Raw genomic sequence first — 55,664 nt, 5'->3', positions numbered from 1 at the left:
GTTCGGTGGGCAAAGTCCGGCATCCCGGTCGTCAGGTCCGTTCGCTTCGGCTGAGAGCATGAGGCCATGCGTGTTGTGGTGATCGGGAGCGGCATCGTGGGTGCGTCCGCGGCCTACTACCTGAGCGGGCGCGGCGCGGACGTCACGGTGGTGGACGGCGGCTATCAGGGTGCGGCGACACCGGCGGGCGCGGGCATCGTGTGCCCGTGGGTCGACCACGCCGAGGACGACGACTGGTACCGCCTGACCCGCGAGGGCGCCCGCCGCTACCCCGACCTCGTGGCGGAGCTGGGCGAGGACATCGGGTACGCCAAGGTCGGCGCCCTGCTCGTGGCCGAGGACCCGTCCGACCTCGAACCGGTGCGCGGGCTGCTGCGCCGCCGCCACGCCGAGGCGCCCGAGATGGGCGAGGTCGTCGACGTGACGACTCCGGCCGAGCTGTTCCCGCCGCTGTCCGACACGCTGAGCGCGCTGCTGGTGCCCGGCGCGGCCCGCATCGACGGCCGCGCGGTGCGCGACGCCCTGCTGCGCGCCGCCCGCGCCAGAGGCGCCCGTTGCCGTACGGGCGCCGCCCGGCTCACCGCGGGCGGCGAGGTGGTCCTGCACCCGACGGAAGGCCCGCAGGAGCGCGACGGCGCGGCGCACCCCGTGGGGGAGACCTCGCCGAGCGCGCCGCTCGACCCCGCGGCACCGCAGCCACCCGCGCACACCGAGCCGCGCAGGCTGACCGGCGAGGGCACGCCGATCGACGCCGACGCGGTGATCGTGGCCGCCGGAGGGTGGACAGGCGAGGTCTGCCGGCCGCTCGGCGTCGAACTGCCGGTCTACCCCCGGCGCGGCCAGATCCTGCACGTCGGCATGGAGGGCGTCGACACCGCCTGGTGGCCCATCGTCCTGCCCAGGCAGGGCCCCTACCTGCTGGGTTTCCCCGGCTCCCGCATCGTCATCGGCGCCACCATCGAGGACGTCGGCTTCGCGCCGCGCATCACCATGGGCGGCCTGGACGAGCTCGTCCAGGCGGGCCTGCGCACGGCGCCCGGCCTGTACAACGCGACGGTCTCCGAGATGCGGGTGGGCCTGCGCCCGGTCTACGCCCCCGGTCCCGCGCTCATCGGACCCGTGACCGGCCGCGTGGTGGTGGCGACGGGCCTGAGCGCGTACGGGCTGACCGCGGGCCCGTTCACCGGCGGCATCGCCGCCGCGCTGGCCCTCGGTGACACCCCGCCGATCGACATCACGCCCTACGCGCCACCGACATACTGATAAACCTTGAACCGGGACGATGGGTCTCTGCCCGTCAAGTGCGACAACGAGGAACGTAATATCGGTTTCCTCCCCACCGTGACACCGTGGGGAGGCCGCGATGCCGCTGCTCGCACTGCTGACGTTCCTGGCCCTGGTTCTGGCCGCCCCCGGATGCGCCGCGGTGCCGTCCCGTCCGTCGGCCTCCTCCGCCCCGCCGGCACCCAGTACGGCGCCCGCCGCGACCCCGACGGTCTCCGCCTCGGAGGCGAGGCCGCCCGCGCCGGGGAAGCGGGTGCCGGAGAAGGTGCGGGTGCCGGAGTCCGCCTCGGGGCGTTACCGGGTCGTGCGCGGCGAGGCCCCGCCCCGGCGGGGGCCGGGCGAGGTGGTGCGGTACCTGGTCGAGGTGGAGCACGGACTGCCGTTCGACCCGGTGAAGTTCGCCCGCGAGGTGCATCGGACGCTCAACGACGTGCGCGGCTGGGGCCGCTTCCGGCGCGTGGACCGGCCGCCGGTCCGGCTGCGCGTCGCGCTGTCGAGCCCGCACCTGACCGACCGCGAGTGCCTGCCGCTGCGCACCGGCGGCGACCTGTCCTGCTGGAACGGCAGCCGCTCCATCATCAACGCGCGACGCTGGGCCGAGGGGGTCCCGCAGTACGAAGGTGACCTCGCCGCCTACCGTCAGTACCTCATCAGCCACGAGGTCGGCCACGGCCTCGGCCACCACCACGAGCCATGCCCCGGCCCGGGGCACCCGGCCCCGGTCATGACCCAGCAGTCGAAGTCCCTGGGCAGCTGTCGCCCCAACCCCTGGCCCTACCCCCACCGCAAACCAGAGACCGAGCCCCGGTAACGTCCCGCCCCCTCCCGCCGCCCGTCTCCTGGCGCCGTCCCACGCGCCGGCGGCTGGGCGGGTTCGACTCCCACCTCTCGCCGCTGGGCGGCAGCGGAGAGGGGGGAGGGAGGCGGATGGGCGGGGGGGGGTTCAGCGGAAGGGACCGGGAGCGGCGGACGGGGACGGGAAGGGCTTCAGCGGATGGGGGCCTGGGAGGTGGTGGTGCCGGTGGCGTTGCGGGGTTGCCATCCGGTCACCACGGTGGCACCTGCCTTGGTGGGCCGGGTCAGGGGGACCTGCACGGTCGTCGTCCCCTTGGAGGTCACCGTGACGACGCGGTTGCCCGCCGTTCCGTCGGCGTCGCGGACGAACACATGCGCTCGGCCAGGGGCGGCGGTGCGGAGGGTGACCGTCACCGCGTCGCGGCCCGCTCGGGCGGAGACGGCCTCGCCGGCCTTCGACCGCTCCGCCGCCGGGCCGCCCGCCACCGGCACGTTCACCCGCACGGACTGCTCCAGCGACTGCGGCGAGTCCAGGCTCGACAGGGCGGAGTCGGGGATCACCGCCTCGGGCGGCGTCGTCGGACGGTCGGCCGGCGGGCGGTACCCGGGCAGCGTCGCCACGCCCCACCGGTACGGGTCGCCCTGCACACCGCCCCACGTCGACCAGCCGATCCGGGTCTGACCGGTCTTGTCCTGGGTGTCGGAGTCGTACACGAGGATGTTCAGCCCCATGTGCGCCGGGTCGACCGCGCCGGGCAGGATGCCCATCGGGATCGCCGCCTCCACGACGTACGAGCCGTCCGACACCGTCGAGGCCACCCGCATGCCGGGCGCGCTCTCCTCGCCGGGCCCCTGCCGGTTGTCGGCGTCGCGCAGCAGGCAGGCCGGGCCTTCGGCGGTCACCGGCAGCACGGCGGCCTTGAACGTCGTCGAGGTGTTCTCCGAGGCGCCGCGCGGGTCGATCGCGATCTCCACGGCGTCGGTGCGCCAGTGGCGCTTGCAGTCGGAGGCGGGCAGGCGGGTGCCCAGCGCCTCGTCCCTGACGTGCACCACGAGGAACAGCGTGTCGTCGTGCCAGGTGACCTTGGCCGTGCCGGAGCAGTCGGCCGGCGACGAGCACGCGCTGCCCTCCCACACGCGGGAGACGTCCAGTGCCGGCCCGGCGTACTCGCCCTCGGCCTCCCTGCCGTCCACGGCGGGCGCGGCGGCGGCCTGCGCGAGCGTCGCGGCAGGGACGAGCTCCAGCGCGGGCCGGGTGGTGCTCGATCCGTCCTCGCTGGTGACGGTGAGGGTGTAGGCGTAGTCGCCGCCCTCGTTGGACGTCTTCTCGGACGGGTCGGTGTTCGTCACCGTGAACGGCACCGTCGTGGACGCACCCGGAGCCAGCCCGGAGTACGGCGCCTCGGCGCGGTCCGCGGCGAAGCCGTCCGGCAGCTCCACACGGACGGCGCCCGACCGGGCCGTCGCGCTGACGTTCGTGACGACGACGCCGACCTGCCTGCTGCCACCAGAGGGCAGCGTCAGCACGGGCGTGACCAGGCCGCGCAGCTGCGGGACGCCCACGTCGGCGGTCCACTTCTCGTACTGGGCGACCTGGGGCAGCGGCTGCTGGACGGCCCGTACGGCGGGGCTCAGCTCGACCTGCCGGTCGGTGTAGCCTTGGCCCCTCTCCGTGGTGAGCGTGGCCGCGACGCGGGCCCGCCCGGCGGCTCCCTGCGCCGGCGTCACCGTGAACGTGGCCGTGCCGGTCCGTCCGGGGGACAGCCGGCCGAGGTCGCCCGTGCCCTCGACCCGCCAGCCCTCGGGGACCCGCAGCGCGGCCGACGAGCGGCCGAGCTGCTCGCGCGGCGGCGCCGTCACGCCGACCTTCACCTCGAACGGCGTGCCGGGCCGCACGTCGAACCCGTCCGTGCGCAGGGTGAGCTCGGTGCCGAGCGGCACCGTGCCCTCCGGCCTGGTGAGCGCGCCGTCGAGGATCGCCGTCGGGGCGGCGGCGGCCGGGCTGCCCGGCTCGGGGAACGGCACGCGCGCGTCCACCTGCGTGAACATGTCGCAGCCGAGCTGCGCGGGGTCGGCCGGCACGTCGGGGAACCCGGCCCAGCCCTGCGAGGCGTACGTGCGCTGCGCGTCGCGCTCGACGGCCGCCCATGTCGTGCCGCGGCTCGCCGAGGTGCGGCCGCTCCACACGCCGTACACGTTCTGCGCGGGGTTCGCGGGACGGAACGCCGCGGCGCAGCCGGGCCCGGTCTGCGCGGTGCCGCGGGCGCCGCCGGTGAACAGCCGGGCGGGCGCGAACGGCTTGAGCCCCTCGCGCGTGATCTGCTCGGGGAACCGCTTCGGGTCGGCCGCCGCGTAGAACGCCTCGATCGCCAGCCGCGCGGCCTCCTGGTGGTTGCCGTGGTTGCCGGGCGTGGGCGCCGGGTCCATGGTCAGCAGGATCTCGGGACGGGTCTGCCGGACGACCCGGACGACCTTCTCCAGCGTGTCGCCGCCCCACACCTGGTCGGTCAGCGGCGCGCTCACCGTGTAGTAGAAGTCGACGTCGTCCAGGTTGAACACCTCGCGCACGCCGGCCTTGCCGACCGCCCGCCGCTCCTCGTCCTCGCGCAGCAGGCCGAGCGCCGGGCCCTCCTCGGGCCCGACCGCGTTGCCGCCGCCCTCGCCGCGCGTGACGGTGACGACGCCGGTGCGCACGCCGTGCTCCTCGTTCCACTGGCCGAGGGTGGACAGCGTGGACGCCTCGTCGTCGGGATGGGCGCCGACGAACAACGCGTCGAGGTCGACCGGGGCGGTCGGCTTGCCGGGGGCCGGCGGGCCCGCCGCGGCCGGGACGGCCGGCGTCAGGGCGAGCGCCACCGCGGCGCTCGCCAGCAGCGCTCCCGCCCTCGTCGCGAGGGCCCGTGTTCTCGTACGCATCCGACCTCCGGGTGGTTATTCGCGGACGGCCCCCTGGAGCAGCCCGCGGACGAAGTGGCGCTGGAGGAACAGGTAGAACAGCACGACCGGCGTGGCGACGATGACCGACCCGGCCGCGAGCAGGGTGAAGCCCGAGGTGTACTGGCCCTGGAAGAAGGCCAGCCCCAGCGGCGCGGTGCGCAGCGACTCGCTCGTCACCATGACCAGCGGGATGAGGAACTCGTTCCACGTCCACATGAAGACGAGCACGGTCAGCGTGACGACCGCGGGCCTGGCCGGCGGCAGCAGCACCTGCCACAGCACGCGCCAGCTGGATGCCCCGTCGATGCGCGCGGCCTCCACGATCGCCCGGTTGGCCGTCAGGAAGTACGCGCGCATCCAGAACGTCCCGAACGCGACCGACAGCGCGACCTGCGGCAGCGTGATCGCCCAGAACGTGTCGGTCAGCCCCAGCGCGCGCAGGTCGAAGAAGAGCGGCACCGCGACGGCCTCGCTCGGCATCATGATGCCGAGCATGAACAGGTAGAACAGCACCGACCGGCCGCGGAAGCGCATGGTGCCGAAGGCGTACCCGCTCATGATCGACAAAGTCACGCTGACCACCACGACGAACACCGACACCGCCAGGCTGGTGCGCAGGTACGTGCCGAACCGGCCGATCTCCCACGCCGCCGCGAAGTTGCCGAGCCCGGCCGTGCCGCCGCTGTCGGCGGGGCCGAGCGCGGCCGCCAGGATCGCCACGATCGGGTAGAGCGCGAACGCCGCGAACACCGACAGGATGACGTAGTTGGCCACCCGTTCCCCGCGCGAGATCACGTGACCCTCCTGTCGGCGTACCGGTTGATCCCGAACGAGATCGCGAAGATGACCACGGTGAGCGTGACGCCGACCGCCGCCGCGGAACCGACCTGACCGAGCCCGAAGGCCCGGTGGTAGACCTCGTACGACGGCACCGACGTCGAGTCGCCCGGCCCGCCGCGCGTGGTGACGTACACGAGGTCGAACGTGCGCAGCGCGGCGATCACCGTCAGCGTCAGTGCGACCGCGATCTCGGCGCGCACCGACGGCAGCGTCACCGCGAGGAACTCGCGCACCGCCCCCGCGCCGTCCAGCCGCGCCGCCTCGTACAGCTCCTGCGGGATGCGGCTCATCCCCGCCAGCAGCAGCACCGTCACCAGGCCCGTCTCGAACCAGGTGCCGACGACGCCGACCGCGGGCAGCGCGAACGTGTAGTCGCCGAGCCAGCCGCGCGTCAGCCCGTCCAGCCCGAGCGCGCTCAGCAGGCCGTTCAGCGAGCCGTCGGGCGCGTACACCCGCCGCCAGGCCACCGCCACCACGACCATCGCGATCACCTGCGGCAGGAACACCACCGTCCGGAAGAACCCCAGGCCGCGCACCTTGGCGTGGTGCAGGACCGCCGCGAGCGCCAGCCCGATGGCGACCGGCACGAGCGAGAAGAACACGATCAGCACGAGCGCGTGCCCGAACGCCGCCCGCAGCCCCTCGTCGGTGACGACGGCCACGTAGTTGTCCAGGCCGGCCCAGGTGCCGAGGGTGAGGCCGTCCCAGTCGTACAGCGAGATCTGCACGGCGCGCCCGATCGGGTAGAGCAGGAACGCCGCGTAGATCACGAAGGCGGGCAGCAGGTAGAGGTAGGCGACCCGGCGTGGCTCGCCCGGCGGCCCGGCGGCGCGCGACGACTTCGGCCTCACCCGTTGCTCTCGGCGAACGTCTTGTAGTCCTTCTCCAGCGTGGCGAGGAAGGCCTGCGGGTCGGACTTCCCGGCGAGCAGGTCCTGCAGCGCCGCGCCCAGCGTGTCGGCGAACGTCGGGGTGGCGTAGTCGAGGTACGGCACCAGACCGTTCTCCGCGCTCGCCGTGCCGAACGCCGTGAAGACCTCCTTCTGCGGCCCGTCGGGCACGCTCTGCGCCGCGGTGTCGGCGACCGGCAGGTTGCCGGTGCCGGTCAGCACCTTCATGGCGTCGGCGTTGGTGATGAAGTCGATGTACGCCGCCGCCGCGTCCGGGTGGGGGCTCTTGGCGGTGATCGCGAACGGCAGCCCGGTGCCCCCGGTCGCGACCGGCGGCGCGTCGGCCGTGGCGCCCGGCGGCAGCATGAAGCCGATGTCGTCGCCGAGCGCCTTCTGCAGGTCGGCCAGCAGCCAGGTGCCGGCGATGAGGAAGACGCCCTGCCCCTTGCCGAACGCCTGCCAGGAGGCGTCGTAGCCCTGGCCGTTGAAGCCCTTGGCGAAGTACCCCTTGTCCACCCAGCTCACCAGCTGCTCGGCGGCCTCGGCGTTCTCGGGGGTGTCCCACGAGGCGCCCTTGCGGCCGAAGGCGAGGGTGGCGATCTGGTCGGCGGGCACGACGCGGCTCTGCACGGTGCCGAACACGTGCACGGCCGGCCACTTGTCGAGGTTGCCGAACTGCAGCGGCACCTCGCCCTCGGCCTTGACGGTCGCGAGCGTCGTCTCGAAGTCGGCCCAGCTCTTCGGCGGCTCGATGCCCAGCGCGGTCAGTTTGGCGCGGTTGTAGAAGATGCCGACGACCTCGCCGACCTGCGGCAGCCCGTACAGGTTGCCCTCGCCGAACAGCTTGCCGTCGGCGCTGTAGCGCGAGTACCGCAGCACCGACTCGGGGTAGCGCTCCTTCCAGCCGTAGGCCTCGGCGTAGGCGTCGAGCGGGAGCAGCTGACCCGCCTTGACGAACGCGCCCATCGAGGAGCGGCCGTTGTTGGCCTCCACCACGTCAGGCGGCTCGTTGCCGCTGAGGGCGAGGCGCAGCGTGGTGGTGAGGTCGTCGAAGGAGCGCGACACCCGGTTGAGCCTGATGTTGGGGTAGCGGGCCTGGAATGCCTGGTTCAGCTGCTCCATCTGCGCGGCCTGGCCGCCGCGCACCTCCTGGTCCCAGACGGTGAGGGTGACCTCGCCGAGGGCGGCGGCGTCGGTGCGCACGGCCGACGCGCTCGGCTGCGCGGCGGGGGAGCCGGCCGGGGCGGAGGAGCCGGGCGCGCACCCGGCCAGGGCCACGGCGGTCGCGGTGATCGCGGCGAACAGGGGGAGCGTCCTGGATGCGCGCGGCAGGGCGGTCATTGGGGTACTCCTTCGGCGCAGGCACGCATGGCGTGTGCGGGTCCTCGCCCTCGGGCGGGGAGTCGGGGGGTGGCGGCGTACGGGCAGGGCGGGGTCACTCCGGCTGTTTCCCCGGAACCGGGGGGCCCATGCCGACGTCGGCGTAGCGGGCGATCGTCGCGGCCGCGCGGCGCACCGCCCCGACCGGCACCGTCGGCACCAGCCGGTCGAGGAAGGCGTAGCGGCGCAGCAGCGAGCTGGTGTACGCGCCGCCGTGCGCCGCCGACTCGCGCACGTCGTGCCACCAGTCGGCGATGTCACCCCATCCGGGGGCGGCGAGCGAGCCGCCGAACTGCTGCACCGCGAGCGCCGCGCACACGCCGGCGAACGCCAGCCGGTCGTCCAGCGGCCACCCGCACAGCGTGCCGAGCACGAAGGCCGCGCCGAAGACGTCGCCCGCGCCGGTGGGGTCGAGTGCGGTCACCCGCGGCGCGGGCACGAACGCCTCCTCGCCGCTCGTCGCGTCGATCGCCATCGCGCCGTTGGCCCCGTCGGTCACCACGGCGAGCGGCACCTTGTCGGCGATCGCGTACAGGGCGTCGCGAGGGGTGTCGGCGCCCGTGTACGCCATGGCCTCGGTCGCGTTCGGCATGAAGGCGTGACAGACGGAGAGCTGGTCGAGCAGCGAGCGCGGCCACGCGCCCGACGGGTCCCAGCCCACGTCGGCGAAGATGAGTGCGCCGTCGCGGTGCGCCAGGTCGGCCCAGCCGGGGGAGCCGCCGGGTGCGCCGAGGGGCTCGTCCGGCGAGAGCGAGACGATCACCGCGCGCGAACGCGGCGGCGCGCCGATCATCTCCGACATCGGCATGGGCGGCGGGTGGCCGTGCGTCACCATGCTGCGGTCGCGCTCGACCGCCATCGAGACGGTCACCGGCGAGTGCCAGTGCTCGAAGCGCCGCGAGCGCGACAGCTCGATCGACTCCTGCTCCTCCAGCGTGCGCCAGCAGAAGTCGCCGTAGTCGTCGTCGCCGAACGCCGCCGCCAGCGACGTGCGCAGCCCCAGCCGGCTGGTGGCGATGGCGAGGTTGGCGATGCCGCCGGGGCACGAGCCCATGCCCTCGGCCCAGATCTCGGTGCCCGCGGCGGGCATGGCGGGCAGGCCCGTGAAGATGATGTCCAGGAACACGGTGCCGGCGAGGAAGACGTCGAATTGGGGCCCATCCGGGGTCCGCCGGCCGGCTAGTGGGTCGTATGCCTGAGCAGACACGGGAACGGGACCTCCTCGACACATCGAGATGTGCGCAATCTTGCATGTTTGTGCGGGCACTGCAAGTGTTTCGAGCGACGATATGGAGCAAGGTGCTTACTTATGCGCAAATATGGTTGATACAATCCGTGCGTGCTCCAGCGCCTGAGGCATGCCGAGATCACACGTCGCGTCCGCACCTCGGGCGCCACCAGTGTCCGTGATCTCGCCACCCAGCTCGGCGTGAGCCCGTCCACCATCCGCAGGGACCTCGAGGTGCTCGACCGCGACGGCACGCTGCGGCGCGTCAGGGGCGGCGCGCTGCCCTGCGCCGACGCCGACGCCGAACGTCCCTTCGCCGACGTGGCGGCCACCGACGAGCAGGACAAGGAAGCGGTCGCCACGCGCGCCGCGGAGCTCGTCCGCGACGGCGACGTGGTGCTGCTCGACATCGGCACCACCACCATGTGCCTGGCCCGGCGACTGCGCGGCCGCCGCGTCATCGTCGTCACCTCCAGCCTCGCCGTCCTCGACGTGCTGCGCTCCGATCCTGTGGTCGAGCTGCTGCTGCTCGGCGGCATGCTGCGGCGGCCGTACCACTCGCTGGTGGGGGTGCTCACCGAGGCGGCGCTCTGCCAGGTGGTCGCCGACCGCCTGTTCCTCGGGGCCAGCGGCGTACGTCCCGACGGGCAGCTCGTGGACACCACCATCGCCGAGGTCCCGTTGAAACGTTCCATGATCTCGGCGGCCCGGCAGGTGGTGCTGCTGGCCGACCGGCACAAGTTCCCCGGCACCGGGGCGCTGCGCGTGTGCGGCCCCGAGGACGTCGACGTCGTCGTCACGAACGAGGGCGCCGACGAGCCGACGCTGCGCGCCTGCGCGGCGGCGGGCGCCGAGGTGCTGCTGACCTGAAAGGGCGACGATGAGACTGGCCGTTGTCGGCGGCGGAGGCTTCCGGGTCCCGCTCGTGTACGGCGCGCTGCTGCGCGACACCTTGGGCGACACCTTGGGCGATACCGCCAAGCCGCGCGTGGAGGAGGTGGTCCTGCACGACGTGTCGCCCGAGCGGCTGGAGGCCGTCTCCCACGTGCTGCGCGGCATGGCCGCCGGGTTCGACGACCCGCCCGCGGTGCGGGTCACGACCGACCTCGACGACGCGCTGCGCGGCGCCGCGTTCGTCTTCTCCGCCGTCCGGGTGGGCGGGCCGGCCGGGCGCATCGCCGACGAGCGCGTGGCGCTGGACCTCGGCCTGGTAGGCCAGGAGACCACCGGCCCCGGGGGCATCGCCTACGGACTGCGCACCGTGCCGGTCGCCGTGCGGCTGGCCGAGCGGGTGGCGGCCGTCGCCCCGGACGCCTGGGTGATCAACTTCACCAACCCCGCCGGAATGGTCACCGAGGCCATGCGGCGCGTCCTCGGCGACCGGGTGATCGGCATCTGTGACTCGCCGATCGGCCTCGTCCGCCGGGCCGCCGCCGCGCTCGGGCTCGACCCGGCGCGGGTGTCGCCCGGCTACGTGGGGCTCAACCACCTCGGCTGGCTGGTCGGGCTGACGTACGAGGGGCGTGACGTGCTGCCGGGGCTGCTGGCCGACGACGCGGCGCTCGCCCGCGTCGAGGAGGCCCGGCTGCTCGGCCCCGACTGGGTGCGCGGGCTCGGGGCGCTGCCGAACGAGTACCTGTACTACTACTACTTCACCCGCGAGGCCGTGGCCGCGCTGTCGGGACGCACCCGCGGGGAGGCGCTGCTGGAGCAGCAGGACCGCTTCTACGCCGACGTGCGCGCCAGGCCCGGTGAGGCGCCCGCCGTGTGGCGGCGGGCGCGCAGGGAGCGGGACGAGACGTACATGGCCGAGGCCCGCGACACCGCGCACGCCGGCGACCGGGACACCACCGACCTGGAGGCGGGCGGGTACGAGGGCATCGCGCTCGCCCTCATGGCCGCCATCGCGCGCGGGGAGCCGTCCACCATGATCCTCAACGTGCGCAACGGCACGGCCGTGCCCGGGCTGCCCGCCGAGGCGGTCGTGGAGATCCCGTGCGCGGTGGACGGCTCGGGCGTCAGGCCGCTGGCCGCCGCCCCGCTGCCGGGCCGGTTCCTCGGCCTGATGCAGCAGGTCAAGGCGGTGGAGCAGACGGTCATCGAGGCCGCGCTCACGGGCTCGGAGCGGTTGGCGGTGGAGGCGTTCGCGCTGCACCCCCTGGTGGACTCGGTGTCGACGGCCCGCCGCCTGCTCGACGGCTACCGGGCGCGCATCCCTGAGCTCGCCGCCGTCCTCCCGCGCTAGCGGGCCTTCCAGCCGTACGTCTTCATGAGCCGGGCCGCGACCCGGGCGAAGCGTTCGACGTCGAGCACCGCGCCCTCGCGCCGGATGCCGTCCTCGTCCAGCACGAACACCCGGTCGAGCCGGACGTGCGAGGCGCGGCCGTCGTGGCCCCACGCGCCGAGCTCCAGCCATTCCTGGCCGTCGCCGCCCTTGCTGGAGAGCATGACGCCGAGCAGTCGCCGCCCGGCGCGGCCGACGACCAGCAACGGCCGGTCCTTGCCGCGCGACGGGTCTTCCTCGTACGGCACCCACGCCCAGACGATCTCGCCGGGGTCGGCCAGGCCGTCGAGGTCGGGGGAGTAGGCCAGGGTCGCGGCCCCGTCCACGGAACGGATCTCCTGCACCGCGCCGCGGGCGGGCCTGGGGTCCTCACGTTGATCACGCATGGGGGCGAGCTTAAGGGGACGAACCCGCCGGATCCACCCGATCAGGTCGTCCCGCCATGGCGCCGTAATAGAATCTCATTCTGTGTCGACGACATCAGCGTTCTTCACGCAGAAGGGGGACGAGCTCGTCCCCGAGCCGCACGCCAGGAGCCCCTGGTCACCCGACATGCTGCACGGCCGCCTGCTCGGCGGGCTCGCCGCGCGCGCCCTGGAGCAGGCCCACGGAGAGCCCGGCCTGCAGTTCGCCCGGCTGACCGTCGACCTGTTCCGCAACAGCCCGATGCTTCCGGTCACCGTGGAGACCACCCTGGTCAGGGACGGCCGCCGGATCCGCGTCGCCGACGCCGTCGTCTCGACCGCCCAGGGCGTCATCGCCCGCGGGAGTGCGGTGCTGCTGCGCCACGGCCAGCAGCCCGACGGCGAGCGAGGGGCGGCCACACCGGCCTGGGACGAGCAGCCGCCATCCGGCCCGGCTCCCGAGGCCCGGCGGGGTGGCTGGACGCCGCCGTTCGACCTGTGGCAGCTGTCCGGATGGGGCCTGCCGGGCCCCGGCCGGGTGTGGACGCGCGAGAAGTACCCGCTGGTGGACGACGAGCCGGTGAGCCCGTTCGTCCGCGCCGCGCTGGCCGCCGACTTCGCGAGCCCGCTCAGCAACGCGCAGTCGGACGGCCTGCGTTTCATCAACGCCGACTACACGCTCACGCTCGCCCGGCTGCCCGAGGGCGAGCACGTCGGCCTGGAGGCCACCGGCCACGCGAGCGCGCAGGGCGTGGCGACCGGCCAGGTCACGATGCACGACGCGACCGGTCCGATCGGCTTCTGCGTCGTGACGGCCGTCGCCAACCCCGCCATGGGCCGCACCCGCTGACCGCGCGGCGCGTACGCGACGCGCCGCGCGCGTGGGCGAGACCTCAAATCAGGCCGGGCGCTCGGCGCGGTCGCCCGACCAGTCGGTGTGGAAGGCACCCTCCTTGTCGACCCGCAGGTAGGTGTGCGCGCCGAAGTAGTCGCGCAGACCCTGCACCAGCGCGGCCGGCAGGCGGTCGCGGCGCAGCCCGTCGTAGTAGGCCAGCGCCGAGGAGAAGCCGGGCGTGGGCACGCCGATCTGCACCGCCGTGGTCACCACGCGCCGCCACGACTCCTGCGCCGTCTCCAGCGCCGCGGCGAAGGTCGGGTCGGCCAGCAGCGTCGGCAGCTCAGGGTTCGCGTCGTACGCGGCCCTGATCCGGTCGAGGAACTTGGCGCGGATGATGCACCCGCCGCGCCAGATCGTGGCCATCGCCCCGAGGTCGAGGTCCCAGCCGTACTCCTTGGCGGCCGCCGCCATCTGGTCGAACCCCTGCGCGTACGCGACGATCTTGGACGCGTACAGGGCCTGCCGGACGTCCTCGACGAGCTCGCGCGCGCCCGTGCCGGACAGCTTCGGCCCGGCCAGCGAGGCCGCGGCGGCCCGCTGCTCGGGGTGGCCCGACAGCGCCCGCGCGAACGTCGCCTCGGCGATGCCGGTCACCGGCACGCCCAGGTCGAGCGCGCTCTGCACGGTCCAGCGGCCGGTGCCCTTCTGCTCGGCCTGGTCGACCACGACGTCCACGAACGGCTTGCCGGTCTCGGCGTCCACCTGGTCGAGCACCTCGGCGGTGATCTCGATGAGGTAGGAGTCGAGCTCGCCGCGGTTCCACTCGCGGAACACCTCGGCCAGTTCGGCCGGCGTCGCTTCGAGAGCCTGGCGCAGCAGGTCGTAGGACTCCGCGATGAGCTGCATGTCGGAGTACTCGATGCCGTTGTGCACCATCTTCACGAAGTGGCCGGCGCCGTCGGGGCCGACGTGCACGGCGCACGGAACGCCGTCGACCTGGGCCGCGATGCTCTGCAGGATCGGGCCGAGCGCCTCCCACGACTCCTTCGACCCGCCCGGCATGATGCTCGGGCCGTTGAGCGCGCCCTCTTCGCCGCCGGAGATGCCGGTGCCGACGAAGTGCAGGCCCTTCGCGCGCAGCGCCGCCTCGCGCCGCCGGGTGTCGGCGAAGTGCGCGTTGCCGCCGTCGACGATCATGTCGCCCGGTTCCATCAGCTCGGCGAGCTGGTCGATCACCGCGTCGGTGCCCGCCCCGGCCTTCACCATGATGATCGCCCGTCGCGGTCGCTTGAGCGAGGCCACGAACGCGGCGAGGTCCTCGGACGGCACGAACGTGCCCTCGTCGCCGAACTCCTTCACCAGTTGCTCGGTGCGGCCGTACGAACGGTTGTGGACGGCCACCGCGTATCCGTGCCGCGCCAGGTTACGGGCGAGGTTGCGCCCCATGGTCGCGAGTCCGGTGACGCCGATGTCTGCCAATTCCATGTCAGCTCCTCTATGGGCAATACGGATGGGTTAGCCACGGAGTTCGAGGGGATATTCCCGCCCTGTCGCTCAGTCGCTCTGCCGTACGCCCAGCTCATCGAGCCGGTCGAGCATGTCGGCCGGATCGTCGTAGACGCGGAAGGCGCCCGCTCGTTCGAGCTCCTCACGGCCGTACCCGCCGGACAGCAGGCCGATGCCGAGCGCGCCGGCCCGGCGCGCGGCGAGCAGGTCCCAGACGCTGTCGCCGACCACCATGGCGTGCCGCGGATCGACCCGTACCAGCGCCGCGCCCGCGAGGAACAGGTCGGGATCGGGCTTGGCCCGCCGCACGAGGTCGCGGGTGACCAGCGGGGTGTCCTCCGGCAGCCCCAGCATGCCGAGGGCCAGGCGGGCCGTACGGGCGTAACCGCTGGTGGCGATGGCCCACGGGACGCCGCGCGAGGTCAGCTCGGCCAGCAGCTCGACCGCGCCGGGCAGCGGCCTGACGGAGCGGGCCTGCTCCTCGTACGCGGCGGCGTGCGTGCCCTGCAGCTCGTCGATCTCCTCTCGGGTGAGCTTCAGCCCGGTCTCGCGCAGCAGGGCGTTGACGAACAGCCCCCCGCTCATGCCGATGCGCCGGTGGATGCGCCACACCGACAGGTCGATCCCCATCCCCGACAACGCCTGCCGCCAGGCCACCACGTGCTGGTAGACGCTGTCGATCAGGGTGCCGTCGAGGTCGAACAGGAACGCCGGCACCGGGGCCTGCGGGAAGTCCTCCATGCGTCCATGACACCATGGCCGACATGCGAATCGTCATCGCGGGGGGCCACGGGAAGATCGCACTCCGGCTGGCGGCCAGGCTGCGGGGCGGCGCTGTGGGGCTGGTGCGGAACCCGGCCCACGTCTCCGGCGTCGAGGCCGCCGGAGCCGAGGCCGTGCTGTGCGACCTGGAACGGGCGGGTGTCGAGGAGGTCGCGCGCGTCGTCGAGGGCGCGGACGCCGTGGTGTTCGCGGCGGGCGCGGGCCCCGGCAGCGGCGCGCTCCGCAAGGACACCGTCGACCGCGGCGCGTCCGTGCTGCTCGCCGACGCGGCCGAGCGCGCGGGCGTGCGCCGCTTCGTCCAGATCTCCTCGATGGGCGCGGGGAAGCCGGTCGAGCCCGGTCGCGACGAGGTGTGGGCGGCCTACATCCGGGCCAAGACCGCCGCCGAGGACGACCTGCGCCGCCGCGACCTCGACTGGACGATCCTGCGCCCCGGCCGGCTGACCGACGAGCCAGGCACCGGCCTGGTACGGCTCGCGCCCGAGGTGCCTCCAGGCCCGGTGCCGCGCGACGACGTGGCCGCCGTCATCGTGGCCCTGCTCGCCGAGCCCGCCGCCGTGAGAGCCACGTTCGAACTCGTCGCCGGTGACACTCCCATCGGTGAGCTCTTTGCGAGAAGGTGATGAGCGTGACTGACTACCGCGTACTCGGACGTACAGGCCTCAAGGTCAGCCCGCTCTGCCTCGGCGCGATGATGTTCGGCGGCTGGGGCGAGCCCGACTTCGACGCATCCGCCCGGATCATCGATCGGGCGCTCGACTCCGGCATCAACTTCATCGACACGGCCGACGTCTACGCCGCCGGCCAGTCGGAGGAGTACGTCGGGCGCGCCCTCGCCAAGTCGGGCAAGCGCGACCAGGTGGTGCTGGCCACCAAGTGTCACGGCGTCATGGGCGAGGGCCCGAACGAGCGGGGCAACTCCCGCCGCTGGATCTTCCAGGCCGTCGAGAACAGCCTGCGCCGCCTCGGCACCGACTGGATCGACCTCTACCAGATCCACCGTCCCGACCCGGACACCGACATCGACGAGACCCTCGGCGCGCTGACCGACCTCGTCCGCCAGGGCAAGGTGCGCTACATCGGCAGCTCCACGTTCCCGGCGCACCAGGTGGTGGAGGCGCAGTGGGCGGCCGAGCGGCGCTCGCGGGAGCGGTTCGTGTGCGAGCAGCCGCCGTACTCGCTGCTGGTCCGCGGCATCGAGGCCGGCCTGCTGCCCGTGACAGAGAAGTACGGCATGGGCGCCATCGTGTGGAGCCCGCTCGCCGGCGGCTGGCTGACCGGACGCTTCCGCAAGGGCCGCGAGCTGCCGCGGACGCGCCGCGCCCAGCGGCTCCCGCAGCGCTACGACATGGCGCTGGAGAGCAACCAGCGCAAGCTCGACGCCGTCGAGCAGTTCGCCCTGCTGGCCGAGGAGGCCGGGCTCACGCTGATCCAGCTCGCGCTGGCGTTCACGCTGCGGCACCGCGCGGTGACCTCGGCGATCATCGGCCCGCGCACCATGGAGCACCTCGAGGGCCAGCTCGGCGCCGACGAGGTGCGCCTGAGCGACGACGTGCTCGACCGGATCGACGAGATCGTCCCGCCGGGCGTCACCGTCAACCCCGCCGACGCCGGCTGGGTGCCGCCCGAGCTGGCCGAGGCGAGCCTGCGCCGCCGTCCCTGAACTTTGCCGATCGATGGCTATGACGTCCGGCATGACGGCTAGGTGTCCCCCTAAAGAGGAGAGGGGCATGAAATGTCGGATGTGCCGTTCGGATCGCTCTTCGGGGTGGACCCGTTCCGTGGGTTCGAGGAGCTCACGGGACGGATCTTCGGCGGCGCCGAGGGCTGGCCGCCGATCCGTCCCGGTGTGCAGCGCGTCGACGTCGGCAGGCTGCTGAGCGCCTCCGCCCGCGAGGTGCTGCACCGGGCGCTGGAGGCGGCCGGGCGGCGCGGCGCCGCCGACCTCGACGTGCTCGACCTGCTCGGCGCGCTGCTCGACGAGGACTCCACGCAGGCGATCCTGCGCGCCGCCGGCGTCGACCTGGGCAGGCTGCGCGACCGCGTCAACGACCTGAGCGGCGCAGGACCCGCCGCGGAACCGCCCACGACCCTCACCCCGGCGGCCAAGCGCGCCATCCTGGACGCCCAGCGGCTGTCACGGCTGCTGCAGTCGTCCTACATCGGACCCGAGCACCTGCTGCTCGCGATCGCCGCCAACCCCGACTCCGCCGCCGCCCGGCTCCTGCAGGAGCAGGGGGTCTCGGCCAACGAGCTGCAGCAGGCACTGCTGTCCCGTCCGGCCGGCAACGGCCACGAGCCGCGCCACAGTCCGACGCCCGCGCTCGACGAGTACGGCCGCGACCTCACCGAGGAGGCCCGCAAGGGCGCGATCGACCCCGTCGTCGGCCGCGAGGACGAGATCGAGCAGGCCATCGAGGTGCTGTCCCGCCGGACCAAGAACAACCCGTGCCTCATCGGCGAGCCCGGCGTCGGCAAGACCGCCATCGTCGAGGGCATCGCCCAGCGGATCGTCAACGGCGCCGTACCCGACCTGCTGAAGGACCGCCGGGTCGTCGCGCTCGACCTGACCGGGATGGTCGCCGGCACCAAGTACCGGGGCGAGTTCGAGGAACGCGTCAAGAAGGTCGTCGACGAGGTGCGCGCCCACGCCGACGAGATCATCGTCTTCATCGACGAGGTGCACAACCTCGTCGGCGCGGGCGCCGCCGAGGGCGGCATGGACGCCGCCAACATCCTCAAACCCGCGCTCGCCCGCGGCGAGCTGCACGTCATCGCCGCCACCACCATCGACGAGTACCGCAAGAACATCGAGAAGGACGCCGCGCTGGAACGCCGGTTCCAGCCGATCCTGGTCGCCGAGCCCACGGTCGACGAGACCATCCAGATCCTCGCCGGGCTGCGCGACACCTACGAGGCCCACCACCAGGTCCGCATCACCGACGAGGCCCTGGACGCCGCCGCCCGCCTGTCGGCCCGCTACATCTCCGACCGGTTCCTGCCCGACAAGGCCATCGACCTCATGGACCAGGCCGCCGCGCGGGTCAGGCTCCGGTCGCGCACGCCCGGCGTCGACATCCGCGAGCTGGAGGAACGCCTGGAGTCGCTGCGCCGCGACAAGGACCAGGCGATCGCCGCCGACGACTTCGACCGGGCCAAAGAGCTGACCACGGAGATCGGCAAGGTCCGTCCCGAGCTGGAGCGGGCCCGTCGCGGCGACGAGACCGTCCCGCAGGTCATGGTGGACGACATCGCCGAGGTCGTCTCCCGCCGCACCGGCATCCCGGTCACCCAGCTCACCCAGCAGGAGCGCGAGCGGCTCATGCGGCTCGAGGAGCGCCTGCACGAGCGGGTGGTCGGACAGGACGAGGCGGTCGACGCGGTCGCCGAGGCCGTACGCAGGGCCAGGGCCGGACTGTCCGACCCGAACCGCCCGATCGGCAGCTTCCTGTTCCTCGGCCCGACCGGCGTCGGCAAGACGGAACTGGCCCGCTCGCTCGCCGCCGCCCTGTTCGGGGGCGAGGACCACATGGTGCGCCTCGACATGAGCGAGTACCAGGAGCGCCACACCGTCTCGCGCCTCGTCGGCGCCCCTCCCGGCTACGTCGGCTACGAGGAGGCGGGCCAGCTCACCGAGGCCGTGCGCCGCCGCCCGCACACCGTGGTGCTCCTCGACGAGATCGAGAAGGCGCACCCCGACGTCATGAACATCCTGCTGCAGATGCTCGACGACGGCCGCCTCACCGACGCCCAGGGGCGTACCGTCGACTTCACCAACACCATCGTCATCATGACCAGCAACATCGGCGCCCAGCTCATCCTCGACGCGCCCGAGGACTCGCCGCGGCTGCACGCGCAGCTCATGGACCTGCTCCGGCACTCCATCCGCCCCGAGCTGCTGAACCGGATCGACGAGACGATCATCTTCAAGCGTCTCGAAGCCGACCAGCTGCGCCAGATCGTGGACCTGCTGCTGGAGCACACCCGGCAGCGGCTGCGCGGCCAGGACGTGACCCTGGAGGTCACCGACGCCGCCAAGGACTGGCTGGCGGGGCGCGGCCACCAGCCGGAGTTCGGCGCCCGCCCGCTGCGCCGCACCGTCCAGCGCGAACTGGACAACCGCCTGTCCACGATGCTGCTGACCGGCGAGGTGCACGAGGGCGGCACGGTGACGGTGGACGTCCAGGACGACGCACTCACCCTGCGGGCCCGTAACCCGGAACCGGCCACCTGACCGGCGATTGGGCCTGTCCGCGGGCGGCCGGCGCGATGACGATGAGGACATGTTCTTCGAGCCGCCGCCCGCAGGGGAGGCCCTGACGACGCCGTCCGCCCGGCCGGGACCGCCGCAGTGGTTCGCCCCGCCCGCCGACGAGACGGGCGCGGTGCTCGGCCTCGGGCTCATGGCGGCCCGCAGCCCCACCGTGGCCGTCGCCGTGCCGTACGCGCGCGCGTTCAGCACCGGCTGCGCGATCAGCGTGGAGGTCCTGGTCAGGCAGGGCGAGCTCGCGCCCGAGACGGCCTGGGAACTGCACCTGTCGACCCTCCCGGTCGCCCCCCTCGTCTCGCGCGGCGGCGACCGGCTGCCCGACCGGCTGCTGCGGTTCGGCGTACGCTACCCCGGCGGCGTCAAGGCGACCACCGTCGGCCCGCCCCCGATCCCCGGGCAGGAGCCGCAGGGGCCGCGGTTGAGCTGGCTGCCGCACGCGGGAGCCTTCCGCGCGAGCGAGAGCGTTCACGTCACCGCCGGCACGCTGTGGCTGTGGCCGCTGCCGCCCGAGGAGACCTTCGAGCTCGCCGTGGAGTGGCCCATCGGCGGCATCGAGCTCACGTTCGTCCCGCTGGACGGATCGGCCGTGGTGGCCGCCGCCCAGCGGTCGAACCAGTACTGGCCGTAGCCGTAAGGTCAGGCCAGCGCCGCGCGGGCGCGGGCGCGGCACTCCTCCAGGGTGACCCCGGCCAGCTCCTCGCGTACGGCGGGGACGCTCACCGGCGCCATCGACAGGCTCGTCACGCCCAGGCCCACCAGCAGCGGCGCGAGCCGCGGATCGCCGGCCGCCTCGCCGCACACCCCCACCGGCTTGCCCGCCTCCGCGCCCGCCTCGGCGCACATCGCGATCAGCTGGAGCAGCGCGGGCTGGCGCGGGTCCAGCAGGTCGGCCAGGGCCGGGTGCTGGCGGTCGGCGGCGAAGGTGTACTGGGCCAGGTCGTTCGTGCCGATGCTGAGGAAGTCGACCTCCCGCAGCAGCAACCGGGCCCGCAGCGCCGCCGCCGGCACCTCGATCATCAGGCCGACCCTGGCGATGCCCTTCGCGCGGGCCCGCCGCGCGAACTCGGACGCCTCCTCGACCGTGGTGACCATCGGCGCCATCACCCACGCCTGCGTGCCCGTCGACTCGGCCGCCCTGGCGATCGCCTCCAGCTGGGTGTCGAGGACGCCGTCCACCACCCGGTCGACCCGCAGCCCGCGCAGGCCGAGCGCCGGGTTGGGCTCGTCCGGCAGGCCGAGGAACGGCAGCGGCTTGTCGGTGCCGGCGTCGAGGGTGCGCACGATGACGTCCGGAGAACGGGCCAGCACCTCCGCGTACGCGGCCACCTGCTCCTCGAACGACGGCGGCTGCTTGCGGTCGAGGAACAGGAACTCCGTGCGGAACAGCCCCACGCCCTCCGCGCCCGGCACCAGGTCGGCGGCCGAACCGATGTTGAGCAAGAGCTTCACCGGATGCCCGTCGGCCGTCCTGCCCGGCCCCTCGCTCGCGGCCAGGCGGGCGCGTTCGGCGCGGTCGAGCGCCACGATCCGCTCGGCCTCCTCGGCCGTGATCCCGACGGAGATCTCGCCGGTGACGCCGTCCACGGCGACGACCGTGCCGTCGGGGACGCCGGTGACGCCCGCGCAGGCGACGACGGCGGGCAGGCCCCGGCCGCGCGCGAGGATCGCCGTGTGGCTCGTCGGGCCGCCCCGCTCGGTGACCAGCGCGAGCACGTCAGGGCCGAGGCCCGCGGTGTCGGCGGGGGAGAGGTCCTCGGCCACCAGCACGTACGGATGACCGGGCGCGGGCAGCCCCGGCATGGGCAGGTCGAGCGCGTGCGCCACCGCCCGGTGCCGCAGGTCGTCGAGGTCGGCGGCCCGCTCGGCGAGGTACCCGCCGAGCCCGGCCAGGGCGTCGCGGTGCCCGGCGAAGGCCGCGTCCAGGGCGTGGGCGGCGTCGAGGCCGTCGCGGGCACGCTTCTCGGCGTCCTCGCGCAGCATCGGATCGTCGGCGATCATGGCGAGCGCCTCCAGGATCTCCGCCGCCTCGCCGTCCGCCGCCCCGGCCCGTTTGGTCAGGTCGGCGGCCACGGCTTCCAGGGCGCGGGCGACGGAGGCCGCCTCCGCGTCACGATCGGCGACGGGCCGCGGCGCGGGCAGCGACGGCGGCCCCGCCATCCGGACCACCGGCCCGGCCGCCCGCCCCTGGCTGACCCCGAGCCCCGCCAGCCGCTGCGGCGTGTCAGGCATGGGAGGAATCCTCGGCGTCGAGGTCGCGGGCCAGCAGGGCGGCGAGCGTGTCGAGGGACTCCTCCGCGCCGGGGCCGTCGGCCTCCAGCGTGACCTCCGTGCCGTGGACCGCGCCCAGCGACAGCACCCCCAGCATGCTCTTCGCCGGTACGGCCTTGTCGCCCGCCCGGATCGTCACCGCCGCCGGGACGCCCATCGCCGCCTGCACGAACAGCTTGGCGGGACGGGCGTGCAGACCGCTGGCCGAGGCCACGGCCACCGTACGTCGTGCCATGTCAGGGCCTCCTCACGGCTCGATCGTGACCTTGATGGCGGCGCCCCGGCTGACGAGGTCGATGCCGTCGAGCACCTGCGGCAGCGCCAGCCGGTGCGTGATGAGGTCGGACACCGTCACGGCCCCCTCCGCCACCAGCCGCAGCGCCTCGGCGTTGTGCGCCGGGCTGGAGCCGTTCGCGCCGACGATGGTCAGCTCGCGGTAGTGCACGAGGTTGGAGTCGAGCGAGATGATCGGGTTGTCCTTCGGCAGGCCGCCGAAGAAGCTGACGCGTCCCTGGCGGGCCGCCATCCGCACCGCCTGCTCCTGGGCCGCGCCCGAGGCCGCCGCCGTGATCACCACGTCGGCGCCCCGCCCGCCGGTGAGCTTCAGCACCTGCTCGACCGGGTCGGAGTCGATCGCCGCGTCGGGACGGACCAGCTCGGCGGCCATCGCCAGGCGCTCGGCGTTGACGTCCACCAGGAACACCCGGGCCGCGCCGCGCGCCCGCGCCAGGCGGACGTGCAGGCAGCCGATCGGGCCCGCGCCCATGACCACCACGTCGTCCCCGGCGCCGACGCCGGCCAGCGACTGGCCGTTCAGCACGCACGCGAGCGGCTCGGCCACCGACGCCTCGGCGAAGCCGACGCCGTCCGGGATGGCGTTGACGCCGTTCACCGCCAGCACCTTCGCCGGGACGATCATGTACTCGGCGAAGCCGCCGTCGTAGTGGTAGCCCATCGACTCCTGGTTCGGGCAGATGGTCTGCCGGCCGCGCCGGCACTCGGCGCACGTCCCGCACGGGATCGCGGCGATCACCTGGACCCGCGCCCCCGTGTCGACGACCTCGCCGGCGATCTCGTGGCCCATCACGCGCGGCGGCACGATGTGGTGGTGGCCATGCTTGTAGATCTTGGCGTCGGTGCCGCACGTCGAGCAGTTGCGCACCCTGATCTTCAGCTCACCCGGGCCCGCGACGGGCTCGGGGGCGTCCTCTATGCGGATGTCGCCCGGGGCGTGGAATCTGGCGACCTTCATGTGAGCTCCTTCAATATCTGCGAGACCTCGGTGGCCTCGCGCAGCGTCCTCGCGCGGTCGGGGTCGAGCAGGATCTCGGCCAACTCCGCGAGCAACGGGATGTGTCCGTTCCCCTTGGCGGCGATGCCGACGCACAGGGTGACCTGCTCGCCGTCCCAGTCGACGCCGCCGGGGAAGCGCACCACGCAGATCGCGTCGCGCTCGACGTCCTCCTTGGCGGCGGCGGTGCCGTGCGGGATGGCGACGCCCTCCCCGACGTACGTCGAGATCGTCCGTTCGCGCTCGAGCATGGCCTCGACGTACGACTCCGCGACCGCGCCGATCTCGACGAGGGCCCGGCCGCAGCGGCGGACGGCGGCGTCGCGGTCGGCGGCGCTCTCGTGCAGCAGCACGGCGCGCGGGTCGAGCAGGTCGTCACGCATCGACCGTGCCGCCGTTCTTGATGGCGTCGACCAGCTTGGTCACCGCCGGGTCGCCCAGGAAGATCTGGAACGGCACCAGCGGCTTGTCAGGGGCGGCGGCGCGGGCCCTGGCCGCGAGGCCCGAGTGGCACACCACGATGTCGGCGTCCGCCGGGATCGAGTCGACCGGGGTGTGCTCGACGGTGACTCCCGTGTTCTTGAGCTGCTTCTTGAGCTGGGAGGCGAGCATCACGCTGCTGCCCATGCCCGCGTCGCAGGCCACGATGATCTTGCGGATGTCCTTGCTGTCGATGCCGGCCATGGCTCAGGCCTCCCTGGTGGCGGGTGCGGTAGTCGTCGGTCCTGCGCTGGTTGCGTTGTCGGTGACGTTCTCTGCGGTGCTGTCGGTCGCGCTGTCGGTCGCGCTGTCCGTCCTGGGCGCGGTCTCGGGTTCCGCGGGGGCCTTCTCGCCCCGGCCGAAGCCGAGCAGGATCGCGGCGACGACGAACGAGACGCCCGTCGCCACGAGGATGCCCAGTCCGGAAGCGAGCCAGCCGCCCTTCGGTGTAACCGCGATGTAGGCGAAGATACTGCCCGGTGACGGGGTGGCCACCAGGCCGGCCCCGGTCACGATGAAGGTGAACACGCCTGCGGCGCCGCCCGCGATGACCGCGAGGATGAGGCGGGGCTTCATGAGCACGTACGGGAAGTAGATCTCGTGGATGCCGCCGAAGAAGTGAATGATCATCGCGGCGGGCGTGCTCGGCCGCAGCGTACGCGGCCCGAACAGCAGGTACGCCAGCAGCAGCCCGAGGCCGGGGCCGGGGTTCGACTCCAGCATGAACAGGATCGACTTGCCGTGCTCGGCCGACTCGGCCACGCCCAGCGGGCTCAGCACGCCGTGGTTGATGGCGTTGTTCAGGAACAGCACCTTGGCCGGCTCGATGAGCACGGACGCCACCGGCAGCAGGTTGTTGTGGACCAGCCACTCCACCGCGTTGCCCGCGACCGTGGTGACGGTCTCCACGATCGGGCCGATGCCGAGCATGCCGACCACGGCCATGGCGCCGCCGACGATGCCGGCGGAGAAGTTGTCGACCAGCATCTCGAAGCCGGCCTTGGTCCGCTCTTCGGTGAACATGTCCACATATTTCAGGATCAGAGCGGTGAGCGGGCCGATGATCATCGCGCCGAGGAACATGGGCGCGTCCGTGCCGACGACGACGCCCATCACCGCGACGGCGCCGACGACCGCGCCGCGCTGCCCGTGGACCATCCGGCCGCCCGTGTAGGCGATGAGGACGGGCAGCAGGACCTTGATGATCGGGTCGACCATCTTCCCGAGCGTCTCGTTGGGCAGCCAGCCCGTCGGGATGAACAGGGCGGTGATCAGGCCCCAGGCGATGAACGCGCCGATGTTGGGCATGATCATGCCGGCCAGATGGCCGCCGATGCGCTGGATGGTGGCCTTGACCCCGGTCCCGGTGACCGGAGGTGTGTAGGTGTCGGCCATGGACATGCTCCTTCGGGGATGAGCAGAGATCAGCCGCCGGCTTGTGGGAGGTGTGCCGGTGCGGGCAGGGCGGGTGCGGAGAGCGGTTGTGACAGGTCGGGCGGTCCCACGGTGACGCGCCCTTCGTCGATGTCGGCCGGGCCCGGCATGCGGCTGCCCGGCAGTCGTACGGCGGCGGCGCCCCAGGCGAGCCCCCGGCGCAGTGCCAGGGGGCCGCGTCCGCCCGCGGCGAGGAAGCCCGCCAGCATGGCGTCCCCCGCGCCGACGGAGCTGCGCGGCTCGGTCACCGGCGCCTCGCCGTACCAGATGCCGTCCTCCTCGAGGAGGACGGCTCCGTCGGCGCCGAGGCTGGCCAGCACCGCCCGAGCGCCCGCCTTGCGCAGCGCGCCCGCCGCGTCGGCGACGTCGCCGAGACGGCGGATCGCCAGGCCGGTGGCCGCCGACAGCTCCTCCAGGTTGGGCTTGACCAGCGCGGGCGCGGCGCCGAGCGCGCATTCGAGCGCGGGGCCGCTGGAGTCGACCGCCATGTGGATGCCCGCCTCCGCGAACCGGCGGCACAGCAGCGCGTAGACGTCCTGCGGGACCTCGGGCGGCAGGCTTCCTGAGGCGACCACCCAGTCCGCCTCGTGGGCGGCGGACAGGACGGTCTCGGCGATCGTGTCGAGCTCGCCGGGCGACAGGGCCGTCCCCGGTTCGTTGATCTTCGTGATGGTGCCGTCCGGTTCGGCGAGCGTCACGTTGGACCGCGTACGGCCGCGCACCGGAACCGTCACCATGTCGAGGCCCTCGGCGGACAGCAGGGCGACGAGCTGCCTGCCCTCGTCGCCGCCGTACGGCACCACGGCCCGCGAGGCCACCGCGTTGGCGAGCAGCGCGCGCGAGACGTTGACGCCCTTGCCGCCCGGGTCGAGGTGGGCGGTCGCGGCGCGGATCACCGCGCCGCGGTCGAGCGCGGTGATCTCGATGGTGCGGTCGAGGCTCGGGTTCAGGGTCAGGGTCAGGATCACGCGCGGATCACCTCCGGCCCCGCCGCCGCCACGGCGGCGGACAGGCCCTGGTCGAGCCCGGTGTCGGAGATCACCACGTCGATCTCACCCAGCTCGGCGAACGTGGCCAGGTACGTGTTGCCGAACTTCGTGTGGTCGGCCAGCAGCACGCTGCGCTGCGCCGCGCGGACCATGGCCCGCTTGACGGCCGCCTCGGCCGGGTCCGGGGTGGTCAGGCCCCGGTCCGGCGAGCAGCCGTTGGTCGCCATGAACGCGACGTCCACGTTGAGTGAGGCCAGCGGGCGCAGCGCCCAGTCGTCCACCGTGGCCAGGGTGTTGCCGCGCACGCGGCCGCCCAGCATGATCACGTTCAGGTTGGCGCGCGCGGCCAGGGCCGTGGCCAGCGGCGGCGAGTTGACCACGACGGTCAGTTCCCGGTCGGCGGGCAGCACCTGGACCAGGCGGCCCGTCGTGGTGCCCGCGTCGATGATCACCGACCCGTCCTCGGGCAGCTCCGCCAGGGCGGCCTTGGCGATGCGCTCCTTCTCCGCCGTCATCACGGAGTCGCGGGCGGCCAGCGCGGGCTCGAAGCCGAGCCGTTCGACGGGGATCGCGCCCCCGTGCACGCGGCGCAGCACGCCCGCCCGTTCCAGCGACGTCAGGTCACGGCGGATCGTCTCAGTGGTGACGTCGAGCTCGGCGGCCAAAGTCACCACGTCGACACGGCCCGCGGCCCGCGCCCTCCGCAGGATCTCCTGCTGCCGTTCCTCGGCGTACATGATGTTGATTCACCACCGTTTCGAGTTGGTTTCATCTGTGTTTATACCCGTTTTGGTTGACTGGTCAAGAGTGGCCCGACAAGATCTGGTAGGTATAGGCAGGTGAGAACGACACCCCTGACCGCCGTGCCCCTCCTCGTCGCGGCGCTCGCGGCCCCCGCTCACGCCGCTACGGTCCCGGCGGCGCAGCCGCCCCGCGTCCCGGCCGGTACCACCGCGGCGTGGGTGGTCTTCGACCGGCAGTCCGGGAAGTTCGTGGCCGCCAGGAACGCCCACCGCAAGTTCCGCTCGGCCTCGGTCGTGAAGATCCTCATCGCGATCGACTACCTGGAACGGCGCACGAGCGTGCCCGCCGCCGACGCCAAGCTGCTGCGGATCATGCTGCGCTCCAGCGACGACGACGCCGCCTCCGCTTTCTGGGACCGTCTCGGCAAGGGCCAGATCATCGTCAGGACGGCCCGCAAGCTGGGCCTCGCCGACACCACTCCGCCGCCCGCGTCCAAGCCCGGCTTCTGGGGTTACACGTCCTTGAGCGCGTACGACATCGTGCGCACCTACCGCTACCTGCTCGACCGGGCCACGCCCCGGGTGCGCGACACCATCCTCGGTCACCTGCGCGCGGCCACGCCGTGCGGCACCGACGGCTTCGACCAGACCTTCGGCATCCCCGACGCCGTGCCCCGGCCGTGGGCGGTCAAGCAGGGCTGGTCGGGGTTCGGCACGACGCCGCCGGTGCGGTGCGGCGGCGACGTCAGGGCCGCGGCCGCGCCCATCTCGTGGATCACCCAGCGGGCCGCCGAGTCGGGCGTGCCCGACTACGGCCGGCCGGTGCTGCACACCTCCGGCCTCGTCGGCAAGGGCGAACGGTACGTGATGGCCCTGCTCACCGCCCACCCGGCAGGCGCCTCCTGGAACACCAGCGTCAAACGCACCACCACCCTCACCCGCTCCCTCTACCGCCACATCACCGGCTGACCCCGGCGCGGGCCGCGTGGGTCAGCTACCGCTCCCGGGATCGCCTCGCTCCCAGGGGCGGGAGGGCCTTCTCGCCCGCTGCCGTCGTCAGGGCGCGCGTTCGGCGGGGACGGTCAGATGCGGGGGCCGGAGTCTGCGAAGGTGAACAGGTGGGCGGCCGGGTCGAGGGGGACCGGCGGGCCGGTGTAGCGGTGGATGCCTATGCCGTAGCCGTACTCCGCGCCTTCCTCGGCCACCAGGTCGAAGTTCTCCGCCGCGAACCAGCCGCTGATCACCGGGACCAGGTCGGGCTCGTGCCGGCCCCTCGTCCACACGACCATCGCGCCGGGCGCGCACAATTGGGGCAGCGCGGCGACCGTAACCCTGATGTCGTCGTCGGAGATGTTGCCGAACACGCCGCACACCAGCACGAGGTCGGCCGGCACCGCCCCCGCGTAGGCCCGCAGGGCGGCGGCGTCGCCGCACACCACCTCGACCCCCTCGGGGGCGTTCCGCCTGGCCTCGGCGACGTTCCGCTCGTCCAGCTCCACCAGCCGCGCCCGCACCTGCGCCCGCCTCGGGTGGGCGGCCAGCACCGGCAGCAGGTCACGCCCCTGCCCGGCGCACAGGCTCACGACCCGGGAGGCGCCGTCGTCGAGCGCCGCCGCGATCCACCGGCGCACCGCCCCCAGCCGATGCTCCAGCGGCGATCCGGGCCGGTCGTAGTGGTCGTGCCAGGAGACCCAGTCGGACATGTCCCCGATCGTGGCACGGCGACGCCGCCCGGCACAGCCGGTTTCATGACGTGAACGAGCGCGCGTACGCAAGGCGTACTTTCTTCGGCACGCACATCCGCCAGGCGTCGAGCACCAGCTCGCGCATCTCGGCGGCGTCGATGGCGGCGAGCCGCGCCTCGACCCAGTGGTAACGCAGGTCGGACTCGCGCGGCAGGAGGAACTTCTCCGGCTCGGCGGCCACCAGCGCGGCCCGCTCCTCCTTCGGGAAGCCGAAGCCCATCAGCGTCTCGTCGCGCGAGAACGCCACGTAGACGATGCGCCCGACGCGGAACTTCACCCGGTCGTGGATGAGGTGCTCCGAGGTGCGCGGGAGCGTGAGCGCGAACTGCCGTACGTCCTCGACGGTGACCACGCCGCCACGTTACCGGGTGGCCGCCGCGGCCGAGATGCCCGCGAGGGCGGAGGTCGGATCGCTCTCGAGGGCGAGGTCGCCGAGGCTGACGACGCCGATCACGCGGCCGTCCTCGACCACCGGCAGGCGGCGTACGGCGTGCGAGCGCATGAGCCGCGCGGCCTGGTCGATGCCGGTGTCCGGGCCGACCGCCTCGACCGCCCTGCTGCACGCCTCGCGTACCGGTGTGTCCGGGCCCCGGCCGTCGGCGACCACCCGCACGGTGATGTCGCGGTCGGTGACGATGCCGAGGATGCGGCCGTTGTCGTTGACGATGATCGCCCCCGTGTCGTGGTCGCGCATGAGCGCCGCCGCCGCGGACACCGGCTGGTCACCTTCGACGGTCACCAGGCGCCGCGTCATCACCTCTCCGACGGTTGTCGCCATGAGAGCCTCCCGGATAGCTGGAACCAGCACTCAACTACCCGGGCGGACAGGCGGCTCACTTTTCGGCGTGACCGGTTGCGACGGTCATCACCGGTCGGGGCCCCGTACCGGCCGGTGATTGCGGGGCTCAGAGGTGCTTGGCCGCGAGCCGGATCTCGTCGAGCAGCACGCGCAGATCGTCCTCGGTGGTGTCGGGATGCAGGAAGCAGGCCCGCAGCGCGTCGCGCCCGCCCAGCCGGGTGCCGGTCAGGAAGGCGTTGCCCCGCCGCTGCACCGCGACCGGGATCGCCCGGTTGAGCGCGTCGAGTTCCGCCGCCTCCCCGGCGACGCCCGGCGCGTGGCGGAACGCCGTGATCGAGGTGGTGACCGGGGACAGCAGCTCGAAGTCGTCGGCCTCCTCGACCAGTTCTGCGAGCCGGCGCGCCAGCCAGGCGGTGTGGTTCACCAGGCGGGCGATGCCCGACCTGCCGAGGTACGACATGGTGGCCCAGGTCTTCAGCGCGCGGAACGGGCGGGTCTGCTCCGGCCCGTACTCCGAGAACCAGCCGAGGTCGCCGGCGTTGTCGTCCACCAGGTACGACGGCACGAGGCTGAACGCCGCCCGCGCCGCCGCCGGGTCGCGCAGCAGGGCGCAGCCGCACCCCACGGGCACGCCGAGCCACTTGTGCGGGTCGAGGGCGAGCGAGTCGGCCCGCTCCATCCCCGCGTAGTGCGGCGCCGCGCCGTCGGCCAGGACGCCGAGCGCTCCGTAGGCGCCGTCGACGTGGAACCAGAGGCCGAACTCGGCCGCCACGTCGGCGATCTCGTCCAGCGGGTCGACCGCGCCGGAGTTGACGGTGCCCGCGCTGCCCGCCACGCAGAACGGCCGCAGCCCGGCCGCGAGGTCATCGGCCACCATGGCCCGCAGCGCGGCCACGTCCATCCGGTACGCCGCGTCCACCGGCACCGTACGGACGTTGCGCGACCCGATCCCGAGCAGCTGGGCCGCCTTGTGCAGGCAGCTGTGCCCCTCCTCGGTGACGTACAGGACCATGGGCGGACGGCCGGCCAGCCCCTCCTCGCGGGCGTCCCAGCCGTCGGCGAGCGCCGCCTGCTGGCGGGCGGTGGCCAGGCAGATCACGGTCGCCATGGACGCGCCGCTGGTCAGCAGGCCGCCGCCGGGCGGGTGGGGGAAGCCGACAAGGTCGGCGAGCCAGCGCACCACCGTCCGCTCCAGGTGCGGCCCGGCGTGGTCGCCGCCCGCGCAGCTCGGGTTGAACGCGGCGGTCAGCGACTCGATGACGACGCCCGCCGGGTTGGGCGGCGAGTTGACCCAGCCGAAGAAGCGCGGATGCCCGTTACCCATCGGGTACGGCAGCACGTGCGCCCGCGCGTCGTCGAGCAGCGCGTCGAGTGGCCGCCCGTCCGCGGGCAGGTCCTGCCCGGTCAGCCAGGCCAGCTCGTCGCCGGGCACCGGCTGCCAGACCGGGCGCTCGGCGATGCCCTCGAGGTGGTCGGCCATGATCTCGGCCGCCTTGGCTCCGGCGAGGCGCAGCTCATGCATCGGGCGTGTCCTTCCATGTGTCGTGCTGCCCGGCTCCACCCAGCTCCATGACCAGGTAGAAGACGCAGTCGGTGATGCCGTCGTTGGCGAAGGAGTGGCGGCGGTCACCCGGGTAGTAGGCGGAGTCGCCGGTCGCCAGCGCGTACGGCGTCCCGTCGAGCGTGAGCCGCAGGCTGCCGGACTCGACGGCGAGGAACTCCCGCGATCCCGGCGCGTGCGGCGCGAACTCGCCCGCGTCCACGCCCGGCCCGATGGTCGTCCGCATGAACTCGAACTCGGCGTCGTCGAGCACCGGCGACAGCACGCGCCGCTCCCAGCCGGCCGGGTCGCGCAGCACCCGCTGGTCGCCGTGCCGCAGCACGCGGATCGCCTCGCGCGCGGGCTCGTCGAGCAGCCGGGAGATGGAGGTGCCGAGCGCCGTCGCGAGCCGGTCGAGCACCAGCACGGTCGGCGTCTTGGCCCCCCGCTCCACGTCGGAGACCATGCTGCGGCTGATGCCGCTCAGCGCGGCGAGCCGCTCGATCGACAGACCGCGCGCCCGGCGCTCGCTGCGGATCCGCCCGCCCAGCTCGGCCATGGACAGCCCGCTGGACAGTACTCCTTTGCCGCCCATGTCACCGCCCATTTAATCCACTATAGCGGTCAAATGTCCGCTTTAATGGACATGGCCTCCTGGTACGCGGCCAGCACGCGCTTGCGGCGCCTGGCAGGGAGGCGGTCGATGTAGAGGTGGCCGTCGAGGTGGTCGGTCTCGTGCTGCAGGCAGCGCGCCAGCAGGCCCGTGCCCTCGACCGTGACCGGCTTTCCCGCGGCGTCGAGGCCGCGTACGGTGGCGTGGTCGGGGCGGGGGAGCGGCGCGTACTGGCCGGGGACCGACAGGCAGCCCTCGTCGCCGGTGTCGAGCTGCCGCTCGCCCAGCTCCGGCAGCGTCAGCTCGGGGTTGACCACGATGCCCTTGTGGCGCTCGCCGGTGGCGTCGGGGCAGTCGTAGACGAAGACGCGCAGCGGGACGCCGATCTGGTTGGCGGCCAGGCCCACGCCCTCGGCGGCGTACATGCTCGCGAACATGTCGTCGACCAGCGCCGCCAGCTCGTCGTCGAAGCGGGTCACCGGTTCGCACGGATGGTGCAGCACCGGGTCACCCACGTGCACGATCGGCCGGACCTCTCCCATGCTGCACCCTTCTGTCTTCGCGCTGTTCCGAGCGCCGCCCGCCGACAAGTGTAGGAGCGCGCGGCGGATGCTTCGGGCCAATCTCATTCAACGAGATATTTTCTCTTATATGGTGAGATAACCAGAATGGAAGGGGATTGCCGATGGACGCCGTCTACACGCACGGCCACCACGAGTCCGTGCTGCGCTCGCACCGGTGGCGCACCGCCGAGAACTCGGCCGCGTACCTGCTCCCGCACCTCGAACCGCACATGAGACTGCTCGACGTCGGCAGCGGCCCCGCCACGATCACCGCCGACCTGGCCGCCAGGGTCGGCCACGTGACGGCGACCGAGGTGAGCGAGGAGGCCCTCGGCCTGGCCAGGGCCGAACTCACCGCGCGCGCGACGGCCAACGCCGACTTCGCCGTCGCCGACGTCCACGCGCTGCACTTCCCTGACGACGCCTTCGACGTCGTCCACGCCCACCAGGTGCTCCAGCACGTCGGCGATCCCGTCCTGGCGTTGCGGGAGATGGGCCGGGTGACCAGGCCAGGAGGCCTCGTGGCGGCCCGCGACAGTGACTACGCGGCCTTCGCCTGGTACCCGCGCCCGCCCGCGCTGGACGAGTGGATGGCGCTCTACCAGCGGATCGCGCGCGGCAACGGCGGCGAGCCCGACGCTGGACGCCGCCTGCTGTCGTGGGCCCGCGAAGCCGGCTTCACGGACGTGACCGCCACCTCGTCCACCTGGTGCTACGCCACCCCGGACGACCGGGCCTGGTGGGGCGGCATGTGGGCCGACCGCATCCTGCACTCGGCCATGGGCAGGCAGGCCGTGGCGACCGGCGCCGCCACCGAGGCCGACCTGCGGCGCATCTCGGAGGGCTGGCTGGAGTGGGCCGCCGCCGACGACGGCTGGTTCTCCCTCCTGCACGGCGAGATCCTCTGCCGCGCCACCTGACCCCGCGAACCGGCCGCCTCACAGCGGTGGATCGGGTGGTCACCCCGTGGCGCGTGATCCCTCGTCTACCCGGCCTGGTGGTCGGATCGTGAATGCTTCGCCGCAGGTGGTTCGGTGGTCAGAAGCCGAGGGAGCGGGCGCGTTGCCACTGCGGGTCGCGGTAGAGCACCATGTCGGTGCCGATCATCTCGTCGGGCGCCGACAGCATGGTGATCTCGCCCACGGCCTGCAGCTCCAGCAACAGATCGCGTACGCGCGGACCCACCGGCAACCGTCCCGGCGGCAGGCCCAGCCCGTCGCGCACCGCGTCGGCGATCTCCGACAGGCGGAACGGCCCGTCGTAGCGGTCGACGACCCCGCGCACCACGGCCATCGTGATCATGTGTTCGGCCTCGGCGTGCGCGAGTTGCCAGGCGACCTGCTCACGCCGCCGCCCCGTACCGGCGCAGGACGTGCACGGCCGCCGCAGACCCGGCACGGGATACTCCACGGTCGAGCCGAAACAGGCCGAGCACAGGCCGTTCTCGGCGGCGTGCACCTCGGCCGTCATCCGCCCGGCCAGCACGGCCCCGCAGTCGCACGCGTAGGTGTCGTCCAGGATGCCGGCCTGCGGGGAGATCGCGTGCTTGGTCACCGTCCGACTCTACCGCCGGGTCAGGCGCGCAGTTCCGCGAGGCCGTGCAGCCGGCGCAGCGCCTTGCGTGCGGCGGCGACGACCCGGGCGTCCGGATGGTGGTCGATGAAGACGCGCAGCACCCGGCCCGTCCACGGGTGCTCGCCGAACGCGAGGATGGCGATCGTCCCCGCCTGCTCCTCGGCGTCCATCCCGAGGGCGACCGACTCGATCACCTCGCCGGTCTCGCCGCCGAACTCCAGCAGTGCCGCCGTCATGTCCACCAGCACCCAGGCGAGTTCCTCCGGGGCGGTCCTGCGTTCGTCCCGTCCGGTCCTGGCCGCGATCACGGCGCCCAGCCTCGGCTCCTCCAGCAGCCCCGACAGCGCGAGCCGCCCCTCGTCGCCCAGGCTCGACGACAGCAGCTCCACGCCGACCGCGCGGCTGAGCGGGCTCACCTGGCCGAGCACCGAGGCGATCTCGAACGCCGCCGCGGCCCGCTCGCGGTTCTTGAGCCACCCCGCGAGCTCCTCGTCGCGCTCGCCGCGCGGGTAGGAGCGCAGCCCGTGCAGCAGGGTCGCCGCGTCGGCCTCCGCGAGGCCGCCCATGACGGGGATCTCCTGGCCCGTCGTCGCGGCGATCACCAGCCGCGCCGCCCACAGGCCGAGCCAGCTGAGCGAGTGCGGCTCCTCCTGCCGTACGAGGCCGAGGCCCGTCAGCGGCTCAGGGACGTCGCCCGCGAGCGGCTCCCGCGACAGGTACATCCGGATCAGCCCGAGCAGCAGCCCTCCGTCGGCGGCGAGGCGCTCGCGGCAGTGGCCGGCCCACGCGGCCAGCACGGCGGCGTCGTCGCCCTCCGGCTTCAGCTCGGCGGCGAGCGGGGCGGCGCGCACGGCCGCCGCCAGCGTGGCCTCGTCGGGCAGCCGGACGGGGGGCTGCAGGGGCAGGGTGTCGTCGTCGTAGGAGCTCACAAATCCCTATCCTGTCGCGATATTTCGAGCTAAAGTGCAGCTCGCACCGAAAAGTCGGAAGAAAGGAGGCGCTGAGATGTCCCGTTTGTTGATGGGCGCCCGATGCGCCCACTTCTGCTTCTCGGAGGAAGCATGTTGTTCCGTACTGCCGTCGAGGACGATCTGGACCGCCTGCTGGGCTGCGTCGTCGACGAAGGCATCAGCTGGTCACGTCCCGATCGGCTGAAGGGCTACCTGGAGAGCGGCCACTACCGCTTCGACCGCATCTGGCTCGCCGAGGACCAGCGGAGCGGCGAGATCCTCGCCCGCGCCGTCTGGTGGAGCATCCCCGACCAGCCCGTGCCGTACGCGCTGGACTGCCTCTACGTCCACGACTCGGTCGCCGACCGGGTGGCGCTCGCCGCCGAGCTGCTGGGCCGCGCCCACGCCGCCTACGGCAAGGCGCCCGAGTACCACGTGTTCGTCGCCAACGGATGGCGCCAGACACCCAGCACGACCGCCGCGATCGGCTGGCGGTGGGAGGCGGCCGGCCGCGCCGGTCTCACCGAGGAGCTCGAACGGCTCCGCTTCGAGTGGACGGCCGGCGACTGTCCCGTCCCCGAACCCTCGCGCCGGGTGACGTTCGCCGCCAACGACGACGACGAGGCCTTCGTGGAGGCTTTCCAACGGGCGGCGGTCGGGACGCTCGACTACTACACCCGCAAGGAACTCCTCACGATGAGCCCGGTGGAGCAGGCCAGGGCCGATGTGCGCGACTACCGGTCGATGCCGGGCGACCGCTCGTGGTGGCGGCTGGCCTACGACGAGGACGGCGACCTCGTCGGCTTCGCCGTGCCGTCGGCGAACGACGGCGGGGCCGTGGTGGGCTACCTCGGGGTCGTGCCCGAGCGGCGCGGCCATGGGTACATCGACGACCTGCTCGGCGAGATCACCCGGTTCCACGCCGGACGCGGCGTGCAGCGGATCGTGGCCGACACCGACGCGGGCAACGTGCCGATGGCACGGGCCTTCGAACGGGGCGGCTACCGTAACTTCGGCGCCCGCCTTGTGCTGTCGGCGAATCCCGTGAACGCGTGATGCGCGTGGCCCGCCGTACCGGCGAGGCTTGGTCCCATGACGACTGACCTTTGGGACACCGGCAAGCTCGACCTCGACGCCTATCTCGCCCGCGTCGGGCACGGCGGGCCACGCACCCCCGACGCGCGCACGCTGCGCGCCGTCCACCTGGCGCACGTGCGCGCCATCCCGTTCGAGAACCTCGACGTCGTCCTCGGCAGGGACATCCTGCTTGACGTCGGGAGCCTGCAGGACAAGCTCGTGACCCGCGGGCGCGGCGGCTACTGCCACGAGCACAACCTGCTGTTCGCCGCCGCGCTCGAACAGCTCGGCTTCACCGTGACCCGCCACCTGGCCCGCATCCGGCTCGGCCGCGGCCACCTGCCGCGCTCGCACGCCACGCTCACCGTCGTGGCGGACGGCTGCACGTGGCTCGCGGACGTCGGGTTCGGCGGTGACGGTCTGGTGGAGCCGATGCCGTTCGAGGACGGCGCCACGATGGAGTCGGGCCCGTGGCACTGGCGGCTCGGCCGCGACGGCGACTTCATGGTGCTGCACGCGAGTGAGACCGGCTCGGCGGAGGAGACCGCGCTGTACGCGTTACGTCCCGACGAGCCGCACTACCCGGCCGACTTCGCGGTGGCCAACTTCTACGTCTCGCGCAACCCCCGCTCGCCGTTCGTGAACCACGTCCTGGCCCAGCGCACCACGCCCGACGCCCGCATCCGCCTCCAGGACGACACCTACGCCACACCCGACGAACTGGCCCACCGCCTGACGGAGGAATTCGGCGCCGATCTCCCGCCGGAGGACGTCAAAACCCTCTTCGACCGCCTCCGGGGGTGAGTCAGTCCGGGTGGTCGTGGGCGAGCACCTGCCGGGTGAGCTCCACCCGGCTGTTCACGCCGAGCTTGGCGAAGGCGTGCCGCAGGTGGCTGTCCACGGTGTGCGGTGACAGGAACAGCGCCGCAGCGACCTCCCGGTTCGTCATGCCCTGAGCAACGAGCCGCACAACCCGCAACTCCGCCCCCGTCAACGCCTCCCACCCCCACCGGTCCACCCGCTGACCGCCACCCCCGGCCTCGCCACCACCGGCAGATCCGCCCGCGAAACCGCTGGTGGGGCGGCCGGTGAGGCCGCATGCCGCGTACACCTCGCGGGCCTCGGCGTGCCGGCCCGCCTCCTCCAGCGCCGCCGCCAACCCGAGCGGGCGGGGCGCCGTACGGTACAGCTCGACCGCCTCCTCCAGCCGCCCCTCGGCGTGCGCGGCCGCCGCGACCAGCGACGCCACGCCGGGGTTGCGCCGCGCGAGGTCGCGCAGGCACTCCCGCACGCCCGGCACCGCCCGCAGCCGCACCGCCTCCCACGGCTCCTGCCCGACCAGGTACGCCAGCGCCCCGCCCCACGGCGGCTCGTCGCCCGCCCGCTCCGGCGCGCCGGACGAGCGGTCCTGGACGGCGGCGGGCGGCGGTCCGAGCAGCAGGCGGCGCCAGCGCAGCTCGACGGCGACCAGGCCGGGCCCGTCGCCGGCCAGGTCGCGCCCGCGGTCCACGTACGCCCGCGCCGCCGCTCGGTCGCCGCGCAGCAGCGCCACCCGGCCGAGCACGCCCAGCAGCGCCGGGCTCAGGGCCGGGGCGTCCAGCCGGCGGGCCACCCGCAGCCCCGCCTCCGCCTCGGCCGCCGCGTCGTCCACGCGTCCGAGCGCCAGCAGCAGCCCGGCCAGGAAGCGGTGCAGCAGGGGCGACGACCACGCCGTGCCGAGCCGTCCTGACTCCCGCCCGACCACCGCGTACGCCTCCTGCGCCTCCTCCAACCGGTCGAGGGCCGTGAGCGCGGCGCCCAGCCACAGCCGGGGATGCCGGTGCGCCGCCTCGCCGCCGGCCGCGTCCGCCAGAGCCACCGCGCGCCGGGCGTGCTCCAGCGCCTCCCGCGGCTCGCCGCGCGTCAGCGCCACGACCGAACGCGCCTGCAACCCCACCACCTGCGCGAAGGGCTCGCCCGCGGCGACCGCCTCGGCGGCCGCCCGGTCGGCGGCGTCGATCTCGCCCGCCGTCATCAGCGCGTGCGCGCGTACGGCCAGCAGCCGGGCCCGCTCCCGCACCGGCACGTCCGCCCGCTCCAGCGCCCGGCCGGTGCGCCGGATGACACCGTGGTCGTCACCGGCGTGCTTGAGCGCCTCGGCCAGCCCGAGCGTCACCCCCGCCGCCTCGGCGGGACCGAGTCCGGCGTCCGGGGCGTCGGCCACCTCGCGGGCCTCGGCCAGCCGTCCCGCCGAGGCCAGCAGCCGCACCACCCCGGCCGCCAGCCCCTGCCGCTCACGCGCGGCGGGCGTACCGGGTTCGGCGGGACGGGCGAGTTCCAGGGCCCGCAGCATGAGGTCGGCGGCGGCCGAAGGTGCGGCGGCGGTCATGTCCTCGGCGGCGGCGCGCAGCTCGCGGATCGCCGCCACGTCACCTGCCCGCGCGCCGTGCCGCAGGTGCTCGGCCAGCTCGGCCGCCGGGCTGCCCTCCAACCGCAGCACGGCCGCCGCCTCGCGGTGCAGCGCCGCCCGGACGGCGGCGGGGAGGCCGTCGTAGAGCGCCTCCCGGATGAGGTCGTGCCGGAACGCGAGCCGGTCGCCGTCCTCGACGAGCGCCTGCGCCCGCACGGCCGCCCGGACGTCCGGGAGCAGCGCGCCGGGCGGCATGCCGAGCACTCCCGCGGCCTCGTGCACGGTGAACGGCCGCCGCAGCACCGCCCCCGCCTCCAGCAACCGCCGCGTCCCGGCAGGCAGATCGCGCAACCGCCGCTCGACGGCCGCGCCGAACCCGGCGGGCAGGTGTCGCTCGACAGGGGCGCCGAAGCTCGAGGCAGGCCCAGCACCTTCGATCGTCGCCACGCCGCCTGACACCACGACCCGGCCCTCCGCGCGTAGCCCGTTGAGGGCCTCTTCCAGGAGGAACGGGTTGCCGCCCGCGGCGCGTGCCAGGTTCAGCACCGAAGGCCCCGGGCGCGCCCCGAGCAGGCGCGCGCAGAACTCGGCCGCCTCGTCCTCGCCGAGCGGTGCCAGCGGAACCCGCCGGGCGCCGTCGGAGACGAGGGCGTCGATCGCGGGCTGCGCGGGGAACGGCCGCCGCCCCAGCAGCCACACCACCGGCGCACCGGCGGGTTCATGGATGAGGTGCCGCAACGCCAGGCAGGTCAGCTCGTCGGCCCACTGCGCGTCGTCCAGGACGATCGCCGTCGGCCCGGCTCGGGCGGCCCGAGCGACCACCTCCGCCGCCCACCCGAGGGCGTCGAACCCGCCGGGCGGCTCGCCGAGCCGGCCGAGTGCCCGCAGCAGGGTGGACAGCGGCGCGACGCGGTCGAGCTCGGTGGCGCGCCCGTACGCGACGGCCATGCCACGCGCGCGCGCCGGCCCCGCCGCCTCCTTCAGCAGACGGCTCTTCCCGATCCCGGCGGGCCCCTCGACCACCAGGGCCCCGGAACCGGACGCGAGCACCTCGTCGGCGGCGGTCAGCGCCTCCCGCCTGCCCACGAGGTCCATGTCAGCGGCTCCGTCCGTTCCCCAGGCGGCTGCGGACGACGACGTCGTGCAGGGCCTCGTCGGCCGTGGCCCGCTCCGGCAGCCGTGAAGCCTGGTGTGCCTCCTCCAGCGCGGCCGTCATCCGCGCGACGTCCCGCTCGAAGTCCGGCCCCGCGGGCGCGGCGACGTGCTCGGCCGCGCGCTTGGCCGCCACCAGGCCGGGCAGGTACGCGGGCCCGTACGCGTACAGGCGGGTCAGGTCGGCCTCCAGCTCGCCGGTGCGCATGAGGTGGGTGCCGGTGGCGAGGACGCGGAAGGTGTACAGCAGCGGCTTCAGCTCGCCGTTCCTGCCGAACAGCCGCCACTGCGTGCGCGCGAAGCCGAGATAGTGGTGGGCGTGGTGCCGGGTCACGCACCCGGGGGCGAGCGCGACGAGCTCCTCGTGCACCGGCGACGACGCCACGACCAGCGGCGACAGCAGCTGCTCCAGCACGTAGCCGTTGCGTCCGAGCAGCAGCCGGCAGAACTTCGCCACGTCGTGGGTGACGAGGTCGACCTCCACGCCCTCGCGCGTCCAGGTGCGCTCCAGCGTCGCGGGTCCGTGACGCAGCCCGGCGACCTCGGGGACCGGCAGCACGTGCGCCCCCCGCAGGTCGACGTCGGAGTCGGCCGACGGGAAGCCGTACAGGTGGGCCCCGCTCACCGTGGCGAAGACCGACGGGTACGGCTGCCCGCCGGGGATCTCCGGCAGCCAGGGCGGTAACGCCGTCACAGATGCTCCTTCCGTACGCCGACCAGGAACTCCTCCACCCGATCGCGGTCGGGCAGCGGCGGCAGCGTGTTCGCGGCCGCGGCCAGCTCCGCCGACAGGCTCTCACGCCAGGCGTCCACCTCGGCCCACGGCACCTCGCCCCGCCTGATCGCGAGGAGCCGCTCCCGGTGCTCGCCGACGCGCACCATCGGCTCGCCGTGCCGGACGAGATGCAGCCCGCTCAGCAGCAGCCGCACCATGTGCATGGCCTGCTTCCACTTCGGCCGTTCCTGGTCGAGGCGGCGGAACTGGTCGAGGGCGTACCCGGCGAACGTCTGCCGCGCCCGCTCCGACAGGAACGCCTCGCGCAGGTCGAGCAGCCGCTGCCCGGCGGGTGTGACCACCTCGACGACGGGCGACCACAGGCATTCGAGGACGGTGGGGTTGGCCTGCAGCGCGAGGCGGCAGAAGCGCTCGACCTCCCACGAGAACTGCTCCGGCAACGGCCCGTCGCGGTGGGTGGCGGGCTTGTCCAGCCGCCAGAAGGCCGCGGTCGGCGCCACGAACACGCCGCGCCGGTCGGTGTCGGAGCAGTCCGTCTCCAGCGCGTACGCACGGGATCCCGTCACGACGGAAAGGATCATGTCTTCGCTCACCCCCATATCTTGCGCCACGGGGGACCGCCTGTTCTGATCGATTGGTGAGCGGCTACGACGAGACCTACCAGCACAGCATCGAGCGGCCCGAGGAGTTCTGGGGAGCGGCCGCGCTCGGCATCACCTGGGACCAGCCGCCGGCCACCGTGTTCGACGGCGCGCGCTGGTTCACCGACGGACGGTTGAACACCTGCTACAACGCGATCGACCGGCACGTGGCCGCGGGCCGCGGCGGGCAGCCGGCGCTGATCCACGACAGCCCGGTCACCGGCACGTCCCGCACGTACACCTACGCCGAGCTGCTCGACGAGGTGGCGCGTACGGCGGGGATGCTGCGCGACCTTGGGGTGACCGCCGGCGACACCGTGGTGATCTACATGCCGATGGTGCCAGAGGCGGTCGTCGCCATGCTGGCCTGCGCCCGGCTCGGGGCCGTGCACTCGGTGGTCTTCGGCGGGTTCGCGGCCAGGGAGCTGGCCGTGCGGATCGACCACGCGCGGCCCAAGGTGGTGCTGTCGGCGTCGTGCGGCATCGAGCCGTCGCGCGTGGTGGCGTACAAGCCGCTGCTGGACGCCGCGCTGGAGCAGGCGGCGCACCGGCCGGAGCGGTGCGTGATCCTGCAGCGGCCGCAGTGCGCGGCCGAGCTGCGGGAAGGACGCGACCTCGACTGGGCGCCGGCCGTCGCGGACGCCGAGCCCGCGGGCTGCGTGAGCGTGGCCGCGACCGACCCGCTCTACGTGCTCTACACCTCCGGCACCACCGGCGTGCCCAAGGGCGTGGTGCGCGACAACGGCGGTCACGCGGTGGCGCTGCACTGGAGCATGGCCAACGTGTACGGCGCCGCCCCCGGCGAGGTCTACTGGGCGGCCTCCGACGTGGGCTGGGTGGTGGGCCACTCCTACATCGTCTACGCCCCGCTGCTGGCGGGCTGCACGACGGTGCTGTACGAGGGCAAGCCCGTCGGCACGCCCGACCCGGGCGCGTTCTGGCGGGTGGTGTCCACGTACGGGGTGCGCACGCTGTTCACCGCGCCGACTGCGATCCGTGCCATCAAAAAAGAGGACCCGTACGGCGAATACCTGAAAAAGTGGGACTTGTCGGGGTTGCGGTACCTGTTCCTCGCCGGTGAGCGGCTCGACCCCGACACCTACCACTGGGCCTCCGACCTGCTCGGCATCCCCGTCCTCGACCACTGGTGGCAGACCGAGACCGGCTGGCCGATCGCCGCCAACTGCGCCGGCATCGAACGCCTGCCCGTCAAACCCGGCTCACCGACGAAGGCCGTGCCCGGCTGGGACGTGCACGTCCTCGACCCCGACGGCCGCGACTGCCCGCCCGGCGTGGAAGGAGCGGTCACCATCAAGCTCCCGCTGCCGCCAGGAGCGCTGCCCACCCTCTACCGCGACGAGGCCCGCTACGCCCGCTCCTACCTGCGGCGCTACCCCGGCCACTACCTGACCGGCGACGGCGGCCACCTCGACGAGGACGGCTACCTCTACGTCATGGGCCGCATCGACGACGTCATCAACGTGGCCGGTCACCGGCTGTCCACCGGAGCCATGGAGGAGGTCGTCGCGGCCCACCCCGACGTGGCCGAATGCGCGGTGGTCGGCGTCGCCGACCCGTTGAAGGGCCAGGTCCCGATGGGGTTCGTGGTGCTGAAGGCAGGAGCGGCCCGCGACCCGGCGCAGGTGGAACAGGAGCTCGTCGCCCTCGTACGCGAACGCATCGGTCCCGTCGCCGCCTTCCGGCGCGCCGTCGTCGTCGCCCGCCTGCCGAAGACCCGCTCGGGCAAGATCCTGCGCGCCACGATGCGGAACATCGCCGACGGCGAGCCGTACGAGACCCCGTCCACCATCGAGGACCCGGCGACGCTGCCGGAGATCGCCGAGGCCGTGAAAGGGGTATGAGATCGTCCGGCGAACGCGCCCGCACGGCGGCGGCACACCCCGCATGATGGGACGACCCCCGGTCCCCTTGGAGCAGGCATGATCGAGACCCCGAGCTACGCCGACGCCCTGCGGATCCTCGCTTGCAGGGACGGCAGGCTCGTCAAGGTCGTCGGGTTCGCCTCGACCGCCGCGCGCACCGGGTACGCGCTGGCCGGCAGCGGGCAGCTGGCCACGACGAGCCTGCGGGACATGCGCGAGGCCATTCTCGGCTTCGGCGAGGACGTCCTGCGCCGCATGCCGGAGCTGCGCGGCGGCGTCGACCGGCACACCCGCACGCAGCGCCTGGCCGCCGCGCACGCCGTCGTCGTGGTGACGGCGTACTTCGAGGCGCTCGGCGCGGTCCCGCTGCCGTTCACGCTCGAGCAGCTCGACCGGGGCGAGCCGATCTCCCACGGGGTTCCGACGCGCGAGCGGTTCGCCCGGCTGGTGGCCACCATGCTCGTACGGCCCCTGCCCACGCCCGAGCCGCACGTGCCGTACGCCGACACCCGCGAGGCCGTGGAGCGGGTGTTCCAGCGCATGTCGGAGGCCGTCGCCGGATACGTCGGCGGCCTGGCCGTATGGGACGAGCTGACCGTCGACGACCAGCTCCTGCTGCCCCGCCTGCTGGCCGAGGGCCCGCCCGCCAGGGCCCTGCGCCGCTACGAGGACGACTACCGCTCCCTCGCGATCGACAGCCACGAGTTCGGCGTGCGCAGCCTCGTCACCGAACGCCCGCAGCCGTCCACCGCACTGTCGCGGGTGGCGTGGCTGCTCGCCGACCTCGCCCCGCCGCGCGTCGGCGACCGGCCGCTGATCCACCGGGTCAGGATGGCCGCCAACGCCCTCGACCAGCCGCTCCTGCAAGCCGGCAAGCTGCCGGAGGACGTGTCGCTGCCGCTGCTCGGCGAGGGATACCTGAGCCCGCGCTGCCGGGTGGCGGAGCTGACCCGCGACTCGGCGCCGGCCGACCGGGGCTGGTGGGACGAGCAGCGGCCGCTGGCCGACCTCGAGGCGTTCCTCGCCGGACACCTGACCTCGCTGCGCGCCACCCAGGCGCCGCTGCTCGTGCTGGGCGAGCCAGGCTCGGGCAAGACCAAGCTGGCCGAGGTGCTGGCCGCCCGGCTCGCCCGCTCCGAGTTCCTGCCGATCCGGGTCGAGCTCGGCGCCGTACGGGCCAGGGCCGGTATCGCCGAGCAGATCGAGCAGGCCGTCGCCGCCGTGCTCGGCGAGGAGATCGGCTACGCAGACCTCGTGGCGGCCGGCGACGGCGCGATGCCGGTGATCCTGCTGGACGGCTTCGACGAGCTTGTCCAGGGCGGCGTCCACCGCTACGACTACCTCGAGCGGGTCCGCGAGTTCCAGGCGTCCGAGGCGGCTCTCGGACGTCCCGTCGCGGTGCTCGTGACCAGCCGCACCGTGGTGGCCGACCGCATCCGCTTCCCCGAGGGCCTGCTCGCGCTGCAGCTGCGGCCGTTCGACGACGAGCAGGTACGCCAGTGGCTCGACATCTGGGACCAGGCCAACCGGGCCCTGCTCGCCCGGCGCGACCTGCGGCCGCTGCCCGCCGAGGCGGCGCTCGTGCACGGCGAGATGGCCAGGCACCCGCTGCTCCTGCTGCTGCTCGCGCTCTACGACGCGGGCGGCAACGCGCTGCAGCACGACCACGGCCCCCTGGCCCGCGCCCGCCTGTACGAGGTACTGCTGCGCGACTACACCGAACGCGAGACCGGCGGCGCGCAGCGGGTGGCGATCGACCAGGAGCTCGTGCTGCTCGGCGCGGTGGCGCTGTCCATGCTGGCGCGCGGCAGCCAGGTCGTCACCGACGAGATGCTCCGCCGCGACCTGCCCGCCCTGTGCCACGGCGGCGAGGAGGAGCCCGGCGAGGACGAGCCCCGCACCGACTGGGCGCGCCGGGCCACCGGGCGCTTCTTCTTCGTCCGCCGCAACGGGCACGCGTTCCTGCACTCCACCTTCGGCGAGTTCCTCGTCGCCTGGCTCACCATGTACGCGGTGCGCGACCTCGACCGCCGCCGCCGTCTCCTCGGCGACGAGCCGCTCGCCCTCGTCCAGGCCGTGGACGACGACCTGCTGTACGCGGTCACGTCCCACTCCTGCCTGGCCGAGCGGGGGCCGATCATCGGGTTCGTGCTGGAACTGCTCGACCAGGTGCCGTCCGAGGTGCGGGCCCGCTGCGTCGAGCAGCTGGCCGGGCTGCTGCGGCGGTCGCTGCACGAACGGCCGCGGCGGCACTTCACCGGCTTCCGCCCGGTACGGCACACGATGACCCGCCGCCTGGCCGCCTACTCCGCCAACCTCGCCCTCCTCGTCGTGGCCGCCGCCGAGAAGCCGGTGACGGTCTCGTCGATCCTGCACGGGCCCGACCACCTCGAGCGGTGGACGTCGCTGACGTACCTGTGGAAGGGGCAGCTCGGGCAGGAGGGCTGGGACGGGCTCGTCACCGCGCTGTCGGCGCGCCGCATCATGACCGACGGCGTGGAGGACGTCCTGCTCGGCGCGGTCCCCGACGGGACGGGCGCCGGCATCGGCGCCAGTACGGGCAGCGGCATGGGGGACGTCGTCGTGGCCGTCGCGACCGGGCAGGCGCCGCACCACCGCCGGCTGCTCGACCTGCTCGTGCGGGCGGTGGGGGAGGGGCGGTCGCTGCCTTACCCGGAACGTGCGGGCATCCTGGAGGAGCTGCTGCGGGCCGGCTCCGTCCGCACGCCCGCCATCTACGCGGCGCTGGGCGGGCTGTGGCGCGACGAGGACGGCGACCGGGAGGAGCTGCGGCCCCTGCTGGAGGCGATGCTCGCCGACCCCGCCGACCGGATGGCGACCTGGGACCAGCTCGTCAAGGCCGGCATCCCCGAGTCGGCCCTGTGGGAGATCCACCAGGACGCCCTCCTCCCGGGAGACCCCCGCCGCCTCGACTGACCCGACGGCGCCCGGACGCCCTCCGCCGGAGGGCGCCGGCCCGACCTGCTGGGCCGGAGGGCACCGGCCCGACCTGCTGGGGCGGCGGGCGCCGGCCCGATCGGCTGGGGCACGGTGGGCGCCGGCCCGATCGGGGGGCGGCTCCGGTCAGAGCCAGCCGCGCTGCTCGGCCACGCGTACGGCCTCCGCGCGGTTGCGGGCGCCGGTCTTGCCGATCGCCGACGACAGGTAGTTCCGTACGGTGCCCTCCGTCAGGAACAGGCGGCGGGCGATGTCCGCCACGGTGGCCTCGCCGGCGGCGGTGCGCAGGACCTCCGCCTCGCGCTGGGTCAGCGGGTTCGGGCCGGTGGTCAGCGCGGTGACGGCCAGCTTCGGATCGACGACCCGCTCGCCCGCCATCACGCGGCGCACGGTGGCGGCCAGCTCGGCGGCGGGGGCGTCCTTCACCACGTACCCGGCGACCCCGGCGTCGAGCGCCCTGCTGAGATACCCGGGACGGGCGAACGTGGTCACGATGACCACTTTGCGGTCATGGAGCCGTTCGGCCACCTCAAGCCCGGACATGCCGGGCATCTCGATGTCGAGGAGCACCACGTCGGGCGCGTGCTCCCGTACGGCGGCGAGGACCTCGTCGCCGCGGCCCACCTCCGCCACGACGTCGATGTCGTCCTCCAGGCCGAGCAGCGCCGCCAGGCCGCCCCTGACGAGGTCCTGGTCGTCGGCGATCAGCACCCGGATCACGAGCCGCCGCCCAGCGGGACGCGCACGTGCAGCCGGTACCCACCACCGGGCGGCGTCCCGGCCTCCAACCGCCCGCCCACACCCCCCACCCGCTCGGCGAGCCCGGCCAGCCCACTACCTCCATGACCCGCACCGACCAGGGGCCCGGTCAGCCCGTCACCCGCGTGACCCGCTCCGGTCCGGGTGCCGATGAGCCCGTCACCCCCATGGCCCGCACCGGCCCCACCCCGTTCCGCTGCAGCGGCCGGGCCGCCGTTCGCCGCATCGGGTGCCGGGCGGCCGTCGTCGCGGATCTCCACCGTGGCCGACGTCGCGTCCACGCCTAGGTCGATCCAGCAGTGCCGGGCGCGGCTGTGGCGCAGGACGTTCGTGGCGCCCTCGCGTACCGCCCAGGCGAGCAGGGCCTCGGCGGCGGCGGGAACGGGCCCGTCGGCGGGGGAGACCGCGACCGCGATCCCGGCCACCCCCAGGTTGCGCGTCGCCGTCTCCAGCTCCTCCGACAGCGACGGCGCGCGGTAACCCGCGACGGCCCGCCGCACCTCGTCCAGAGCCACCCGCGCCGCCCGTTCCACCTCCGTCATCTCCTGACCGGCCCGGCCGGGGTCGGCGGCGGCGAGCCGCGCGGCGAGCTGGCTCCTGATCGTGATCGAGGTCAGCGTGTGGCCGAGCGTGTCGTGCAGGTCGCGGGCGAAGCGCAGCCGCTCGTTCTCCACGGCGAGCCGGCCCACCTCGGCCCGGGCGGCGTCGAGCCGCGCGATCAGCCCGCCCATGCGCCTGAGGCTGTCGACCGCCGCCGCCTGCGCCGCCACGGCGATCGGCACCCACCACACCTGCCCGGCCGCCTCCCCCTGGCTCAGCAGGACGGTCACCTGCAGGGCGGCCGTCGCGGCGCAGGCGGCGGCGAACGCCCGCCCGCGCAGCGCCGTGCCGAACGCGCTCACCGCGAACACGAACGACAGGTACACCCACGGTGGCCCGAGCACCGGCATCAGCGCCGGTCCGGACGTCACCAGCCCCGCCAGCGCCCACGGGCGGGGCTTCATGGCGTGCCCGCTGAACATCCGCCACATGATCGCCAGCCAGCTCGCGGCGAACACCGCCGTCGCGGCCGCCACCGCCACCACGGCCCACGGCTGCGGCCGCGCCGACAGGAACACCCACAGCGGCCAGCCCATCGGCAGCAGCCAGACGCAGGCCCCGGCCCTGGCGGCCCGCCGCCCGCGCCACAGGTCGAGGTCCTGTGCCGTACCGATGCCCGTCACACCGCCCGACGGTAACGCCACAGGGCGAGGGAGGCGAACAGCAGTGTCCAGAGGGCCAGCACCGCCAGCGGGACGCCCCCCGGCAACCGGCCCTCCAGAGCTCCCCACCCCAGGGACCCGGCCTGGTAGGCGGGGCTGTACTCGGCCAGTGTCCGCATCGCGGCGGGCATGGCCGTCACCGGCAGCCACAGCCCGCCGAGCACCGACAGGCCGAAGTACACGGCGATCATGGCCACGCTCGCCACCTGTCCTTTCAGCGTGTAGCCGAAGGCCACGCCGAGCGCCGCGAACGGCAGCACGCCGACCCAGATCAGCGCCACCAGCGCCGCCCACGTGCCGAGCGGCAGGCGTACGCCGTTCAGCAGCGCCCCGGCGGCCAGCACCACCACGATGCTCGGCACCACCCCCGCCGCCCCGCTGACCAGCTTGGCCGTCACGTAGCCGTGCGCGGGCAGCGGCGTCACCGCGAGCTGCCGCAGCCAGCCGTTGCCCCGCTCCAGCGCGATCGCCCCGCCGACGAACAGCGCGCCGCCCATGGCGCCGTACGTGGCCATCGACACCATCGTGTACGCGGCGGGATCGACGCCCCGCCCCGCCTGGGCGAGGTCCAGCACCTTGGTCCACAGCAGGTAGAGCAGCACGGGGAAGCCGGTCAGCATGACCAGCCCCACCGGGTTGCGCAACGCGCGCAGCAGCTCCAGCCTCAGGTACGAGCCCATCAGCCCCGCCCTCCCGTCAACGTCACGAACGCCCGCTCCAGGTCGGTGTCCTCCAGCCGTACGCCCGAGACCCCGTCGTAGGCGGTGAACAGCGCCCGCAGCGTCGCGTCGGAGTCACTCGTGCGCAGCGTGACCGCGCGGCCCTCGAGGCCCACCTGGCGCACGCCGGGCAGCGCCTCCAGCGCGGCCGGGTCGGCGCCGTCGAGCGTGCAGCGCACCTCGGTCCCGCCCACCATCGCCTTGACGGCGGCGACCGGGCCGTCGGCGACCACCTCGCCCCCGGCCAGCAGGACGACCCGGTCGGCGTACTCCTCGGCCTCGGCGAGGTAGTGGGTGGCGAAGACGGCCGTGCGCCCGGCCGCGGTCCGCGACCGCACCTCATGCCAGAGGGCGCGGCGGCCCTCGACATCCAGCCCGGCGGTGGGCTCGTCGAGCACCAGCAGGTCAGGGTCGCCCACCAGGCACAGCGCGAACCGCACCCGCTGCCGCTGCCCGCCGGACAGCCTGCCGACCGGCCGCCCGGCGAACTCCTCGACGCCCGCGGCCCGCATCGCGCGTGCCGCAGGCAGCGGTTCGGGGTACATCCCGGCGACCGCCGTGACCAGCTCGGCCACCCGCACGTCGTCCGGCAGCCCGGCCTCCTGCAGCAGCGCCCCCACCCGGCCCGAGCGCAGCGCCTCGACCGGCGTACGGCCCAGCACCCTGGCCGTGCCCGAGCCAGGGGCGAGCAGGCCGAGCCCGATGGACAGCAGCGTGCTCTTGCCCGCCCCGTTGGGGCCGAGCACCGCGACGGTCTGCCCCTCGCCGACGTCCAGATCGACGCCGCCGAGAGCGGTGACGGGACCGTACCTCTTGGTCACCGCCCGCATCTCCCACGCGTTCTTCGTCATGCCGACAGCGTGCGGCGCGGGGGTGTCGGCGGTGTAGTGCCGTACGTCAGCCGGACCCGTATGACGGATGTCATGCCCCGACCGCCGTACCTCTGTGGGGTGGCCTGCGGCGGCCGCGCGCTTGCGCGTCATGGGTGTGGGGCTCGTGGTCGCGGTGCTGGTCGACGCCACGGTGGTGCGGCTGGTGCCGGTGCCCGTGGCCATGGCGGTGCTCGGGGAGCGCAACGGGTGGTTCCCCAGACTGACCTTGCGGAGGCTGACGCCCAGGCGGAATGTTACGTAATATCCGAACATCACGAGCGTTGGGGGCGCCAGGGTGCCAGGACAGAACGTGGGTGTGGTCGTCGATCCGGCGGTGCCGCCGGAGGTTGCCGGAATGCTGCGTGCCAACGCCCCGCTGCTGTCCAGGATCAGAGCCGGATGGGTGCCACCCGCTGCCTCCGAGGAGTCGCGCCGCAGCGGCCCCTCGGGCGTCGCGCTGCTGGCGGCGACGCCCGCCGTGGTCGGACTCATGGCGTTGTTACTGGCCAGCCCGCTGAAATGGGCCGGGTTCGTGTTGCTCGGCGGGTTCGTGTTCGTCGTCCTCGTCAAGATCGCCTCGATGAGCGAGATCCCCGAGGACGACCGCCCCCACGAGCGCACCGTCTACGAGCACGCCCACCTGTACGAAGGCCGCTACCTGACGGCGGAGGACCTCGACCCGGAGGCGAGAGCGGTGCTCGCGCGGGCCCAGCACGCCATCGGGTCGGTGCTGCGCTCCCACGTCAACGCCGAAGGGCTGCTCGACGACGCCCGCAACGCGGTCATGCTGCCCGCCCAGGAGTGGGAGATCGCCCGGCTGCTGGCCAAGCTGTCGGCGCTGCGCCTGGAACACAGGGCGTTGCAGGCCCGGGGCATCGCGCCCGAGGTGGCCGCCGTCATCGAGCCGCTGGAACGGGCCCTGGCCGACAGCGCGTCCGCGGTGATCGGCCGCGTCGAGGCCCTGGAACGCTACGCCGGGCACGTCGCCGAGGCCGAGCGCGCCTTCCATGCCCGCGGTCAGATCGAGGAGTTGCGCGCCAAGCTGCCGCGCTACGAGGAGTTGCTCGCCGAGTCGGGCGCCGACGCGCTGGCCGTCCCCGAGATCGAACGCCTGGCCGAGGACGCCGAGGCGCTGGAGCGCACCTTACGCCGCAGCGTCAGCTCCGCCCATGAGGCGTTCCGCTACCTGGAGGGCTGACCCCCGGGACCCGCCGCCGACCAGCCGCCGACCGAGGAACCAGCCAGAAGGAGCCGGACAAAGGAGCCAGAACGTGCCCGGACGCCAGGCGAAGGTGATAGTCGATCCGGCCGTGCCCGACGACGTCGCGGCCCTGCTCCGCGCGCATCGCAGGCTGCTCGTACGCTTCCACGCGGGCTGGGCGCCAGCCCGTAAGCGACCGCGTCCCGTGGCCGGCGTCATCGCCCGCGCGGCGCTCGCCACCACGTCGGTGACCGTGGCGGCGTACGGCCTCCTCCTGCTCGTCGCCGGGCGCTTCCCGGCCTTCGTGACGATCATGATGGTCGCCACGCTGCTCGCCGTCGGCGGACTGGTCAGGCCCCGCCGGGACGTCGAGGTGGAGCGGCGGGAGGCCCTGGAACGTGACGTGTACGACGCCGCCCGCCGCTACGAGGGCCGCTACGTGCTGCGCGACCAGCTCGACGAGGGCGCGAGGGCGCTGCTGTCCCGCGCGCAGGCGGCCGTCGACCAGGTCATGACCTCGGGCGTGCACGCCGACGGCCTGCTGGACGGCGTCCGCAACGCGGTGATGCTGCCCGCCCAGGAGTGGGAGGTCGCCCGGCTGCTGGCCAAGCTGTCGAAGCTGCGCGCCGAGCATCGGGAGATCGTCGCCGAGGGCGTGACCCGGGAGGTGACGGCCGCGGCCGAGCCCCTCGCGCGGGCGCTGGCCGGGAGTGAGGCGGCCGTGGCCGCCCGGGTGGAGGCCCTGGAGCGGTACGCCCGCCACGTGGCCGACGCCGAGCGCGCGTACCGTGCCAGGCAGCAGATCGCCGAGCTCTCCGCGAGACTGCCGCGCTACGAGGAACTGCTCGCCGAGTCGGGCGCCGACGCCTCGGCCGTGCCGGAACTGCACCGCCTGACCCAGGACGCCGCCGCCTTGGAGCGCGCCCTGAGCCAGAGTGTCACCTCAGCCCAGGATGCCTTCCGCCACCTCACCCCCGAGCGGTGACCCCAGCGGCCCTGCCGTCAGCGAGGTCCAGGGGCGCCGGGGCCAGGGTGGGACGGGGCACCGTGCCCCGCGGCCTCCATGAGGAGGTCGCACAGGGCCTCGGCCGCGTCGAGCCGGCCGAGCTTGGCCGCGGCCTGGCCCATCATGTGGCGCAGCTCCGGGTCGGCCAGCAGCGGTGCGAGCTCCGCGAGCAGCATCTCGCCCGTGGGGCGGGGTTCGAGCAGCGCCCGCGCCGCCCCTGCCTCAGCCAGGTAGCGGGCGTTCTTGCGCTGCTCGTCGCCGCCCGTCGGGATCAGCGGGATCAGCACGGACGGCTTGCCGATGGCGGTCAGCTCGGAGACGGTGCCCGCGCCGCTGCGCGAGATCACCACGTCGGCCGCCGCGAACAGGTCGGCCAGCTCGCCGCCCACGTACGGCACCGGGTGGTAGCGGTCGGCCAGCGCGGGGGGCAGCTCGACGGCGCGCATCTGGTCGATCCAGGCGGGCCCGCACTGGTGGACGACCTGCGCGTGCTGCAGCAGCCGCGGCAGGATCTCCGCGACCAGCGTGTTGATCTGCTTGCTGCCCTGGGCGCCGCCCGTCACGTAGATCAGCGGCACCTCGAACGTCAGCCCGAACAGGTCGTAGGCCGCCGCCCGGTTGCCCTGCAGCAGCTCGGGCCTGATCGGGTTGCCCGTCACCACCGCCTTCGCCCGCGCCGACGCGGGCAGGTGGTCGAGCGACGACTCGTGCGAGAGCGCGATCCGCGTCGCGAGCCGGGCCAGGATGCGGTTGGCGAGCCCCACCACGGTGGTCTGCTCGTGCATCACCAGCGGCCGCCGGATCAGCTTGGCCGCCACCCCGATCGGCACCGCCACGTAGCCCCCGGTCGACAGGACGACGTCGGGCAGGAACCGGGCCGCGTGCCCGATCGCCTGGAACACCCCGACCGGGATGCGGAACACGTCGGCGATGTTGGTGCCCAGCTCGCGGAGGTTGGGCCGGCGGCGCAGCTTGCCGGTGGTGATCGCCTTGAAGGGGATGCCGTGCTCGGCCGTGATCCGCGCCTCCAGGCCGCTGGCCGTGCCCACCCACAGCACGTCGTGCGGCAACTGGCGCCGTTGCACGGCCGCGAGGGTGGTCAGCGCAGGATAGGTGTGGCCACCGGTGCCGCCGCCGGTGATCAGCAGTCGCAGGGTTCGTGACATGCGATCAGAGTATGGCCGCACAGCGGAACCCTGTGTGCCCGGTCGAGGAGTCGGGGGTGTTCATGGTGCGGGCCGCGACGCGATAGCGGTTGCAGTAGGAGTCGTGACACATGTACGACCCGCCGCGGATGACCTTCGCGGCGCCCTCGGCCGGCCCCGCCGGGTTCTCGGCGTACGGCTCCCACGTGGTGCCCCACCAGTCGGCGGTCCACTCCCAGACGTTGCCCACGACGTTGTAGAGCCCGTAACCGTTCGGCTGGAACGACTTGACCGGCAGCGTGCCCTTGCTCGGCGCGCTCGGGAAGGGCCCCTCCCAGATGTTGCACCGCTGCCGCCCCTTGGACGCGAGCTCGTCGCCCCACGGGTAGCGCTTGCGCTCGAGGCCGCCCCTGGCCGCCATCTCCCACTCCGCCTCGGTGGGCAGCCGCTTTCCTGCCCACGTCGCGTACGCGGTGGCGTCGTTCCACGACACGTGGACGACCGGGTGGTTCTGCCGTGCGCCGATCGAGGAGCCGGGGCCCTCGGGCGAGCGCCACGTGGCGCCCTCGACCCCGGCCCACCAGGGCGCGCCCGGCACGGTCGCGTCCATCACGCCGCCGGTGGCGAACGGGTGGAACACGAACGACCAGCCGATCGCCTCGGCCTCGGTCACGTACCCCGTCTCCTTGACGAACGTGGCGAACTGCGCGTTCGTCACGCACGCCGGGTCGATGAGGAACGGCTCCAGCCGCACCTCGCGGACCGGGCCCTCGCCGTCCTCGGGGTGCCCGTCGGGGTCGTCGCCACCCATGAGGAACGTCCCGCCCGGCACGCGCACCATCCCGCGCGGCGCCTCCCGCCGCTGTGCGATCTCGACGGCGGCCGGGGACGGCCCCGGGGCGGTGTCTCGGCTCGGGCCGCAGCAAGCGCTCAAGGAACCCCCAAAACGTGTCAGGACACACCGAAGAGTAGTGCCTTCGGCGTGTTCTCGATCACAGGGCGCGCCCCTCCAGTCCCTCATGTCACCTGCGCTGGGGAGGCGGTGAGAAGCTCGGCAAATCAGCCCCCTCGGTTTCACCATAAAAGCCGCAAAAGGGTAGCGTTTTCCCATGCGACTAGGCGTGCTGGACATCGGTTCGAACACCGTTCATTTACTGGTCGTCGACGCTCACCGCGGCGCCCGGCCGATTCCGGCCTACTCGCACAAGGTCGCACTGCGCCTGACCGAGCACCTCGACCAGGACAACCGGCTCGGCGAGCGCGGCATCGGGCTGCTGGGCGACTTCGTCGAGGAGGCCGTCGGCATCGCCGAGGACAAGGGGGTCGAGGACGTGCTGGCCTTCGCCACCTCCGCCGTGCGCGAGGCCGCGAACGGCGAGGCCGTGCTGGCCGAGGTCAACGACCGGTGCGGCCTGCACATCCAGGTGCTGTCCGGGCGTGACGAGGCCAGGATGACGTTCCTCGCCGTACGGCGCTGGTTCGGCTGGTCCTCGGGACGGATGCTGGCCTTCGACATCGGAGGCGGCTCGCTGGAGATCGCCGCGGGAGTGGACGAGGAGCCTGACGTGGCCGCGTCGCTGCCGCTCGGAGCCGGGCGGCTGACGCGCGACTGGTTCACCGGCGACCCGCCGTCCGCCGACGAGGTGCGCAGGCTGCGCAAGCACGTGCGCGCCGAGATCGCGCGGACCGTCGGCGGCGTCGTCCGGTACGGCGTGCCCGACCGGGCCGTGGCCACGTCCAAGACCTTCAAGCAGCTGGCCAGGATCGCCGGGGTGGCCCCGGCGGGGGAGGGGCTCTACGTCTCGCGCTCGCTCACCCGCCAGGACATGGCCGAGTGGGCGGTCAAGCTCACCACCATGAGCGCCACCGAGCGCGCCACGCTGCCCGGGGTGTCCGAGGGCCGGGCGATGCAGCTCGCGGCCGGGGCCCTGGTCGCCGACGCGGCCATGGACCTGTTCGAGGTCGAGCGCCTCGACGTGTGCCCGTGGGCGCTGCGCGAGGGCGTGATCCTGCACCGCCTCGACCTGCTGCCAGGGGGCTTCGGCCCGGCGGCCGGCACCCAGGGGTAAGCGCGATCTATCCCCGTGCGGTGGCATGAACCGCTTTTTCGCGGGCATTTTCCGCCGAATGCTGACAGTGATCGGGTTGATCGGTTCGCTGGTGGTCGTCACCGTCCTCGTGGTCCTCGCCGTGCTGCTCGTCTCGGCCGTGACCATGGTCGCGCTGCTGACGGCGGCGGCCACGCTGATCCGCTGGCGCATCCTGTGGCGCCGGCTGCGCCACCGGACGGCGAACCCGGCGGGAGCACCAGCAGCAGCCGCAACCGGTGGGCTGCGGCTGCGGCTCGCCGGCGCGAGGGTGCCCGGCCGCCTGCGCGCCGACCTGAGCGGGAACGTCCCCCGGATACGCCGCCGGCTGCGGCTCGCGGCCGGGAGCGCGAAGGAACGGCCGGGAACACGAAGAAGGAGCGGCGGGGACTCCCACCGCTCCAGGCGCCACCCGCCGGCGACGGCGGAGCGCCACGCCTGACGCGCGCGGCGCCGGCGCTAGGTGGTCATGAGCTGCCGGCCCGCCGCGCCCGGCGCGTAGCGCAGCTGTTTCTCCAGGCACACCACGGCGCCGTGCTCGCGCCTGTTGGTGAACCGGATGTCGTCGGCGAGCGCCCGCATGATCTGCAGGCCGCGTCCGTGCTCCATGCCGTTCTCGCCCTGCGTGGCCTCGATCACCTTGCTCGCGTCGAACCCGTTGCCCGTGTCGACCACCTTGATCACGCAGAGATGGTCGTGGACGGACGCGCTGACGGTGTAGTCGTCACTCGGCGCCGCGTGCTTGATGACGTTGGAGCACGCCTCGGTGAGCATGAGCTCGATGTCGTCGCGGATCTGCGGCTCGACGCCGAGCGACCGCAACGTGCCGTCCAGCATCTGCCTGATCAGCGGGACGCTCGCCGCATCCCTGGGCAGGCGGAGCGCAATCGTGGCCTCCACGGGGCCTCCCTTACGTTCGGACGCGTGTCTGGCTTCTGCCCACGCCGGCCTGATCCAATCGTCCAGGTCAAAGAGCGCACCGGTAAAAGTCATGAATCCGGCAACGCGGCCGAGGCCGGGATGCTCCTATGGATGTCAAGCGATGTGTTCTTGATCGTTTGATGTGATGATTCGGTAGAGTTCGCGGGCTATGTAGCGCTTCAGGCAGCGGATGATCTCTTTCTTGGACAGGCCGTCTTGGGTGCGTCGTTCCATGTAGGCGCGGGTGCGTGGATCCCAGCGCAGACGGCATAGGACCACGCGGTAGAGCGCGGCGTTGGCTTGGCGGTCGCCGCCGCGGTTGAGGCGGTGCCGGGTGGTCTTGCCGGAGGAGGCGGGGATCGGGGAGACGCCGCACAGCATGGCGAAAGCGGCTTCGCTGTGCAGCCGGTCGTGGTTTTCGCCGACGG

The 55,664-nt window shown here is 73.5% G+C and carries 54 protein-coding genes; 19 read left to right on the top strand and 35 right to left on the bottom strand.

Annotated elements, in window-relative coordinates; all coding sequences use genetic code 11:
* Positions 1 to 66 precede the first annotated feature (66 nt).
* A complete protein-coding gene (locus tag BLR04_RS34940; RefSeq protein WP_090773458.1) occupies positions 67 to 1,263 on the top strand; it encodes an NAD(P)/FAD-dependent oxidoreductase in 1,197 nt (398 codons plus the stop codon).
* A gap of 100 nt (positions 1,264 to 1,363) precedes the next feature.
* The gene (locus BLR04_RS34935) at positions 1,364 to 2,095 is read left to right on the top strand and encodes a DUF3152 domain-containing protein (protein WP_090773457.1); all 732 of its coding nucleotides are present in this window, start codon (positions 1,364 to 1,366) and stop codon (positions 2,093 to 2,095) included.
* Between the two features lie 176 nt (positions 2,096 to 2,271).
* Here BLR04_RS34935 and BLR04_RS34930 read toward each other — a convergent pair whose 3' ends face one another.
* From BLR04_RS34930 to BLR04_RS34910, 5 genes are all read right to left on the bottom strand, one after another.
* On the bottom strand, positions 2,272 to 4,995 hold the full coding sequence (locus tag BLR04_RS34930; RefSeq protein WP_090773456.1) for a sugar-binding protein: 2,724 nt from the start codon (positions 4,993 to 4,995) through the stop codon (positions 2,272 to 2,274).
* Positions 4,996 to 5,010: 15 nt separating this feature from the next.
* Complete coding sequence (locus tag BLR04_RS34925) at positions 5,011 to 5,811, bottom strand: carbohydrate ABC transporter permease (protein ID WP_090773455.1); 801 nt, start codon at positions 5,809 to 5,811, stop codon at positions 5,011 to 5,013.
* Positions 5,808 to 6,707, bottom strand: a complete 900-nt coding sequence (locus BLR04_RS34920; RefSeq protein ID WP_090773454.1) for a carbohydrate ABC transporter permease — start codon at positions 6,705 to 6,707, stop codon at positions 5,808 to 5,810. The genes BLR04_RS34925 and BLR04_RS34920 overlap by 4 nt, the downstream gene beginning before the upstream one ends.
* Positions 6,704 to 8,086 (bottom strand): ABC transporter substrate-binding protein, encoded by a 1,383-nt coding sequence (locus BLR04_RS34915; RefSeq protein ID WP_090773453.1) that lies wholly within the window; start codon positions 8,084 to 8,086, stop codon positions 6,704 to 6,706. Before BLR04_RS34915 ends, BLR04_RS34920 begins: the two co-directional genes overlap by 4 nt.
* A gap of 94 nt (positions 8,087 to 8,180) precedes the next feature.
* Positions 8,181 to 9,332, bottom strand: a complete 1,152-nt coding sequence (locus BLR04_RS34910) for a PfkB family carbohydrate kinase (RefSeq protein ID WP_090773452.1) — start codon at positions 9,330 to 9,332, stop codon at positions 8,181 to 8,183.
* 132 nt (positions 9,333 to 9,464) lie between these two features.
* Here BLR04_RS34910 and BLR04_RS34905 point away from each other — a divergent pair, with 132 nt between their 5' ends.
* Together BLR04_RS34905 and BLR04_RS34900 are read left to right on the top strand one after the other, a co-directional pair.
* A complete protein-coding gene (locus BLR04_RS34905; protein ID WP_090773451.1) occupies positions 9,465 to 10,223 on the top strand; it encodes a DeoR/GlpR family DNA-binding transcription regulator in 759 nt (252 codons plus the stop codon).
* A 10-nt stretch (positions 10,224 to 10,233) separates the two neighbouring features.
* Positions 10,234 to 11,598: a 6-phospho-beta-glucosidase gene (locus tag BLR04_RS34900; protein WP_090773449.1), complete on the top strand. Its 1,365-nt coding sequence runs from the start codon at positions 10,234 to 10,236 to the stop codon at positions 11,596 to 11,598.
* On the opposite strand, the gene BLR04_RS34895 is transcribed toward BLR04_RS34900, so the two are convergent.
* Complete coding sequence (locus BLR04_RS34895) at positions 11,595 to 12,023, bottom strand: type II toxin-antitoxin system PemK/MazF family toxin (protein WP_090773447.1); 429 nt, start codon at positions 12,021 to 12,023, stop codon at positions 11,595 to 11,597. The genes BLR04_RS34900 and BLR04_RS34895 overlap by 4 nt on opposite strands.
* Before the next feature lie 82 nt (positions 12,024 to 12,105).
* Between BLR04_RS34895 and BLR04_RS34890 the strand changes: the two genes are divergently transcribed.
* Positions 12,106 to 12,891: a thioesterase family protein gene (locus tag BLR04_RS34890; RefSeq protein ID WP_218129283.1), complete on the top strand. Its 786-nt coding sequence runs from the start codon at positions 12,106 to 12,108 to the stop codon at positions 12,889 to 12,891.
* 48 nt (positions 12,892 to 12,939) lie between these two features.
* On the opposite strand, the gene gndA is transcribed toward BLR04_RS34890, so the two are convergent.
* Both gndA and BLR04_RS34880 read right to left on the bottom strand, forming a co-directional pair.
* Positions 12,940 to 14,364, bottom strand: coding sequence for an NADP-dependent phosphogluconate dehydrogenase (gndA, locus tag BLR04_RS34885; protein ID WP_090773443.1), 1,425 nt, complete (start codon positions 14,362 to 14,364; stop codon positions 12,940 to 12,942).
* 69 nt (positions 14,365 to 14,433) lie between these two features.
* Positions 14,434 to 15,126, bottom strand: a complete 693-nt coding sequence (locus BLR04_RS34880; protein ID WP_090773441.1) for an HAD family hydrolase — start codon at positions 15,124 to 15,126, stop codon at positions 14,434 to 14,436.
* A gap of 23 nt (positions 15,127 to 15,149) precedes the next feature.
* Between BLR04_RS34880 and BLR04_RS34875 the strand changes: the two genes are divergently transcribed.
* The 4 genes from BLR04_RS34875 to BLR04_RS34860 all read left to right on the top strand — a co-directional run bounded on the left by BLR04_RS34875 (position 15,150) and on the right by BLR04_RS34860 (position 20,066).
* A complete protein-coding gene (locus BLR04_RS34875) occupies positions 15,150 to 15,791 on the top strand; it encodes an SDR family oxidoreductase (protein WP_090773473.1) in 642 nt (213 codons plus the stop codon).
* A 5-nt stretch (positions 15,792 to 15,796) separates the two neighbouring features.
* Entirely contained in the window at positions 15,797 to 16,831 is a 1,035-nt protein-coding gene (locus tag BLR04_RS34870; protein WP_245740865.1) for an aldo/keto reductase, read from the top strand.
* Between the two features lie 72 nt (positions 16,832 to 16,903).
* Complete coding sequence (locus tag BLR04_RS34865; RefSeq protein WP_090773437.1) at positions 16,904 to 19,402, top strand: ATP-dependent Clp protease ATP-binding subunit; 2,499 nt, start codon at positions 16,904 to 16,906, stop codon at positions 19,400 to 19,402.
* A 49-nt stretch (positions 19,403 to 19,451) separates the two neighbouring features.
* A complete protein-coding gene (locus tag BLR04_RS34860; protein ID WP_143022349.1) occupies positions 19,452 to 20,066 on the top strand; it encodes a hypothetical protein in 615 nt (204 codons plus the stop codon).
* A gap of 8 nt (positions 20,067 to 20,074) precedes the next feature.
* Here BLR04_RS34860 and ptsP read toward each other — a convergent pair whose 3' ends face one another.
* From ptsP to BLR04_RS34820, 8 genes are read right to left on the bottom strand one after another with little or no spacing between them, the layout of a single operon-like run.
* On the bottom strand, positions 20,075 to 21,667 hold the full coding sequence (gene ptsP, locus BLR04_RS34855; RefSeq protein WP_090773433.1) for a phosphoenolpyruvate--protein phosphotransferase: 1,593 nt from the start codon (positions 21,665 to 21,667) through the stop codon (positions 20,075 to 20,077).
* Positions 21,660 to 21,941, bottom strand: a complete 282-nt coding sequence (locus BLR04_RS34850) for an HPr family phosphocarrier protein (RefSeq protein ID WP_090773431.1) — start codon at positions 21,939 to 21,941, stop codon at positions 21,660 to 21,662. Before BLR04_RS34850 ends, ptsP begins: the two co-directional genes overlap by 8 nt.
* Before the next feature lie 12 nt (positions 21,942 to 21,953).
* Positions 21,954 to 22,958, bottom strand: coding sequence for a zinc-dependent dehydrogenase (locus BLR04_RS34845; RefSeq protein ID WP_090773429.1), 1,005 nt, complete (start codon positions 22,956 to 22,958; stop codon positions 21,954 to 21,956).
* Positions 22,955 to 23,380, bottom strand: a complete 426-nt coding sequence (locus BLR04_RS34840; RefSeq protein ID WP_090773427.1) for a PTS mannitol transporter subunit IIA — start codon at positions 23,378 to 23,380, stop codon at positions 22,955 to 22,957. Before BLR04_RS34840 ends, BLR04_RS34845 begins: the two co-directional genes overlap by 4 nt.
* Complete coding sequence (locus tag BLR04_RS34835; RefSeq protein ID WP_090773425.1) at positions 23,373 to 23,681, bottom strand: PTS sugar transporter subunit IIBC family protein; 309 nt, start codon at positions 23,679 to 23,681, stop codon at positions 23,373 to 23,375. The genes BLR04_RS34840 and BLR04_RS34835 overlap by 8 nt, the downstream gene beginning before the upstream one ends.
* A 3-nt stretch (positions 23,682 to 23,684) precedes the next feature.
* A complete protein-coding gene (mtlA, locus tag BLR04_RS34830) occupies positions 23,685 to 24,872 on the bottom strand; it encodes a mannitol-specific PTS transporter subunit IIC (RefSeq protein WP_090773423.1) in 1,188 nt (395 codons plus the stop codon).
* 29 nt (positions 24,873 to 24,901) lie between these two features.
* Entirely contained in the window at positions 24,902 to 25,879 is a 978-nt protein-coding gene (gene pfkB, locus BLR04_RS34825; protein WP_090773421.1) for a 1-phosphofructokinase, read from the bottom strand.
* Positions 25,876 to 26,637, bottom strand: a complete 762-nt coding sequence (locus tag BLR04_RS34820) for a DeoR/GlpR family DNA-binding transcription regulator (RefSeq protein ID WP_090773419.1) — start codon at positions 26,635 to 26,637, stop codon at positions 25,876 to 25,878. Before BLR04_RS34820 ends, pfkB begins: the two co-directional genes overlap by 4 nt.
* A gap of 102 nt (positions 26,638 to 26,739) precedes the next feature.
* Here BLR04_RS34820 and BLR04_RS34815 point away from each other — a divergent pair, with 102 nt between their 5' ends.
* The gene (locus BLR04_RS34815) at positions 26,740 to 27,612 is read left to right on the top strand and encodes a D-alanyl-D-alanine carboxypeptidase family protein (protein WP_090773417.1); all 873 of its coding nucleotides are present in this window, start codon (positions 26,740 to 26,742) and stop codon (positions 27,610 to 27,612) included.
* A gap of 113 nt (positions 27,613 to 27,725) precedes the next feature.
* On the opposite strand, the gene BLR04_RS34810 is transcribed toward BLR04_RS34815, so the two are convergent.
* The 6 genes from BLR04_RS34810 to def all read right to left on the bottom strand — a co-directional run bounded on the left by BLR04_RS34810 (position 27,726) and on the right by def (position 31,882).
* Complete coding sequence (locus BLR04_RS34810) at positions 27,726 to 28,346, bottom strand: class I SAM-dependent methyltransferase (protein ID WP_090773415.1); 621 nt, start codon at positions 28,344 to 28,346, stop codon at positions 27,726 to 27,728.
* A 43-nt stretch (positions 28,347 to 28,389) separates the two neighbouring features.
* Positions 28,390 to 28,740, bottom strand: a complete 351-nt coding sequence (locus BLR04_RS34805) for an MmcQ/YjbR family DNA-binding protein (RefSeq protein ID WP_090773412.1) — start codon at positions 28,738 to 28,740, stop codon at positions 28,390 to 28,392.
* Positions 28,741 to 28,749: 9 nt separating this feature from the next.
* Positions 28,750 to 29,166 (bottom strand): CBS domain-containing protein, encoded by a 417-nt coding sequence (locus BLR04_RS34800; protein ID WP_090773410.1) that lies wholly within the window; start codon positions 29,164 to 29,166, stop codon positions 28,750 to 28,752.
* 127 nt (positions 29,167 to 29,293) lie between these two features.
* Positions 29,294 to 30,709 carry a pyridoxal phosphate-dependent decarboxylase family protein gene (locus BLR04_RS34795; RefSeq protein ID WP_090773408.1) on the bottom strand — a complete coding sequence of 472 codons (1,416 nt, stop codon included), beginning with the start codon at positions 30,707 to 30,709 and terminating at the stop codon, positions 29,294 to 29,296.
* The gene (locus tag BLR04_RS34790) at positions 30,702 to 31,334 is read right to left on the bottom strand and encodes a helix-turn-helix domain-containing protein (protein WP_245740864.1); all 633 of its coding nucleotides are present in this window, start codon (positions 31,332 to 31,334) and stop codon (positions 30,702 to 30,704) included. The genes BLR04_RS34795 and BLR04_RS34790 overlap by 8 nt, the downstream gene beginning before the upstream one ends.
* 17 nt (positions 31,335 to 31,351) lie before the next feature.
* Positions 31,352 to 31,882, bottom strand: coding sequence for a peptide deformylase (gene def / locus BLR04_RS34785; protein WP_218129282.1), 531 nt, complete (start codon positions 31,880 to 31,882; stop codon positions 31,352 to 31,354).
* Positions 31,883 to 32,025: 143 nt separating this feature from the next.
* On the opposite strand from def, the gene BLR04_RS34780 reads away from it, so the two are divergent.
* Complete coding sequence (locus tag BLR04_RS34780) at positions 32,026 to 32,823, top strand: class I SAM-dependent methyltransferase (RefSeq protein ID WP_090773402.1); 798 nt, start codon at positions 32,026 to 32,028, stop codon at positions 32,821 to 32,823.
* Positions 32,824 to 32,941: 118 nt separating this feature from the next.
* Here the strand turns inward: BLR04_RS34780 and BLR04_RS34775 are convergent, their stop codons facing one another.
* Positions 32,942 to 33,457: a hypothetical protein gene (locus BLR04_RS34775; RefSeq protein ID WP_090773400.1), complete on the bottom strand. Its 516-nt coding sequence runs from the start codon at positions 33,455 to 33,457 to the stop codon at positions 32,942 to 32,944.
* A gap of 20 nt (positions 33,458 to 33,477) precedes the next feature.
* Positions 33,478 to 34,407: a hypothetical protein gene (locus BLR04_RS34770; RefSeq protein WP_090773398.1), complete on the bottom strand. Its 930-nt coding sequence runs from the start codon at positions 34,405 to 34,407 to the stop codon at positions 33,478 to 33,480.
* A 132-nt stretch (positions 34,408 to 34,539) separates the two neighbouring features.
* Between BLR04_RS34770 and BLR04_RS34765 the strand changes: the two genes are divergently transcribed.
* Both BLR04_RS34765 and BLR04_RS34760 read left to right on the top strand, forming a co-directional pair.
* Entirely contained in the window at positions 34,540 to 35,484 is a 945-nt protein-coding gene (locus BLR04_RS34765) for a GNAT family N-acetyltransferase (RefSeq protein ID WP_176903434.1), read from the top strand.
* Positions 35,485 to 35,520: 36 nt separating this feature from the next.
* Positions 35,521 to 36,309, top strand: a complete 789-nt coding sequence (locus tag BLR04_RS34760; RefSeq protein ID WP_090773394.1) for an arylamine N-acetyltransferase family protein — start codon at positions 35,521 to 35,523, stop codon at positions 36,307 to 36,309.
* 1 nt (position 36,310) lies between these two features.
* Here the strand turns inward: BLR04_RS34760 and BLR04_RS34755 are convergent, their stop codons facing one another.
* The 3 genes from BLR04_RS34755 to BLR04_RS34745 are packed head-to-tail and all read right to left on the bottom strand — an operon-like array spanning position 36,311 to position 40,348.
* Positions 36,311 to 38,989, bottom strand: a complete 2,679-nt coding sequence (locus BLR04_RS34755) for an ATP-binding protein (protein ID WP_090773392.1) — start codon at positions 38,987 to 38,989, stop codon at positions 36,311 to 36,313.
* Position 38,990: 1 nt separating this feature from the next.
* The gene (locus BLR04_RS34750; protein ID WP_090773390.1) at positions 38,991 to 39,740 is read right to left on the bottom strand and encodes a nucleotidyltransferase domain-containing protein; all 750 of its coding nucleotides are present in this window, start codon (positions 39,738 to 39,740) and stop codon (positions 38,991 to 38,993) included.
* Positions 39,737 to 40,348 (bottom strand): nucleotidyltransferase domain-containing protein, encoded by a 612-nt coding sequence (locus BLR04_RS34745; RefSeq protein ID WP_245740863.1) that lies wholly within the window; start codon positions 40,346 to 40,348, stop codon positions 39,737 to 39,739. The genes BLR04_RS34750 and BLR04_RS34745 overlap by 4 nt, the downstream gene beginning before the upstream one ends.
* 71 nt (positions 40,349 to 40,419) lie before the next feature.
* Between BLR04_RS34745 and BLR04_RS34740 the strand changes: the two genes are divergently transcribed.
* Both BLR04_RS34740 and BLR04_RS34735 read left to right on the top strand, forming a co-directional pair.
* Positions 40,420 to 42,285 (top strand): propionyl-CoA synthetase, encoded by a 1,866-nt coding sequence (locus tag BLR04_RS34740; protein WP_090773386.1) that lies wholly within the window; start codon positions 40,420 to 40,422, stop codon positions 42,283 to 42,285.
* A 78-nt stretch (positions 42,286 to 42,363) separates the two neighbouring features.
* Positions 42,364 to 45,243: an NACHT domain-containing protein gene (locus BLR04_RS34735; protein ID WP_090773384.1), complete on the top strand. Its 2,880-nt coding sequence runs from the start codon at positions 42,364 to 42,366 to the stop codon at positions 45,241 to 45,243.
* A gap of 147 nt (positions 45,244 to 45,390) precedes the next feature.
* Here the strand turns inward: BLR04_RS34735 and BLR04_RS34730 are convergent, their stop codons facing one another.
* The 4 genes from BLR04_RS34730 to BLR04_RS34715 are packed head-to-tail and all read right to left on the bottom strand — an operon-like array spanning position 45,391 to position 49,080.
* Positions 45,391 to 45,984 (bottom strand): response regulator transcription factor, encoded by a 594-nt coding sequence (locus tag BLR04_RS34730; protein WP_090773382.1) that lies wholly within the window; start codon positions 45,982 to 45,984, stop codon positions 45,391 to 45,393.
* On the bottom strand, positions 45,981 to 47,246 hold the full coding sequence (locus BLR04_RS34725) for a sensor histidine kinase (protein WP_143022348.1): 1,266 nt from the start codon (positions 47,244 to 47,246) through the stop codon (positions 45,981 to 45,983). Before BLR04_RS34725 ends, BLR04_RS34730 begins: the two co-directional genes overlap by 4 nt.
* Entirely contained in the window at positions 47,243 to 47,965 is a 723-nt protein-coding gene (locus BLR04_RS34720; RefSeq protein WP_090773378.1) for an ABC transporter permease, read from the bottom strand. The genes BLR04_RS34725 and BLR04_RS34720 overlap by 4 nt, the downstream gene beginning before the upstream one ends.
* Positions 47,965 to 49,080 (bottom strand): ABC transporter ATP-binding protein, encoded by a 1,116-nt coding sequence (locus tag BLR04_RS34715; protein ID WP_245740862.1) that lies wholly within the window; start codon positions 49,078 to 49,080, stop codon positions 47,965 to 47,967. The genes BLR04_RS34720 and BLR04_RS34715 overlap by 1 nt, the downstream gene beginning before the upstream one ends.
* A 106-nt stretch (positions 49,081 to 49,186) precedes the next feature.
* Between BLR04_RS34715 and BLR04_RS34705 the strand changes: the two genes are divergently transcribed.
* Complete coding sequence (locus BLR04_RS34705; RefSeq protein ID WP_245740861.1) at positions 49,187 to 50,074, top strand: hypothetical protein; 888 nt, start codon at positions 49,187 to 49,189, stop codon at positions 50,072 to 50,074.
* Positions 50,075 to 50,147: 73 nt separating this feature from the next.
* Positions 50,148 to 51,062 (top strand): CobD/CbiB family protein, encoded by a 915-nt coding sequence (locus BLR04_RS34700; protein ID WP_245740860.1) that lies wholly within the window; start codon positions 50,148 to 50,150, stop codon positions 51,060 to 51,062.
* 17 nt (positions 51,063 to 51,079) lie between these two features.
* On the opposite strand, the gene BLR04_RS34695 is transcribed toward BLR04_RS34700, so the two are convergent.
* Positions 51,080 to 52,249 carry a UDP-N-acetylglucosamine--N-acetylmuramyl-(pentapeptide) pyrophosphoryl-undecaprenol N-acetylglucosamine transferase gene (locus tag BLR04_RS34695; RefSeq protein WP_090773370.1) on the bottom strand — a complete coding sequence of 390 codons (1,170 nt, stop codon included), beginning with the start codon at positions 52,247 to 52,249 and terminating at the stop codon, positions 51,080 to 51,082.
* Positions 52,250 to 52,253: 4 nt separating this feature from the next.
* Positions 52,254 to 53,069, bottom strand: a complete 816-nt coding sequence (locus BLR04_RS34690) for a formylglycine-generating enzyme family protein (protein ID WP_090773368.1) — start codon at positions 53,067 to 53,069, stop codon at positions 52,254 to 52,256.
* Positions 53,070 to 53,337: 268 nt separating this feature from the next.
* On the opposite strand from BLR04_RS34690, the gene BLR04_RS34685 reads away from it, so the two are divergent.
* Together BLR04_RS34685 and BLR04_RS34680 are read left to right on the top strand one after the other, a co-directional pair.
* The gene (locus tag BLR04_RS34685; protein ID WP_090773366.1) at positions 53,338 to 54,297 is read left to right on the top strand and encodes a Ppx/GppA family phosphatase; all 960 of its coding nucleotides are present in this window, start codon (positions 53,338 to 53,340) and stop codon (positions 54,295 to 54,297) included.
* Positions 54,298 to 54,355: 58 nt separating this feature from the next.
* Entirely contained in the window at positions 54,356 to 54,757 is a 402-nt protein-coding gene (locus tag BLR04_RS34680) for a hypothetical protein (RefSeq protein WP_090773364.1), read from the top strand.
* A gap of 17 nt (positions 54,758 to 54,774) precedes the next feature.
* Here the strand turns inward: BLR04_RS34680 and BLR04_RS34675 are convergent, their stop codons facing one another.
* Entirely contained in the window at positions 54,775 to 55,215 is a 441-nt protein-coding gene (locus tag BLR04_RS34675) for an ATP-binding protein (protein ID WP_090773362.1), read from the bottom strand.
* Positions 55,216 to 55,350: 135 nt separating this feature from the next.
* Positions 55,351 to 55,664, bottom strand: a 314-nt coding sequence (locus BLR04_RS34670; RefSeq protein WP_143022347.1) for a transposase, incomplete at its 5' end; no start/stop codon positions are given.

Origin of the sequence: Nonomuraea maritima (assembly GCF_900100395.1) — a bacterium.
Taxonomy (GTDB): Bacteria; Actinomycetota; Actinomycetes; order Streptosporangiales; family Streptosporangiaceae; genus Nonomuraea; species Nonomuraea maritima.
Note: the sequence above shows the minus strand (reverse complement) of the source record. Positions and strands in the feature narration are given on the sequence as shown.

Coding starts and splice junctions, on each gene's coding strand:
- BLR04_RS34940 (WP_090773458.1), top strand. CDS start 67: ATGCGTGTTGTGGTGATCGGGAGCGGCATCGTGGGTGCGTCCGCGGCC.
- BLR04_RS34935 (WP_090773457.1), top strand. CDS start 1,364: ATGCCGCTGCTCGCACTGCTGACGTTCCTGGCCCTGGTTCTGGCCGCC.
- BLR04_RS34930 (WP_090773456.1), bottom strand. CDS start 4,995: ATGCGTACGAGAACACGGGCCCTCGCGACGAGGGCGGGAGCGCTGCTG.
- BLR04_RS34915 (WP_090773453.1), bottom strand. CDS start 8,086: ATGACCGCCCTGCCGCGCGCATCCAGGACGCTCCCCCTGTTCGCCGCG.
- BLR04_RS34900 (WP_090773449.1), top strand. CDS start 10,234: ATGAGACTGGCCGTTGTCGGCGGCGGAGGCTTCCGGGTCCCGCTCGTG.
- BLR04_RS34895 (WP_090773447.1), bottom strand. CDS start 12,023: ATGCGTGATCAACGTGAGGACCCCAGGCCCGCCCGCGGCGCGGTGCAG.
- gndA (WP_090773443.1), bottom strand. CDS start 14,364: ATGGAATTGGCAGACATCGGCGTCACCGGACTCGCGACCATGGGGCGC.
- BLR04_RS34880 (WP_090773441.1), bottom strand. CDS start 15,126: ATGGAGGACTTCCCGCAGGCCCCGGTGCCGGCGTTCCTGTTCGACCTC.
- BLR04_RS34875 (WP_090773473.1), top strand. CDS start 15,150: ATGCGAATCGTCATCGCGGGGGGCCACGGGAAGATCGCACTCCGGCTG.
- BLR04_RS34865 (WP_090773437.1), top strand. CDS start 16,904: ATGTCGGATGTGCCGTTCGGATCGCTCTTCGGGGTGGACCCGTTCCGT.
- BLR04_RS34860 (WP_143022349.1), top strand. CDS start 19,452: ATGTTCTTCGAGCCGCCGCCCGCAGGGGAGGCCCTGACGACGCCGTCC.
- ptsP (WP_090773433.1), bottom strand. CDS start 21,667: ATGCCTGACACGCCGCAGCGGCTGGCGGGGCTCGGGGTCAGCCAGGGG.
- BLR04_RS34850 (WP_090773431.1), bottom strand. CDS start 21,941: ATGGCACGACGTACGGTGGCCGTGGCCTCGGCCAGCGGTCTGCACGCC.
- BLR04_RS34845 (WP_090773429.1), bottom strand. CDS start 22,958: ATGAAGGTCGCCAGATTCCACGCCCCGGGCGACATCCGCATAGAGGAC.
- BLR04_RS34840 (WP_090773427.1), bottom strand. CDS start 23,380: ATGCGTGACGACCTGCTCGACCCGCGCGCCGTGCTGCTGCACGAGAGC.
- BLR04_RS34835 (WP_090773425.1), bottom strand. CDS start 23,681: ATGGCCGGCATCGACAGCAAGGACATCCGCAAGATCATCGTGGCCTGC.
- mtlA (WP_090773423.1), bottom strand. CDS start 24,872: ATGGCCGACACCTACACACCTCCGGTCACCGGGACCGGGGTCAAGGCC.
- BLR04_RS34820 (WP_090773419.1), bottom strand. CDS start 26,637: ATGTACGCCGAGGAACGGCAGCAGGAGATCCTGCGGAGGGCGCGGGCC.
- BLR04_RS34810 (WP_090773415.1), bottom strand. CDS start 28,346: ATGTCCGACTGGGTCTCCTGGCACGACCACTACGACCGGCCCGGATCG.
- BLR04_RS34800 (WP_090773410.1), bottom strand. CDS start 29,166: ATGGCGACAACCGTCGGAGAGGTGATGACGCGGCGCCTGGTGACCGTC.
- BLR04_RS34795 (WP_090773408.1), bottom strand. CDS start 30,709: ATGCATGAGCTGCGCCTCGCCGGAGCCAAGGCGGCCGAGATCATGGCC.
- BLR04_RS34790 (WP_245740864.1), bottom strand. CDS start 31,334: ATGGGCGGTGACATGGGCGGCAAAGGAGTACTGTCCAGCGGGCTGTCC.
- def (WP_218129282.1), bottom strand. CDS start 31,882: ATGGGAGAGGTCCGGCCGATCGTGCACGTGGGTGACCCGGTGCTGCAC.
- BLR04_RS34780 (WP_090773402.1), top strand. CDS start 32,026: ATGGACGCCGTCTACACGCACGGCCACCACGAGTCCGTGCTGCGCTCG.
- BLR04_RS34765 (WP_176903434.1), top strand. CDS start 34,540: ATGTTGTTCCGTACTGCCGTCGAGGACGATCTGGACCGCCTGCTGGGC.
- BLR04_RS34760 (WP_090773394.1), top strand. CDS start 35,521: ATGACGACTGACCTTTGGGACACCGGCAAGCTCGACCTCGACGCCTAT.
- BLR04_RS34755 (WP_090773392.1), bottom strand. CDS start 38,989: ATGGACCTCGTGGGCAGGCGGGAGGCGCTGACCGCCGCCGACGAGGTG.
- BLR04_RS34735 (WP_090773384.1), top strand. CDS start 42,364: ATGATCGAGACCCCGAGCTACGCCGACGCCCTGCGGATCCTCGCTTGC.
- BLR04_RS34720 (WP_090773378.1), bottom strand. CDS start 47,965: ATGGGCTCGTACCTGAGGCTGGAGCTGCTGCGCGCGTTGCGCAACCCG.
- BLR04_RS34695 (WP_090773370.1), bottom strand. CDS start 52,249: ATGTCACGAACCCTGCGACTGCTGATCACCGGCGGCGGCACCGGTGGC.
- BLR04_RS34690 (WP_090773368.1), bottom strand. CDS start 53,069: ATGGTGCGCGTGCCGGGCGGGACGTTCCTCATGGGTGGCGACGACCCC.
- BLR04_RS34685 (WP_090773366.1), top strand. CDS start 53,338: ATGCGACTAGGCGTGCTGGACATCGGTTCGAACACCGTTCATTTACTG.
- BLR04_RS34680 (WP_090773364.1), top strand. CDS start 54,356: ATGCTGACAGTGATCGGGTTGATCGGTTCGCTGGTGGTCGTCACCGTC.